Annotated in this window: 53 protein-coding genes (2 of these 53 running past the window's edge); 50 read left to right on the forward strand and 3 right to left on the reverse strand. The window is 33.9% G+C overall.

What is annotated here, in order from left to right; all coding sequences use genetic code 11:
• From mraY to BTJ66_RS02240, 26 genes are all read left to right on the forward strand, one after another.
• Positions 1 to 775, forward strand: the 3' portion of a protein-coding gene (gene mraY, locus BTJ66_RS02115) for a phospho-N-acetylmuramoyl-pentapeptide-transferase (RefSeq protein WP_099089341.1). The gene continues 191 nt to the left of window position 1, outside the view; 775 of the gene's 966 nt are visible here — the last part of the coding sequence; its start codon lies off the left edge, out of view; its stop codon occupies positions 773 to 775.
• Position 776: 1 nt separating this feature from the next.
• The gene (murD, locus tag BTJ66_RS02120) at positions 777 to 2,126 is read left to right on the forward strand and encodes a UDP-N-acetylmuramoyl-L-alanine--D-glutamate ligase (RefSeq protein ID WP_099089342.1); all 1,350 of its coding nucleotides are present in this window, start codon (positions 777 to 779) and stop codon (positions 2,124 to 2,126) included.
• Between the two features lie 15 nt (positions 2,127 to 2,141).
• A complete protein-coding gene (locus BTJ66_RS02125; protein WP_099089343.1) occupies positions 2,142 to 3,035 on the forward strand; it encodes a cell division protein FtsQ/DivIB in 894 nt (297 codons plus the stop codon).
• 105 nt (positions 3,036 to 3,140) lie between these two features.
• Positions 3,141 to 4,571, forward strand: coding sequence for a cell division protein FtsA (gene ftsA, locus BTJ66_RS02130; protein WP_099089344.1), 1,431 nt, complete (start codon positions 3,141 to 3,143; stop codon positions 4,569 to 4,571).
• A gap of 29 nt (positions 4,572 to 4,600) precedes the next feature.
• On the forward strand, positions 4,601 to 5,773 hold the full coding sequence (gene ftsZ / locus BTJ66_RS02135; protein ID WP_099089345.1) for a cell division protein FtsZ: 1,173 nt from the start codon (positions 4,601 to 4,603) through the stop codon (positions 5,771 to 5,773).
• Between the two features lie 300 nt (positions 5,774 to 6,073).
• On the forward strand, positions 6,074 to 6,862 hold the full coding sequence (gene pgeF / locus BTJ66_RS02140; protein WP_099089346.1) for a peptidoglycan editing factor PgeF: 789 nt from the start codon (positions 6,074 to 6,076) through the stop codon (positions 6,860 to 6,862).
• A 17-nt stretch (positions 6,863 to 6,879) separates the two neighbouring features.
• Complete coding sequence (locus BTJ66_RS02145; protein ID WP_099089347.1) at positions 6,880 to 7,554, forward strand: YggS family pyridoxal phosphate-dependent enzyme; 675 nt, start codon at positions 6,880 to 6,882, stop codon at positions 7,552 to 7,554.
• 5 nt (positions 7,555 to 7,559) lie between these two features.
• The gene (locus BTJ66_RS02150) at positions 7,560 to 8,165 is read left to right on the forward strand and encodes a cell division protein SepF (protein ID WP_099089348.1); all 606 of its coding nucleotides are present in this window, start codon (positions 7,560 to 7,562) and stop codon (positions 8,163 to 8,165) included.
• A gap of 13 nt (positions 8,166 to 8,178) precedes the next feature.
• Positions 8,179 to 8,469: a YggT family protein gene (locus BTJ66_RS02155; RefSeq protein WP_099089349.1), complete on the forward strand. Its 291-nt coding sequence runs from the start codon at positions 8,179 to 8,181 to the stop codon at positions 8,467 to 8,469.
• A gap of 93 nt (positions 8,470 to 8,562) precedes the next feature.
• Entirely contained in the window at positions 8,563 to 9,342 is a 780-nt protein-coding gene (locus BTJ66_RS02160; RefSeq protein ID WP_099089350.1) for a YlmH family RNA-binding protein, read from the forward strand.
• A 139-nt stretch (positions 9,343 to 9,481) separates the two neighbouring features.
• Positions 9,482 to 10,081 carry a DivIVA domain-containing protein gene (locus BTJ66_RS02165; RefSeq protein ID WP_099089351.1) on the forward strand — a complete coding sequence of 200 codons (600 nt, stop codon included), beginning with the start codon at positions 9,482 to 9,484 and terminating at the stop codon, positions 10,079 to 10,081.
• A gap of 247 nt (positions 10,082 to 10,328) precedes the next feature.
• On the forward strand, positions 10,329 to 13,079 hold the full coding sequence (gene ileS, locus BTJ66_RS02170) for an isoleucine--tRNA ligase (RefSeq protein ID WP_099089352.1): 2,751 nt from the start codon (positions 10,329 to 10,331) through the stop codon (positions 13,077 to 13,079).
• Between the two features lie 260 nt (positions 13,080 to 13,339).
• Entirely contained in the window at positions 13,340 to 14,134 is a 795-nt protein-coding gene (locus tag BTJ66_RS02175) for a VOC family protein (protein ID WP_099089353.1), read from the forward strand.
• A gap of 195 nt (positions 14,135 to 14,329) precedes the next feature.
• Complete coding sequence (gene lspA / locus BTJ66_RS02180) at positions 14,330 to 14,806, forward strand: signal peptidase II (RefSeq protein ID WP_099089354.1); 477 nt, start codon at positions 14,330 to 14,332, stop codon at positions 14,804 to 14,806.
• Positions 14,807 to 14,818: 12 nt separating this feature from the next.
• The gene (locus BTJ66_RS02185) at positions 14,819 to 15,736 is read left to right on the forward strand and encodes an RluA family pseudouridine synthase (protein ID WP_099089355.1); all 918 of its coding nucleotides are present in this window, start codon (positions 14,819 to 14,821) and stop codon (positions 15,734 to 15,736) included.
• Positions 15,737 to 16,193: 457 nt separating this feature from the next.
• Entirely contained in the window at positions 16,194 to 16,721 is a 528-nt protein-coding gene (pyrR, locus tag BTJ66_RS02190) for a bifunctional pyr operon transcriptional regulator/uracil phosphoribosyltransferase PyrR (protein WP_099089356.1), read from the forward strand.
• Between the two features lie 280 nt (positions 16,722 to 17,001).
• Positions 17,002 to 18,315: a uracil-xanthine permease family protein gene (locus BTJ66_RS02195; protein ID WP_099089357.1), complete on the forward strand. Its 1,314-nt coding sequence runs from the start codon at positions 17,002 to 17,004 to the stop codon at positions 18,313 to 18,315.
• A 26-nt stretch (positions 18,316 to 18,341) separates the two neighbouring features.
• Positions 18,342 to 19,244, forward strand: a complete 903-nt coding sequence (locus BTJ66_RS02200; RefSeq protein WP_099089358.1) for an aspartate carbamoyltransferase catalytic subunit — start codon at positions 18,342 to 18,344, stop codon at positions 19,242 to 19,244.
• Entirely contained in the window at positions 19,241 to 20,515 is a 1,275-nt protein-coding gene (locus BTJ66_RS02205; protein ID WP_099089359.1) for a dihydroorotase, read from the forward strand. Before BTJ66_RS02200 ends, BTJ66_RS02205 begins: the two co-directional genes overlap by 4 nt.
• The gene (locus tag BTJ66_RS02210; RefSeq protein WP_099089360.1) at positions 20,515 to 21,615 is read left to right on the forward strand and encodes a carbamoyl phosphate synthase small subunit; all 1,101 of its coding nucleotides are present in this window, start codon (positions 20,515 to 20,517) and stop codon (positions 21,613 to 21,615) included. Before BTJ66_RS02205 ends, BTJ66_RS02210 begins: the two co-directional genes overlap by 1 nt.
• A complete protein-coding gene (carB, locus tag BTJ66_RS02215) occupies positions 21,608 to 24,781 on the forward strand; it encodes a carbamoyl-phosphate synthase large subunit (RefSeq protein WP_099089361.1) in 3,174 nt (1,057 codons plus the stop codon). The genes BTJ66_RS02210 and carB overlap by 8 nt, the downstream gene beginning before the upstream one ends.
• Before the next feature lie 56 nt (positions 24,782 to 24,837).
• Positions 24,838 to 25,530, forward strand: coding sequence for an orotidine-5'-phosphate decarboxylase (gene pyrF, locus BTJ66_RS02220; protein WP_099089362.1), 693 nt, complete (start codon positions 24,838 to 24,840; stop codon positions 25,528 to 25,530).
• A gap of 1 nt (position 25,531) precedes the next feature.
• On the forward strand, positions 25,532 to 26,143 hold the full coding sequence (gene pyrE, locus BTJ66_RS02225) for an orotate phosphoribosyltransferase (RefSeq protein ID WP_099089363.1): 612 nt from the start codon (positions 25,532 to 25,534) through the stop codon (positions 26,141 to 26,143).
• A 22-nt stretch (positions 26,144 to 26,165) separates the two neighbouring features.
• On the forward strand, positions 26,166 to 26,351 hold the full coding sequence (locus BTJ66_RS02230; protein WP_099089364.1) for a hypothetical protein: 186 nt from the start codon (positions 26,166 to 26,168) through the stop codon (positions 26,349 to 26,351).
• Between the two features lie 440 nt (positions 26,352 to 26,791).
• Positions 26,792 to 27,646: a YitT family protein gene (locus BTJ66_RS02235; protein ID WP_099089365.1), complete on the forward strand. Its 855-nt coding sequence runs from the start codon at positions 26,792 to 26,794 to the stop codon at positions 27,644 to 27,646.
• A gap of 82 nt (positions 27,647 to 27,728) precedes the next feature.
• On the forward strand, positions 27,729 to 28,142 hold the full coding sequence (locus BTJ66_RS02240; RefSeq protein ID WP_099089366.1) for a VOC family protein: 414 nt from the start codon (positions 27,729 to 27,731) through the stop codon (positions 28,140 to 28,142).
• A 265-nt stretch (positions 28,143 to 28,407) separates the two neighbouring features.
• Here the strand turns inward: BTJ66_RS02240 and BTJ66_RS02245 are convergent, their stop codons facing one another.
• Entirely contained in the window at positions 28,408 to 30,105 is a 1,698-nt protein-coding gene (locus BTJ66_RS02245) for an Rqc2 family fibronectin-binding protein (protein ID WP_099089367.1), read from the reverse strand.
• Positions 30,106 to 30,264: 159 nt separating this feature from the next.
• Between BTJ66_RS02245 and gmk the strand changes: the two genes are divergently transcribed.
• From gmk to priA, 4 genes are all read left to right on the forward strand, one after another.
• Entirely contained in the window at positions 30,265 to 30,888 is a 624-nt protein-coding gene (gene gmk / locus BTJ66_RS02250) for a guanylate kinase (protein ID WP_099089368.1), read from the forward strand.
• Positions 30,888 to 31,100: a DNA-directed RNA polymerase subunit omega gene (gene rpoZ, locus BTJ66_RS02255; RefSeq protein ID WP_099089369.1), complete on the forward strand. Its 213-nt coding sequence runs from the start codon at positions 30,888 to 30,890 to the stop codon at positions 31,098 to 31,100. Before gmk ends, rpoZ begins: the two co-directional genes overlap by 1 nt.
• A 234-nt stretch (positions 31,101 to 31,334) precedes the next feature.
• Positions 31,335 to 32,543 (forward strand): bifunctional phosphopantothenoylcysteine decarboxylase/phosphopantothenate--cysteine ligase CoaBC, encoded by a 1,209-nt coding sequence (gene coaBC, locus BTJ66_RS02260; protein ID WP_099089370.1) that lies wholly within the window; start codon positions 31,335 to 31,337, stop codon positions 32,541 to 32,543.
• 1 nt (position 32,544) lies between these two features.
• Positions 32,545 to 34,953 (forward strand): primosomal protein N', encoded by a 2,409-nt coding sequence (priA, locus tag BTJ66_RS02265; RefSeq protein WP_099089371.1) that lies wholly within the window; start codon positions 32,545 to 32,547, stop codon positions 34,951 to 34,953.
• A gap of 411 nt (positions 34,954 to 35,364) precedes the next feature.
• Here the strand turns inward: priA and BTJ66_RS02270 are convergent, their stop codons facing one another.
• Positions 35,365 to 35,685 carry a hypothetical protein gene (locus tag BTJ66_RS02270; RefSeq protein WP_099089372.1) on the reverse strand — a complete coding sequence of 107 codons (321 nt, stop codon included), beginning with the start codon at positions 35,683 to 35,685 and terminating at the stop codon, positions 35,365 to 35,367.
• A gap of 1,072 nt (positions 35,686 to 36,757) precedes the next feature.
• Here BTJ66_RS02270 and BTJ66_RS02275 point away from each other — a divergent pair.
• The 11 genes from BTJ66_RS02275 (at position 36,758) to BTJ66_RS02325 (ending at position 47,875) form a co-directional block, all read left to right on the forward strand.
• Entirely contained in the window at positions 36,758 to 37,060 is a 303-nt protein-coding gene (locus BTJ66_RS02275; RefSeq protein WP_153043312.1) for a hypothetical protein, read from the forward strand.
• A 586-nt stretch (positions 37,061 to 37,646) separates the two neighbouring features.
• A complete protein-coding gene (locus tag BTJ66_RS02280) occupies positions 37,647 to 38,336 on the forward strand; it encodes a GNAT family N-acetyltransferase (RefSeq protein ID WP_099089428.1) in 690 nt (229 codons plus the stop codon).
• 290 nt (positions 38,337 to 38,626) lie between these two features.
• A complete protein-coding gene (locus BTJ66_RS02285) occupies positions 38,627 to 39,115 on the forward strand; it encodes a peptide deformylase (protein ID WP_099089374.1) in 489 nt (162 codons plus the stop codon).
• Positions 39,108 to 40,040 (forward strand): methionyl-tRNA formyltransferase, encoded by a 933-nt coding sequence (fmt, locus tag BTJ66_RS02290; RefSeq protein ID WP_099089429.1) that lies wholly within the window; start codon positions 39,108 to 39,110, stop codon positions 40,038 to 40,040. The genes BTJ66_RS02285 and fmt overlap by 8 nt, the downstream gene beginning before the upstream one ends.
• Positions 40,041 to 40,042: 2 nt before the next feature.
• Positions 40,043 to 41,350: a 16S rRNA (cytosine(967)-C(5))-methyltransferase RsmB gene (gene rsmB, locus BTJ66_RS02295; protein WP_238597576.1), complete on the forward strand. Its 1,308-nt coding sequence runs from the start codon at positions 40,043 to 40,045 to the stop codon at positions 41,348 to 41,350.
• A 3-nt stretch (positions 41,351 to 41,353) separates the two neighbouring features.
• A complete protein-coding gene (gene rlmN / locus BTJ66_RS02300; protein WP_099089376.1) occupies positions 41,354 to 42,448 on the forward strand; it encodes a dual-specificity RNA methyltransferase RlmN in 1,095 nt (364 codons plus the stop codon).
• Between the two features lie 4 nt (positions 42,449 to 42,452).
• The gene (locus tag BTJ66_RS02305) at positions 42,453 to 43,196 is read left to right on the forward strand and encodes a Stp1/IreP family PP2C-type Ser/Thr phosphatase (RefSeq protein ID WP_099089377.1); all 744 of its coding nucleotides are present in this window, start codon (positions 42,453 to 42,455) and stop codon (positions 43,194 to 43,196) included.
• On the forward strand, positions 43,193 to 45,253 hold the full coding sequence (gene pknB, locus BTJ66_RS02310) for a Stk1 family PASTA domain-containing Ser/Thr kinase (RefSeq protein WP_099089378.1): 2,061 nt from the start codon (positions 43,193 to 43,195) through the stop codon (positions 45,251 to 45,253). The genes BTJ66_RS02305 and pknB overlap by 4 nt, the downstream gene beginning before the upstream one ends.
• Before the next feature lie 460 nt (positions 45,254 to 45,713).
• Positions 45,714 to 46,589: a ribosome small subunit-dependent GTPase A gene (gene rsgA, locus BTJ66_RS02315; protein ID WP_099089379.1), complete on the forward strand. Its 876-nt coding sequence runs from the start codon at positions 45,714 to 45,716 to the stop codon at positions 46,587 to 46,589.
• Complete coding sequence (gene rpe, locus BTJ66_RS02320; RefSeq protein ID WP_099089380.1) at positions 46,590 to 47,234, forward strand: ribulose-phosphate 3-epimerase; 645 nt, start codon at positions 46,590 to 46,592, stop codon at positions 47,232 to 47,234.
• A gap of 5 nt (positions 47,235 to 47,239) precedes the next feature.
• Entirely contained in the window at positions 47,240 to 47,875 is a 636-nt protein-coding gene (locus tag BTJ66_RS02325; RefSeq protein ID WP_099089381.1) for a thiamine diphosphokinase, read from the forward strand.
• 103 nt (positions 47,876 to 47,978) lie between these two features.
• Here the strand turns inward: BTJ66_RS02325 and rpmB are convergent, their stop codons facing one another.
• Positions 47,979 to 48,167: a 50S ribosomal protein L28 gene (rpmB, locus tag BTJ66_RS02330; RefSeq protein WP_002483503.1), complete on the reverse strand. Its 189-nt coding sequence runs from the start codon at positions 48,165 to 48,167 to the stop codon at positions 47,979 to 47,981.
• 252 nt (positions 48,168 to 48,419) lie between these two features.
• Between rpmB and BTJ66_RS02335 the strand changes: the two genes are divergently transcribed.
• The 9 genes from BTJ66_RS02335 to fabG form a co-directional block, all read left to right on the forward strand.
• Positions 48,420 to 48,791 carry an Asp23/Gls24 family envelope stress response protein gene (locus BTJ66_RS02335; RefSeq protein ID WP_099089382.1) on the forward strand — a complete coding sequence of 124 codons (372 nt, stop codon included), beginning with the start codon at positions 48,420 to 48,422 and terminating at the stop codon, positions 48,789 to 48,791.
• A 14-nt stretch (positions 48,792 to 48,805) separates the two neighbouring features.
• A complete protein-coding gene (gene fakA / locus BTJ66_RS02340; protein ID WP_099089383.1) occupies positions 48,806 to 50,464 on the forward strand; it encodes a fatty acid kinase catalytic subunit FakA in 1,659 nt (552 codons plus the stop codon).
• Positions 50,465 to 50,810: 346 nt separating this feature from the next.
• Positions 50,811 to 51,476, forward strand: coding sequence for an L-serine ammonia-lyase, iron-sulfur-dependent subunit beta (gene sdaAB / locus BTJ66_RS02345; RefSeq protein ID WP_099089384.1), 666 nt, complete (start codon positions 50,811 to 50,813; stop codon positions 51,474 to 51,476).
• A gap of 12 nt (positions 51,477 to 51,488) precedes the next feature.
• The gene (sdaAA, locus tag BTJ66_RS02350) at positions 51,489 to 52,358 is read left to right on the forward strand and encodes an L-serine ammonia-lyase, iron-sulfur-dependent, subunit alpha (RefSeq protein ID WP_099089385.1); all 870 of its coding nucleotides are present in this window, start codon (positions 51,489 to 51,491) and stop codon (positions 52,356 to 52,358) included.
• A gap of 2 nt (positions 52,359 to 52,360) precedes the next feature.
• Positions 52,361 to 54,406 (forward strand): ATP-dependent DNA helicase RecG, encoded by a 2,046-nt coding sequence (gene recG / locus BTJ66_RS02355; protein ID WP_099089386.1) that lies wholly within the window; start codon positions 52,361 to 52,363, stop codon positions 54,404 to 54,406.
• Between the two features lie 701 nt (positions 54,407 to 55,107).
• Entirely contained in the window at positions 55,108 to 55,677 is a 570-nt protein-coding gene (gene fapR, locus BTJ66_RS02360) for a transcription factor FapR (RefSeq protein WP_099089387.1), read from the forward strand.
• On the forward strand, positions 55,670 to 56,656 hold the full coding sequence (plsX, locus tag BTJ66_RS02365; protein WP_099089388.1) for a phosphate acyltransferase PlsX: 987 nt from the start codon (positions 55,670 to 55,672) through the stop codon (positions 56,654 to 56,656). Before fapR ends, plsX begins: the two co-directional genes overlap by 8 nt.
• Complete coding sequence (gene fabD / locus BTJ66_RS02370; RefSeq protein WP_099089389.1) at positions 56,649 to 57,575, forward strand: ACP S-malonyltransferase; 927 nt, start codon at positions 56,649 to 56,651, stop codon at positions 57,573 to 57,575. The genes plsX and fabD overlap by 8 nt, the downstream gene beginning before the upstream one ends.
• Positions 57,568 to 57,671, forward strand: the beginning of a protein-coding gene (gene fabG, locus BTJ66_RS02375; RefSeq protein ID WP_099089390.1) for a 3-oxoacyl-[acyl-carrier-protein] reductase. It continues 631 nt past the right edge of the window; 104 of the gene's 735 nt are visible here — the first part of the coding sequence; the start codon lies at positions 57,568 to 57,570; its stop codon lies beyond the right edge, outside the window. The genes fabD and fabG overlap by 8 nt, the downstream gene beginning before the upstream one ends.

Here is a 57,671-nt window from a genome sequence, read left to right on the forward strand (position 1 = left end):
CTTAGCGATTATCTTTATAGATAATTCTAACCCAATAATTTTGTTGTTATTTGTAACAATTGGCTTTGGCTTAATTGGATTTATCGATGATTATATTATTGTTGTAAAGAAAAATAATCAAGGTCTTACAAGCAAACAAAAATTCTTAGCTCAAATTGGTATCGCAGTTATATTCTTTATATTGAGCCAATTATTTAATTTAACAGATTTTTCGACAGGTATTCATATACCATTTATAAATATTGAAATACCATTGTCAATTGCGTATGTAATTTTCATAGTTTTTTGGCAAGTTGGTTTTTCAAACGCAGTAAATTTAACAGATGGATTAGACGGTTTAGCTACTGGTTTATCAATTATTGGGTTTGTCATGTATGCTATTATGGCTTATTTCCAAGGTGCCACTTCAATAGGCTTATTTTGTATTATTATGATATTTGCATTATTAGGGTTCCTACCATTTAATTTAAATCCAGCAAAAGTATTTATGGGTGATACGGGAAGTTTAGCTTTAGGTGGCATATTTGCGACGATTTCTATCATGTTAAATCAAGAACTATCGCTAATATTTATCGGATTTGTATTTGTAGCGGAAACATTATCAGTCATGATACAAGTTACGTCATTTAAATTAACTGGTAAACGTATATTCAAAATGTCTCCTTTACATCATCATTTTGAACTTGTAGGTTGGAATGAAACAAAAGTGGTAACTGTATTTTGGACAGTTGGCCTAATCACTGGGCTCATTGGCTTATGGATTGGAGTGAGTTAGATTGCTTAAATATAGAGGATTAGAAAATAAAAACGTCTTAGTCATTGGCTTGGCAAAAAGTGGCTATGAAGCAGCTAAATTATTAAATAAACTTGGTGCAAATGTGATTGTAAATGATGGCAAAGATTTAAGTCATGATGCACATGCAATTGATTTAGAAAATGAAGGCATTAAAGTGATTGGTGGAGAACACCCTTTATCTTTACTCGATAGCAATCCAATTATCGTGAAAAATCCAGGCATTCCATATACTGTTCCTTTAATAGAAGCAGCTGTTGAAAAAGGTTTAACTATTTTAACGGAAGTAGAATTAAGCTATTTGATATCAGAAGCACCTATCATAGGTGTTACTGGTACAAATGGTAAAACGACGGTAACTTCATTAATTGGAGATATGTTCCAAAAAAGTAGGGTGACTGGAAAATTATCAGGTAATATCGGCTATGTTGCATCTAAAGTAGCACAAGAAGTAACTGCTGACGATTACTTGATCACTGAATTATCTTCATTCCAACTATTGGGCATCGATCAATATAAGCCACACATTGCTATTATTACGAATATCTATTCAGCGCATTTAGACTATCATGAGTCTCTAGAAAATTATCAAAATGCAAAAAAACATATTTATAAAAATCAAACCGAAAACGACTATTTGATTTGTAATTATCATCAACGTCATTTGATTGAATCAGAAACACTTAAAGCGAAAACATATTATTTTTCAACGCATCAAGAAGTTGATGGAATATATGTCGAAGATGGCTACATCGTATTTAAAGGGTTTAGAATTATTCACAAAGATGATTTGGTATTGCCGGGTGAACACAACTTAGAAAATATTCTTGCTGCTGTGTTGGCTGCGCTGCTTTCAGGTGTATCCGTTAAAGCAATCATAGATAGTCTGACTACATTTTCAGGGATTGAGCATCGACTGCAATATATTGGCACAAATAAAACAAACAAATATTACAATGATTCTAAAGCAACGAATACGCTAGCGACACAGTTTGCATTAAATTCATTCAAACAACCTATTATTTGGCTTTGCGGCGGATTAGATAGAGGGAACGACTTTGATGAATTAATTCCGCATATGAAAAATGTTAGAATGATGGTCACTTTCGGTGAAACAAAAGAAAAATTTGTGAAATTAGGCGAAAGTCAGGGTAAATATGTGATTACGGCAAATGATGTTCAAGATGCTGTTGATAAAATTCAATCAGTAATCGAGCCTAACGATGTTGTATTACTTTCACCAGCTTGTGCAAGTTGGGATCAATACAATACTTTTGAAGAGCGAGGAAACAAATTCATTAAAAGTTTCCAAGCGAATTTACCTTCTTTTTAAAGGGTGTGAAAATAAATGGCTGATAATGTAAAGGAATTTGATTCTGATTATTTAAAAGAAAAAAGAGAGAAACGACGAAAAAAACAAAAGCAAATTCAATATTCAATTTTTGGTGTTTTGCTATTTATCATTATTTTAATTCTGATTTATATGTTTACGCCCCTAAGCAAGGTTAATAGTGTGAAAATAACAGGAAATGATAATGTTTCTAAAAATACAATTAATAAGGCCATAAATGTAAATAGCAACGCTCGGATGTATACGTATAGCACGACTAAAGCTAAAAATAAATTGGAAGACAATAAGTTAATTAAAAATGCAGATGTAAAAAAACAATTTCCAAATAAGTTATCAGTTAAAGTGACAGAGAAACAAATTGTTGGATTGGTTAAAAAGAAAGATAATTATGTGCCCATTTTAGAAGATGGTTCCGAATTAGACGATTATGATAATGACGGTAATGCGACTGATGATGGCCCGATACTTGAAGGATTTGAAAAAGATAAAAAGGAAAAGATAATCCAGCAACTTGCTAAAATGCCAGCAAATGTTAGAAGTATGATTGCAGAAATTAAATATGACCCACAGGAAAATTCACAAAGTCAAATCAAATTATTTACGACGGACGAAATACAAATTTTAGGTAATTTAAATACGATCGGTAATAAAATGAAGTATTATCCACAGATGTCACAATCGTTAGACCGTGACGAATCAGGTAACTTGAAGAAATCAGGCTATATTGATTTGTCAGTAGGCGCATCATTTATTCCGTATAGTGGGGGTAGTGATACACAATCCACAAGTGAACAAAATGTACAGAAAAAAACGAGTGAAGAAAGTGAAGCAAAAGATGAGCTGCAAAGTGCACTAAATAGAATTGCAGATAAATCAAAAGAAAATAATTAAAAAATTTAGACAAATACATGTGTTTATAGTTCACAAGCGGTAAAACCTATTGTAAACTGTTAATAGTGTGAACTTGAATAAGTTATTGTCAGGAGGTGCCTATCTATGGAAGAGCATTATTATGTAAGTATAGATATTGGTTCATCAAGTATTAAAACAATAGTGGGCGAAAAATTTCACAATGGTATTAATGTGATAGGTACAGGACAGACCTACACAAGTGGGATAAAAAATGGTCTTATTGATGACTTTGATATTGCTAAACAAGCAATCAAAGATACTATCAAAAAAGCCTCTATTGCTTCAGGAGTAGATATAAAAGAAGTGTTCTTAAAACTTCCAATTATTGGAACAGAAGTATTTGATGAATCTAATGAAATAGAATTTTATGAAGATACTGAATTAGATGGTACACATATTGAAAGTGTGCTTGAAAGTATTAGAGACAAAAATGATGTACCTGAAACAGAAATTATTAACGCTTTTCCTATTAAATTTATCGTTGATGGTGAAAATGAAGTATCTGATCCAAAAGAACTTATTGCAAGACATAGTTTGAAAGTTGAAGCGGGTGTCATTGCAATTCAAAAATCAATTTTAATTAATATGATTAAATGCGTTGAATCATGTGGCGTAGATGTATTGGATGTGTATTCTGATGCATATAATTACGGCTCAGTGCTTTCGGCAACAGAAAAAGAATTAGGTGCCTGCGTCATTGATATTGGTGAAGACATTACACAACTTGCATTTTATGAACGTGGTGAATTAGTAGATGCTGACGCATTAGAAATGGCAGGCCGAGATATTACTGAAGATATAGCCAAAGGCTTAAATACTTCATTTGAAACGGCTGAAAAGATTAAACATCAATATGGACATGCTTTCTTCGAATCTGCATCTGAGCAAGATATATTTAGCGTAGAACAAGTAGATAGTGAAGAGGATGCTCAATTTACACAAAAAGATTTAGCAGACATTATAGAAGCTCGAGTTGAAGACATTTTCTTCAATGTATTTGAAGTATTACAAGACTTAGGCCTTACAAAAGTTAACGGTGGTTTCGTTGTTACTGGTGGTTCAGCTAATTTATTAGGCGTTAAAGAATTACTTCAAGATATGGTGAGTGAGAAAGTCAGAATTCACACGCCATCACAAATGGGAATTAGAAAACCTGAGTTCTCTTCAGCAATTTCAACAATTTCTAGTAGCATTACTTTCGACGAATTGCTAGATTATGTTACAATTAGTAATCATGACAGTGAAGAATTCGAAGAGGAAGTCATCGAATCTGATGAAAGAGAAAACGGTACAAAATCAAGCGGATTTGATTGGTTCAAGAAAAAATCGAACAAGCAAGATGAAGCACTTCAAGCTAATTCTTCAGAACAGACGCATTCAAAAGAGTACGTTGGTTCTGAAGAAGAGCCAGAGGTATACGACAATGAAGTAAGCGTCGACCAAGATGAAGAACGTAAACCTCAGGAAAAAGAAGAAAGTAAATTTAAAAAACTTATGAAATCTCTATTCGATTGATTGGCCATTAAAACTAGGAGGAAATATAAATGTTAGAATTTGAACAAGGATTTAATCATTTAGCGACGTTAAAAGTCATCGGTGTAGGGGGCGGCGGTAATAACGCTGTAAACCGTATGATTGATCATGGTATGAATAATGTTGAGTTTATTTCTATTAATACGGATGGACAAGCTTTAAACTTATCTAAAGCTGAGTCAAAAATCCAAATTGGTGAAAAGTTAACACGTGGTTTAGGCGCTGGTGCTAACCCTGAAATTGGTAAAAAAGCCGCTGAAGAATCACGCGAACAAATTGAAGATGCAATCCAAGGTGCAGACATGGTTTTCGTAACTGCTGGTATGGGTGGCGGTACAGGTACTGGTGCAGCACCTGTTGTAGCTAAAATTGCAAAAGAAATGGGTGCATTAACAGTTGGTGTTGTAACTCGCCCATTCGGTTTTGAAGGCCGTAAACGTCAAACTCAAGCTGCAGCAGGCGTTGAAGCTATGAAAGCAGCTGTTGATACACTTATCGTTATACCTAATGATCGTTTATTAGATATCGTTGATAAATCAACACCAATGATGGAAGCCTTTAAAGAAGCAGATAACGTATTACGCCAAGGTGTACAAGGTATATCTGATTTAATCGCTGTATCAGGTGAAGTCAACCTTGACTTTGCGGACGTTAAGACAATCATGTCTAACCAAGGTTCTGCATTAATGGGTATCGGTGTTTCGTCAGGAGAAAATCGTGCTGTTGAAGCTGCTAAAAAAGCAATTTCATCACCATTATTAGAAACATCAATTGTTGGTGCACAAGGCGTACTTATGAATATTACTGGCGGAGAATCATTATCTTTATTCGAAGCACAAGAAGCAGCTGACATTGTTCAAGATGCAGCAGATGAAGATGTAAACATGATTTTTGGTACAGTAATCAATCCTGAGTTACAAGATGAAATTGTTGTAACTGTTATCGCAACTGGTTTTGAAGATAAACCATCATCACAAGGACGTAAAGCTTCAAACACTGGCTTTGGTAATAGTGCTGCTAGCAGTAATACAACTAAAGAAGATACATTTTCTTCAAGTTCAGTGAATGCATCTCAATCATCAGATAGTACTAGTGAAGGTAGAACGCATACAACTAAAGAAGATGATATTCCAAGCTTTATCAGAAACAGAGAAGAAAGACGTTCAAGAAGAACTAGACGTTAAATTAGACCTTTTTGACGCATATTTTATAAATAAGATGTCATCAGATCCAACGATCTGGTGACTTTTTTAAATTTATTAGTATAGTGCATGAAATCTAAAGTAATAGATTTTAATTGAAGTATGATAAATAGGCTAGTATAAAAAAATGTATTTTATTATAATTAATAATGTATTTGTGACGTTAGCGACGTGCATTTATAACAATTAAGATAAGCCGCTATAACATCCAATATATTTATGTGACAATGAAACGATTTAGATATTGATATTAATATTATAAATTACTGGAGGTTAGTAGTGATGCAAGATAAATTTATTAAAAAACGTCATATTTTGTCATATGAAGATAAGTTATTAAAAAACGTTAAATTGGGTATTACAACTAGAGAAGACGGTTTAAGTCCATATCCGAAAAACGCCTTTAACATGGCAAGATATATCGATGATCATCAGCAAAATATCACGAAACATCAAGAAGATCTTGCAACTACAATTGGTTTTCCAAGAGAGCAGTGGGTTTTCCCTATCCAAACTCATGAAAATAAAGTTGTTAAAATAGCGGGAAGTGATCGAGGGACGAACATTGATGCGCTAACGGGTGATTTACATGGTGTTGATGGATTATATACCTATGAACCTAATATATTACTGACTATGTGTTATGCAGATTGTGTACCTATTTATTTCTATAGTGAACAACACCACTTTATCGGATTAGCACACGCTGGTTGGAGAGGTACCGTCGGACAAATTGTTAATGAGTTAATCTCAAATGTTGACTTTGACTTAAAAGATTTAAGTGTTGTCATTGGTCCATCCACTTCGACATCTTATGAAATCAATGATGATATTAAGGCTAAGTTTGAAGCATTACCTATCGACATAAACCGTTATGTGTTCACTCGAGGTACAAATAGACATGGTATAGATTTGAAACTTGCTAACGCATTATTACTTGAAAATGCAGGCGTTCCCAAAGATAATATATATATAACTAACTATGCGACATCTGAAGATTTATCATTGTTCTTTTCATATAGAGTTGAAAAAGGGAATACTGGTCGAATGTTAGCATTTATTGGTCAATAGTGAAGAGGTGTTTAAAGTTGAATGTACAATACAATTTAGAAAAAATAAATGAGCAAATCCAAACACATTGCAAAAAAGGTGGCATTTCAACACAGCCAAACGTGATTGCAGTGACAAAGTATGTTACAATAGACCGAGCTAATGATGCATATAATGTAGGTGTTAGACACTTCGGAGAAAACCGTTTGGAAGGTTTCCAACAAAAAAAAGCATCTTTACCTAATGATGTAGTAATGCACTTTATCGGTTCACTACAAACACGAAAAGTTAAAGATGTTATCAATGACATAGATTATTTTCATGCGTTGGACCGTTTAAAATTAGCAAAAGAAATCAATAAAAGAGCTGAACATAAAATTAAATGTTTCGTTCAAGTAAATGTTTCAGGTGAATCATCTAAACATGGTGTTTCATTAGCAGAAGTGAATACATTTATAGAGGCATTGAAGCAATACAAAAACATAGAAATTATAGGTCTTATGACAATGGCTCCATTGACTGATGATGAGGCCTATATTAAAAGCTTATTTCGATTATTAAAATCAAAAAGAGATGAAATTAAAGCGCTCAATTTAAATTATGCACCATGTACTGAGTTATCAATGGGAATGAGTAATGATTTCCATTTAGCTGTTGAAGAAGGTGCATCATTTGTAAGAATTGGGACTAAACTTGTAGGAAAAGAGGAGTGAGCCGCGTGGCTTTAAAAGATTTATTTAACGGATTTTTCGTGGTTGAAGAGGAAGATGACGAATTAGAAGCGCCACCTGAAGAAAACGCACAACAAGAAAGACAAAGACCTAATCAACAAGCGCAGTCTCAAAGTCAATTTACTGGACAATCTACTAATCAGAATACAGAAAGAACAAGCTCTATCCAATCCGTGCCCAAAAAACAGTCAACTAGATTACAACAATCATCGGGTGAAAGGAAGTATCAAATGAACAACACTTCATCAAAAAATAATGCTAGGAACGTTGTGAATATGAATAATCAAGAACAAGATCATTTCGACTATACACAAGAAAGTTCTAAAATGTGTTTATTTGAGCCGCGTGTTTTTTCAGATACACAAGATATTGCTGACGAATTAAAAAATCGTCGCGCGACACTAGTCAATTTACAACGCATTGACAAAGTATCAGCTAAACGCATCATAGACTTTTTAAGTGGAACTGTATATGCGATTGGTGGAGACATTCAACGTGTAGGATCAGATATATTCTTATGTACACCAGACAATGTTGAAGTTGCTGGTAGTATCACTGATCAAATAGAGAATATGGAATACCAAGGTGAATAGAGGTTATAAATAAATGGATATAGGTTTATTAGCAAATATATTTAATTTTATTTTATTCTTGGTTCAAATTTATTATTTTGGAATGATTGTTTATTTCTTTATGTCGTGGATTCCGAATGCACGTGAGAACAAATTTGGTCAATTCTTAGCTAAAATTTATGAGCCATTTTTGGAACAATTTCGTAAAATTATTCCACCTATCGGGATGATTGATATTTCATCAATTGTAGCTATCATTGTACTTGTGTTATTTCAAAGAGGTTTAGCAAATATTTTTGATTTAATTATCAGTAATTTAGTTTAAACGCTTAAAATAGTATGATTAATGAATTTAAGAAAAAATAAAGGATAAGCACCTAACGTTTAATGACGCGAGGTGCTTTGTCTTGTATTTGGAGTGAGACACATCGATATTTATCAGCATTTTAGAAAAGAAGAACATGAACTAATAGATCAACTCATAGATAAGTGTAATCGAGCTAATGATCAATATGCACCTGTTTTAACACCATTTTTAGATCCTCGTGGTCAGTTTATCATGGGTGTTGTGGCCGGTAGTTTTGAAGATTTAGAAGTTACCTTTTATGGTGGACCCTATGCAGAGCGAAAAAGAGCAATTATTGCACCCAACTATCTTCAACCTGATAAGGATTCATTTGAAATTGTATTAATTGAAATCGCATATCCACAAAAATTTGTAACGCTACAGCACCAACATGTATTAGGGACCATCATGTCATTAGGCATTGAAAGAGACCAATTAGGAGATATTGTTGTAGACAATAAAATTCAATTTACTTTGACAAAACAAGTAGAATCTTATATTATATTGGAATTAACTAAAATCAAAGGTGCTACAGTTAAACTTAATTCTATTCAGCTAAAAGATATGATACAATCAAAAGAGCACTGGCTATCATACGAAACGACTGTAAGTGGTTTGAGATTAGATGTCGTATTAAAAGAGATGATTCATAAATCACGATCGATAGCTAAGCAACTTATTGATAAAAAGCGTGTTAAAGTGAATCATACTATCATTGATGCTGCGGATTTCCAGGTGGACAGGGGAGATTTATTGTCTATTCAAGGATTTGGAAGAGCGATGATTACTGATATAGGCGGTAAGACTAAAAAAGATAAAGTACGTATTGCATATAAAACACTGTTTAAATAATGTAAAACATTTGATTAAAGATATAAACGCTTTGCACAATTAACTAAATGATATATTATAAAAGAACATTGTAGGAAAAATACTATTTCCTTTATTTAATAGAATAGGAAAATAGTGTATTATAGAAGGAGGATAATGTATGCCTTTTACACCAAGTGAAATTAAAAACAAAACATTTACTCAAGTGAAAAGTGGGTTTGAACCAAAAGAGGTTGAAGATTATTTAGAACAATTAAGTAATGAAATTGAACGTTTAAAAGAAGATAAAGCTCAGTTAGAGAAAGTGATAGAAGATAAAGAAACGAATATTCAGTCTTATAAAGACGTACATCAATCTGTTAGTGATGCTTTAATTCAAGCAAAACAGGCAGGTGAAGAAACAAAAGCTGCTGCAACAAAAGAAGCTGAAGCAACAGTTGCCAAAGCTAAAGCAGAAGCTGATAAAATAGTTAATGATGGTGTTGAAAAAGCACGTCGCTTATCTTTCCAAACAGAAGATATGAAACGCCAATCAAAGATATTCAGATCACGTTTCCGCATGCTAGTAGAAGCACAATTGGATTTACTTAAAAATGAAGACTGGGATTATTTATTAAATTATGATCTTGATTCTGAACAAGTTACACAAGAAAATATTAATCATTTGAATGAAAGTGAACTAACCGAAGAAGAAAAAGCTATGAAAGCCAAAGCAGAAGCAGATAATACTGCTGATTCAAATGATTCAGACAAAGCATAACGAACGATAACAGACACGTTTGAAACACAAACACATAACAAAGCGAGTTAGGGATAGTGAGAGCCTTACATATGTGTGTTTCATTTATCACTGTTGTCACAACGAGAATATAATTAATGAGAGAACTCTAAGTTGAGTTAATCAGGGTGGTAACGCGGTTAAAATCGTCCCTGTTAGTTGAACTTAGGGTTCTTTTTATTGCATAAAATGAACTAACACAGAAAATTGAAAGAAGGAGTGTTTTGAAATGGATTATAAAGATACGTTATTAATGCCAAAAACAGATTTCCCAATGCGTGGAGGCTTACCTAACAAAGAACCAAAAATTCAAGAAGAATGGGAAGCAAAAAATATTTATCAAAAAGTATTAGATAAAAATGAAGGTAATCCGTCTTTTATACTTCATGACGGACCTCCATATGCGAATGGTAGTTTGCATCTGGGACATGCTTTAAATAAAATTCTTAAAGATATCATTACAAGATATAAATCAATGCGTGGATTTTACGCACCATATGTTCCAGGCTGGGATACGCATGGTTTACCAATTGAACAAGCTTTGACTAAAAAAGGTGTTAAACGTAAAGAATTATCAATTGCTGAATTTAGAAAAAAATGTGAAGCATTTGCGTTACAACAAATCGACAATCAGAAAAAAGACTTTAAACGCTTAGGTGTCAAAGGTGATTTTAATAATCCATATATTACACTTCAACCTGAATATGAGGCAGCTCAAATCCGTTTATTTGGTGAAATGGCAGATAAAGGTTTAATTTATAAAGGGAAAAAACCTGTTTATTGGTCACCATCAAGCGAATCGTCACTAGCAGAAGCCGAAATTGAATATCAAGATAAGCGTTCACCTTCAATTTATGTCGCGTTTGATGTTAAAGATGGTAAGGGTATTGTTGATGACGATGCAAAATTCATCATATGGACAACAACACCATGGACTTTACCTTCAAATGTAGCAATTACAGTACATCCAGATTTAACTTATGGCCAATATAATGTAAACGGAACAAAATATATTATTGGTAAAGATTTAGCGAGTGATGTCGTTGAAGCATTAAATTGGGACGAAGATACTTTAGAATTAGAAAAGGAATTCAAGGGTAGTGAGTTAGAGTATGTTGAAGCACAGCACCCATTCTTTGATCGTGAATCCTTGGTGATTAATGGACTTCATGTAACGACTGATGCAGGTACAGGTTGTGTACACACTGCTCCAGGACATGGTGAAGATGACTATATCGTTGGTCAAAAATATAAATTACCTGTAATCAGTCCTGTTGATGATAAAGGTGTATTCACTGATGAAGCAGGACAATTTGAAGGTATGTTCTACGATAAGGCCAACAAAGAAATAACAGATTTATTAAAAGAAAATGGCTCATTATTGAACTTAGAATTTATTACACACAGTTATCCTCATGATTGGCGTACGAAAAAGCCGGTTATTTTTAGAGCAACACCACAATGGTTTGCTTCGATTGATAAGGTACGTGAAGATATCTTAAGCGCAATAGATGATACTAAGTTCAAAGTAGACTGGGGTAAAACACGTATCTATAATATGATTCGTGACCGTGGAGAATGGGTAATTTCTCGCCAACGTGTTTGGGGTGTACCATTACCAGTATTTTATGCGGAAAATGGTGACATCATCATGACAAGTGAAACTGTCAATCATGTAGCTGATTTATTTGAAGCTAACGGTTCTAACATTTGGTTTGAACGTGAAGCAAAAGATTTACTTCCAGATGGTTTTACACATCCAGGTAGCCCTAATGGTGAATTTACAAAAGAAACAGATATCATGGATGTATGGTTTGATTCAGGTTCCTCACATCGAGGTGTATTAGAAGCACGTCCCGAACTATCATATCCTGCAGATTTGTATCTCGAAGGTAGTGACCAATACCGTGGTTGGTTCAACTCTTCAATTACGACTTCAGTAGCTACAAGAGGACTATCACCATACAAAATGTTGCTTTCACACGGTTTTGTAATGGATGGCGAAGGCAAGAAAATGAGTAAATCATTAGGTAACGTTATTGTTCCTGATCAAATCGTTAAACAAAAAGGTGCAGATATTGCACGTTTATGGGTGAGTAGTGTTGATTATTTAGCAGATGTTCGTATTTCTGATGAAATCTTAAAACAATCTTCCGATGTGTATCGTAAGATTAGAAACACATTAAGATTTATGTTAGGAAATGTTAGTGATTATAATCCAGCAACAGATGCTATTGCAGAAGAAGAGCTATTAGAAGTAGATAAATATTTATTGAATAGATTACGTGAATTTACTGCCAACACGTTAGATCATTATGATAACTATGATTATTTAGACATTTATCAAGAAGTTCAAAACTTCATTAACGTTGAATTAAGTAATTTCTATTTGGATTACGGTAAAGATATTCTGTATATTGAAAAACGCGATTCTCATAAACGTCGCAGTATGCAAACCGTTTTATACCAAATCGTAGTAGATATGACAAAATTATTAGCACCAATCTTAGTTCATACTTCTGAAGAAGTTTGGTCCCATATCCCACACGTGGCAGAAGAAAGTGTTCATTTAACAAATATGCCTGAACGTGTTGAAATTGATCAGGCATTTGTTGATAGATGGAATACATTTATGAAGTTACGTGATGATGTTAACCGTGCGTTAGAAGTGGCACGTAGCGAAAAAGTAATTGGTAAATCACTTGAAGCTAAAGTTGTGATTGGTAACAACGAAAACTTTGATACAGCCGCATTTTTACAACAATTTGCTGACTTACACCAATTATTTATCACATCTCAAGCAGAAGTTGTTGATAAAGTTGATGGTGGTGTTGCTTATCAATATGGTGATATCCGTATCGAACACGCTCATGGAGAAAAATGTGAACGTTGTTGGAATTATAGTGAAGAATTAGGTTCTGTGGGTGAATTAGAAAACTTATGCCCTCGTTGTCAAGAAGTTGTAAAAACGCTTGTCTAAGTACGCATGTAAATGAATAAAAGATGATTGAAAGATAACAAAGGTTACTTATATTTGCATTTAGCAAATTGAGTAACCTTTTCTTATTACAACTATTGTTGTTATAATTTAGTAATTGTATATTATAGAAAATTGAAATGCTGAATTATCAACAATTAATGCATTGCTAATGTGTATGTAAATCAACATTTTTAATAGATATAAATAAATGTAAAGTGTCATTTTAATTGAAATAAATAGACATTGGAAAGGTATGTATCATGTTTCATAATCAAAGCGCTCATTTCGTAAATGGCATCACATTAAATGTAAGAGATAAAGAAACGATGAAACATTTTTATCATGATATATTAGGTTTAGCAGTGGTGAATGAGTCTTTGTCCATCATTCATTATGAAATAGGGGAAATGAATCACTTTATAACTTTAAACCAAATCAATTTAGGAAGAGAACCCTTAACTTCAGAAGCAGGATTATTTCACTTAGCTATAAAATTGCCTTCTAAAACAGATTTAGCTGATTTACTTGTACAATTGAGTGAGTTTACTATACCTGTTAATGGTGGAGAGCATGATGTTACTACTTCACTCTTTGTGGAAGATCCAGAAGGAAATGGACTCGAATTCTATGTAGATAATCCAATTGAAGATTGGTCTTTTGAAGATGGGAAGGTGGTATTAGAAACCCACCCCATTAATGTTCCACACTTATTAACCTATGTTTCTAATGAAAAATGGCAAGGAATGCCAGAAGAAAGTATGATTGGTTATATTAATTTAAAAACAATTGAGTTAAATCGTATTAAACAATATTACAAGAATTTTTTTGGGTTAGAAACATCATCTTTAGAAACGAATCATGCGATATATTTATCATCAAATGGCTATCATCAACATATTGTCGTTAATAATTGGTACTCGAGTATTAAACGCATTGAAAATGAACGGACATATGGTTTAGCATGTGTAGATTATCATTATCCAGAAACAACCCATAAACGGTTAACTGGACCAGACGGGATTCAATTTAGATTTAATTTTTATAAAGTTTTTTAATCTAGCCATATTCATTCTGATATAAAGTAAAATAGCATATTTTGAGACTTTCAAGTTAACTAAAACTTATAGGATGTTATATAAGAAAAACGATTTTTTCACATATAATTAAACTGTAACTTTTTTTATAAGTTTGAGTAGGATATAATGTAAGTTGTTGTAAAAGCGACCGAACGTAGAATAGGAGGTACAGACATGAAACGTCAGTACTATATTGGTATTTCTTTATTCATTACAATCATTATATTAATACTAGATCAGATCACAAAATTTATTGTTGCTAGTTCAATGAAAGTTGGAGATTCATACGAAGTTATTCCCAACTTTTTAAATATAACTTCGCATCGCAATGATGGTGCAGCTTGGGGCATTTTAAGTGGGAAAATGAGTTTTTTCTTCATCATTACAGTTATTATACTTGTCATATTAATTGTCTTCTTTATCAAAGAAGCAAAAAACAATTTATTAATGCAAATAGCAATTAGCTTATTATTTGCCGGCGCATTAGGTAACTTTATTGATCGTGTGTTGCACGGAGAAGTAGTAGACTTTGTAGATACATATATCTTTGGATATAATTTTCCGATATTTAATGTAGCTGACTCCAGTTTAACGATAGGCGTTTTATTGATTATTATAGCTTTGCTAACAGATATGAAGAAAGAAGAATAGGAGAGATATTGGATGGATATACATGAGTTTAAGATTGAAGATCCACAAGACACAGGTCAACGTATAGATAAATTATTACCTGAATATAATTCAGATTGGTCACGTACTCAAATTCAAGATTGGATTAAAGCATCCCTTGTAAAAGTAAATGATAAAGATATTAAATCTAATTATAAAACAAAACTGAATGACCACATTGTCGTAACTGAAAAGGAAATAGTTGAGGCAGATATTCAACCAGAGAATTTAAATTTAGATATTTATTATGAAGATGAAGATGTAGCAGTTGTTTATAAACCTAAAGGTATGGTTGTACATCCGTCAGCAGGGCATTATACAGGTACACTAGTGAATGGATTAATGTATCAAATGAAAGATTTATCAGGGATTAATGGTGAAATACGACCAGGTATCGTTCACCGTATAGATAAAGATACATCAGGTTTACTAATGGTTGCTAAAAATGACATAGCACATCGTAGCTTAGTAGATCAATTAGTTAATAAAACAGTAACACGTAAATATATTGCATTAGTACATGGTAATATCCCTCATGATTATGGCACTGTTGATGCACCCATTGGTAGAAATAAAAATGACCGCCAGTCTATGGATGTTGTTGATGATGGTAAAGATGCAGTGACACACTTTAATGTTTTAGAGCATTTTAATAAGTATACGTTAATAGAATGCCAATTAGAAACTGGGCGTACACACCAAATTCGTGTACATATGAAGTATATTGGCTATCCTTTAGTTGGTGATCCCAAATATGGTCCGAAAAAAACTTTAGATATAGGCGGACAAGCATTACATGCAGGTGTCATTGGCTTCGAACATCCAGTGACGCATGCGTATATTGAAAAAACAACAACATTACCTGAAGATTTTGAACAACTTCTATCGGAATTACGTAGAAGTGAAAAATAAAAAAACAGACAGTATGCTAGAAGCCAATATAAAGTCAATTAAATTATATCTGATAATGGTCATAGGTTTGTGAAATCGAATGACATACTTTAGTTATATCCTATAACCACTTTTATTTTTAGGAGAACTTGCAAGCGACTGAGTTTCATGGTAATATGGTGACAGTTTAATAAAGAGCGAACGTCTTTAATTGTGAGTCCAGAGAGACTTCGAAGACATGTTTTTATTAAAGGTAGACAAACAAAATTTTTCGTTTTGGCGGAAATACTGTTGTAGTTTAAGTTTTTATAATACAACAGGAACACGGTAGTTTTAGGACGCTGTAAAGAGAAATCAGCTTGTATTAAAGAAGCATATGTCTCTCAAATGTTTGTCATACACTTTAACAAACCTCATGTCTTGATAAAGGCATGAGGTTTTCTTTATATCATCATCATTTTAAAGGTAGGTGCCTAAGATGTCAGAACGCGTTATTATGGATGAATCGGCGATACAACGAACAGTCACACGTATTGCGCATGAAATATTAGAATATAATAAAGGAACTGATAATTTAATCTTATTAGGTATTAAAACACGTGGTGCATTCTTAGCAAAAAGAATTCAACAAAAAATCGAACAAATTGATGAAATTGCAGTGCCTACTGGTACGATTGATATTACGCAATTTAGAGATGATTTAGAACAAACAATTAATCAAGTAGATGAAAGATCTTATGAAATAGATGTAAATATTACAAATCAAGTAGTAATTATTATTGATGATGTCTTATACACTGGCCGAACAGTGAGAGCTTCACTTGATGCAGTGTTACAGTATGCAAGGCCCAAGAAGATTGGGTTAGCTACACTTGTAGATAGAGGACATAGAGAATTACCAATAAGAGCTGATTTTGTTGGAAAAAATATTCCGACTTCTAGGGAAGAAGATGTTTCGGTATACCTTCAAGAAATAGATGATAGAAATGCAGTAGTAATTGAATAACACCTTTTAATTCGGTACGAGAGACTGAAAAAGGAAAGAGGTATCAACTGATGTAATCATAATAAGAAATGATTAAACATACAACAGACGTTGATAGAATTAAGTCAAACACTTAATGAAACTACCTCTTTAATTATCGCATTTTATTTATGTAGCGCATCAAACGTTATAAAAGATGAATAACGATTGTATACGCAATAAGTAAAATAGATAATACACTTTTTAGTCTCTTTACATGAATTTTATGTAAAGAGATTTTTTTATGAGAGGAAGCATAAATATGGAAAACGAAACAATGTTTGAACGCACAGTTAAACCCGTGTTAGATGTACAAGATAAACCTAAAATTGGACAATGGGCATTTTTAAGTACGCAGCATTTGTTTGCAATGTTTGGCTCCACCGTGCTTGTGCCATTTTTAACTGGTTTACCGATATCCTCAGCACTTTTAGCATCAGGCATTGGTACATTACTTTACATACTAATCACTAAAGCAAAAATACCTGCATATTTGGGCTCTAGCTTTGCATTTATTACACCAATAATCACTGGTTTAAATTCGCATAGCCTTGGAGATATGTTGATGGCACTCTTTATGAGTGGCGTGATGTACGTATTAATCGGCTTAGCGATTAGGTTGAGTGGCACAGGCTGGCTGATGCATCTTTTACCACCTGTTGTTGTGGGACCAGTTATTATGGTTATTGGGTTGAGTTTAGCACCGACAGCGGTCAATATGGCTATGTTTGAGAACACTGCAGACATGAAAGGATATAACCTAAGTTATTTGATTGTAGCAATGATTACATTATTAGTAACAATCATTGTGCAGGGTTATTTTAAAGGGTTTTTATCACTTATTCCAGTTTTAATAGGAATTATCACAGGTTACATTGTTTCGGCATGTATGGGACTCGTTAACTTTGCACCGATTGCACAAGCAAAATGGTTACAATTTCCGGAAGTGTATATACCATTTAAAGACTATACGCCATCGTTTCATTTAGGACTTATATTAGTCTTAATACCGATCGTATTTGTGACAGTGAGTGAACATATTGGTCATCAAATGGTAATCAATAAGATTGTAGGTCGTAACTTCTTTAAAGATCCGGGTTTAGATAAGTCAATCATCGGTGATGGTGTATCAACCATGTTTGCGAGTATCATCGGCGGCCCACCTAGTACAACGTACGGTGAAAATATCGGTGTACTAGCCATTACAAAAATTTATAGTGTTTATGTCATTGGTGGCGCGGCAGTCATTGCAATTGTTTTAGGATTTGTAGGAAAGTTTACAGCACTTGTTTCATCAATACCTACACCAGTAATGGGAGGCGTATCAATTCTACTATTTGGAATTATTGCTGCAAGTGGTTTAAGAATGTTAGTAGAAAGTGAAGTAGACTTTGCAAGTAATAGAAATTTGGTCATTGCATCTGTCATATTGGTTATCGGTATTGGCAACCTCGTGTTTAACTTAAACGGATTAGGTATTAATTTAGAAATAGAAGGCATGGCATTAGCAGCCCTAGCAGGCATTATACTTAACTTGATTTTACCTAAAGAAACACCAGCAAAAAATGAAAATTAAAAGTCATAATGAGGGAGCTGAATGAAATGGATAATTTATTATCAATGGAATATTTAAATACGACTGAAATTTACAAATTAATACAACGTGCGAGTGCTTTTAAAAATGGTGATGTGACGCCTTGTAGTTTCGATGATAAATTCGTTGCTAATTTATTCTTTGAGAATTCCACACGTACAAAAAGTAGTTTTTTAGTTGCTGAACAGAAACTAGGGCTCAAGTTGATTGATTTTGAAACGAGCACATCGTCAGTTCAAAAAGGCGAATCGTTATATGACACTTGTAAAACGCTTGAACAGATTGGGGCTGATGTGTTGGTCATCCGACATTCACAAACAACTTATTATGATGATTTAGAAAATTTAAACATACCAATAATTAATGCTGGTGATGGTAGTGGGCAACATCCGACACAAAGTCTATTAGATATCATGACAATCTATGAAGAATATAAGTCTTTTGATGGATTGAACATACTTATTTGTGGAGATGTTAAAAACTCACGTGTAGCGAAAAGTAATTACCAAAGTTTAACAGCTTTGGGTGCTAATGTAATGTTCTCTAGTCCAGACGAATGGAAAGATGAAACATTAGAAGCACCATATGTAGACATTGATAAAGTGATAGATCATATCGATATTGTCATGTTGTTAAGAGTTCAACATGAAAGACATGATGATAGTGAAGTTTCTGACTTTGAAGTTAGTCAATACCATGAGCACTTTGGTTTAACGCAATCACGCTATGATTTATTAAAAGATCATGCGATTATTATGCATCCCGCACCAGTTAATCGTGATGTGGAAATTAAAGGTTCATTAGTAGAAGCACCGAAGTCACGTATTTTTAAGCAAATGGAAAATGGTATGTATATGCGTATGGCAGTGATAGATCATATTTTACAAAGGGAAGGGGCAACAGCAAAATGAAATTATTAACAAATGCAAAAATCTTAAAAAATGGTGAATTAACGAGGGTATCAATTTTAATTGAGGGACAACATATTAAAAAAATTGCGCCACAAATCGATATTACAGCAGAGACTGAAGTCATTGATGTTAAAGGACAATTTGTTGCACCAGGTTTAGTGGATGTCCATGTGCATTTACGTGAACCAGGCGGCGAACACAAAGAAACAATTGAAACAGGTACACAAGCCGCAGCAAGAGGTGGATTTACTACTGTCTGTCCAATGCCAAATACGAAACCTGTGCCGGATTCAGAAGAAAATCTTAATCGCTTAAATCAATTGATTGAAGAGAACGCGCAAGTTAGAGTGCTACCTTATGCAGCTATAACAGTTAGACAGGCAGGTAAAGCACACGTAGATTTTGAAACTCTAGCTAATAATGGGGCATTTGCATTTACTGATGATGGCGTAGGTGTGCAAGAAGCTAGCATGATGTATGAAGCTATGCAAGCAGCTGCAAAAGTAAATAAAGCGGTAGTCGCACATTGTGAAGATAATAGTTTGATATATGGCGGTGCTATGCATGAAGGTAAACGTAGTGAAGCATTAGGTATACCAGGTATTCCAAATATATGTGAAGCGGTACAAATTGCGAGAGATGTATTATTAGCAGAAGCAGCAGGTGCACATTACCATGTGTGCCATGTTTCTACAAAGGAAAGTGTAAGGACAATTAGAGATGCTAAAAAAGCAGGCATCCATGTAACTGCAGAAGTGACACCCCATCATCTATTACTTACAGAAGATGATGTGCCGGGTGATGATGCTATTTATAAGATGAATCCACCATTAAGAAGTAAAGAAGACAGAGATGCATTATTGGAAGGACTATTAGATGGAACAATTGATTGTATCGCAACTGACCACGCCCCTCATGCGGCTGAAGAGAAAGATCAACCAATGACGAAAGCACCCTTTGGTATTGTTGGCAGTGAAACAGCATTTCCATTGCTTTATACTCATTTTGTAAAAAATGGAGAATGGACATTACAACAATTAGTAGATTACTTAACTATTAAACCTGCTCAAACATTTGATTTACCTTATGGAAGACTAGAAGAGGGTAGTTTAGCAGATTTAACAGTCATTAATTTAGAAAATGAAAGCGAAATTAAAGCAGAAGATTTTGCATCTAAAGGTACGAATACGCCATTTATAGGATATAAAGTATACGGTACGCCAGTATTAACCTTGGTTGAAGGCGAAGTTAAATTTGAGGAGGAAAAATAATGTTGAAAAAACGTTATCTTGTATTAGAAGATGGTTCGTATTATGAAGGTTATCCTATTGGGTCAGATAATTTAACAATCGGTGAAATTGTATTTAATACAGCAATGACTGGTTACCAAGAAACAATCTCAGATCCATCTTATACGGGTCAAATTATTACATTTACTTATCCTTTAATTGGTAATTATGGTATAAACAGAGATGATTTCGAAGCACTTGTTCCAACGTTGAATGGTGTTGTTGTGAAAGAAGCTAGTCATCAACCAAGTAATTTTAGAAAGCAAAAAACATTTCATGAAGTATTAGTAGAATATGATATACCAGGTATTTCAGGTGTAGATACACGCAGTATCACGCGTAAAATTAGGAATCATGGGGTGTTGAAAGCTGCTTTTACAGATGAGAAAAGCAATATTGATACGGTGATTGCCAACTTGAAAGCAGTTGACTTACCACGTAACGAAGTTACAACTGTATCAACAAAAACACCTTATGTGTCTACGGGTTATGGACTTAGCGTGGTATTAGTAGATTTTGGGAAAAAGCAAAATATAGTTAGAGAATTAAATGCGCGTGGTTGTAATGTGACAGTAGTACCTTACGATACTTCAGCAGAAGCGATTATTAGGATGTCACCAGATGGTGTCATGTTATCAAATGGTCCAGGTGACCCAGATGAAGTACAGGTTGCTGTTGAAATGATCAAAGGTATTTTAGGTCATATTCCATTCTTTGGCATATGTTTAGGTCATCAACTATTTGCTTTATCACAGGGTGCGAGTTCATTTAAAATGAAGTTTGGTCATAGAGGTGCCAATCACCCAGTTAAAGACTTAAATACTGGGAAGATAGCACTAACCAGCCAAAATCATGGTTATGCTATCGATAAAGACTCATTAAAAAATACTGACTTAGAAATTACTCATATTGCAATCAATGATGACACGGTAGAAGGATTAAGACATAAGACGCTACCAGCATTTTCAGTACAATATCACCCAGAAGCATGTCCAGGACCATCAGATTCCAATTACTTATTCGATGAGTTTATAGATATGATTAATGATTATAAAACAAAGGAGCTTACAAATAATGCCTAAACGTCAAGATATAGAAACCATTTTAGTCATAGGATCAGGACCAATTATTATCGGTCAAGCTGCAGAGTTTGATTATGCCGGAACTCAAGCTTGTCTTGCGTTAAAAGAAGAAGGTTATCGTGTTATCTTAGTAAATTCCAATCCAGCAACAATTATGACGGATACTGAAATTGCAGATAAAGTTTATATCGAACCTTTAACACATGATTTTATAGCACGTATTATACGTAAAGAACAACCAGATGCGTTATTACCTACGCTCGGTGGACAAACTGGCTTAAATATGGCGATACAGTTGCATGATAGTGGCGAACTAGAAGCAAATAATGTACAACTCCTAGGAACTAAATTGGAATCGATTCAACAAGCAGAAGATAGAGAATTATTTAGAACGCTTATGAATGACTTAGGTGTACCAGTTCCAGAAAGTGATATCGTTAATACTGTTGAACAAGCCTTTGATTTTAAAAATGAAGTAGGTTATCCACTTATTGTTAGACCTGCATTTACGATGGGGGGAACAGGTGGAGGCATTTGTTACAATGATGAAGAATTCAAAGAAATTGTTACTAATGGTTTACACTATAGTCCTGCTACACAGTGTCTAATTGAAAAGTCAATTGCAGGTTTCAAAGAAATAGAATATGAAGTGATGCGCGATAAAAATGATAATGCTATTGTCGTTTGTAATATGGAAAATATTGACCCTGTGGGTATACATACAGGTGATTCAATCGTTGTTGCACCGAGCCAAACCTTATCTGATGTAGAATATCAAATGTTGCGTGACGTATCATTGAAGGTTATTCGAGCGCTAGGTATTGAAGGCGGATGTAATGTGCAATTGGCACTAGACCCTCATTCAATGGATTATTATATTATTGAAGTTAACCCGCGTGTTTCAAGATCATCTGCGTTAGCGTCTAAAGCAACAGGATATCCGATTGCTAAATTAGCAGCTAAAATAGCTATCGGTTTAACATTAGATGAAATGTTAAATCCAATAACAGAAACCTCATATGCTGCATTTGAACCAACGTTAGATTATGTCATATCTAAAATACCTAGATTTCCATTTGATAAATTTGAAAAAGGCGAACGTGTCTTAGGTACTCAAATGAAAGCGACTGGTGAAGTGATGGCGATTGGTCGAACGTATGAAGAGTCATTACTAAAAGCAATCCGTTCACTTGAATATGGCGTACATCACCTAGGTTTGCCAAATGGCGAAACATTTGATTTAGATTATATTAAAGAACGTATAAACGACCAAGATGATGAACGTTTATTCTTTATAGGGGAAGCAATACGTAGAGGCACGACACTAGAAGAGATTCATGAAATGACAAAAATCGATTACTTCTTCTTAAATAAATTTCAACACATTATTAATATAGAGCATGATTTAAAAGCCAATAAGGGTGATATTGATTATCTTAAGTTTGCAAAAAATTATGGCTTTAGCGATAGAGTAATTGCACATCGTTTTGATATGACTGAAAAAGAAGTTTATGCATTAAGGCAGCAGAATGGCATTACACCTGTATATAAAATGGTTGATACATGTGCTGCTGAATTCGAATCAGCTACACCTTATTATTACGGAACATATGAATTTGAAAATGAATCTATTGTAACTGACAAAGAGAAAATTTTAGTATTAGGTTCTGGACCTATTAGAATAGGCCAAGGTGTTGAATTTGACTATGCTACTGTACATGCAGTTTGGGCAATTCAACAGGCTGGTTATGAAGCTATCATTGTTAACAATAATCCCGAGACAGTTTCAACTGACTTTTCTATTTCAGATAAGTTATACTTTGAGCCACTTACTGAAGAAGATGTTATGAACATCATTGATTTGGAACAACCTAAAGGCGTGGTTGTACAATTCGGAGGTCAAACGGCAATTAACTTAGCCGATAAACTAGCCAAGCATGATGTGAAAATATTAGGTACATCATTAGAAGATTTAAATAGAGCAGAAGATCGTAAAGAATTTGAAGCATTATTACACACGATTGATGTACCACAACCAAAAGGTAAAACAGCAACGTCACCACAAGAAGCATTAGAAAATGCAAGAAATATAGGTTATCCAGTTGTCGTCAGACCATCTTATGTATTGGGCGGTCGTGCTATGGAGATAGTTAATAGTGATGCTGAATTAGAAGATTATATGAATCAGGCAGTTAAAGCGAGCCCAGATCACCCGGTGCTAGTTGATAGATATTTAACTGGTAAAGAGATTGAAGTTGACGCAATTTCAGATGGTGAAACAGTGATTATACCTGGAATTATGGAACATATTGAAAGAGCTGGTGTTCACTCGGGTGATTCAATTGCAGTTTATCCACCACAAACCTTAACACAAGAAGAAATGACTACTTTAGAAGACTTTACAATTCGTTTAGCAAAAGGGTTAGATATTGTTGGATTAATCAATATCCAATTTGTCATCGCACATGATGGTGTTTATGTATTAGAAGTGAATCCGCGTTCAAGTCGTACGGTACCATTTTTAAGTAAGATTACAAATATACAAATGGCACAGCTAGCCATGCGCGCAATAATTGGAGAAAGATTACTCGATTTAGGTTATCAACCTGGTATTCAAGCATATAGCGAAGGGGTATTTGTTAAAGCACCCGTATTTAGCTTTAATAAATTGAAAAATGTTGACATCACGTTAGGACCTGAAATGAAGTCAACAGGTGAAGTTATGGGTAAAGATGCGACAATGGAAAAGGCACTTTATAAAGGATTAACAGCAAGTGGTATGGAAGTTAAAGATCATGGAACTGTCTTGATGACAGTAAGTGATAAAGATAAAGAAGAAATTGTCTCTATTGCGCATCGTTTAAATGAAGTTGGATATAAAATCCTAGCTACACAGGGGACGGCTCAAAAATTAGCTGAGAACAATATTCCTTCAGAAGTCGTTGGAAAAATCGGTGGTGAAAATGATTTACTAACGCGTATTCAAAATGGAGAAGTACAAATTGTTGTGAATACAATGACGAAAGGTAAAGAATTTGAACGAGACGGCTTCCAAATTAGACGTGCATCTGTAGAAAATGGTGTGCCATGTTTAACATCATTAGATACGGTAGTCGCATTAACTCGTGTAATTGAAAGCATGACATTCACTATGAAAAACATGTAGTACCAACTTGGCTCGAGTCAAAAAATGAAATCTAAAATGTTAGGATGTAGCACAAGATGAAAAATTTGCCGATTATTGCTTTGGATTTTGATTCTACAGAAGCTGTAGAGACCTTTTTAGATCAATTTAATGAACCATTATTTGTGAAAATAGGAATGGAGCTTTTTTATCAAACGGGCCCTCAACTGATTGCTTCGATAAAGGATAGAGGCCATGATATTTTTCTTGATTTGAAGTTGCATGACATTCCTAATACAGTCGGAAAAGCAATGGAAGGATTAAGTAAATTAAATGTCGACTTAGTCAATGTACATGCGGCTGGTGGTACAGAAATGATGAAACAGGCATTAAACGGATTGAGAAAACATAATCCAAATATTAAATTGATTGCCGTTACGCAATTGACATCAACTACAGAAATGATGTTGAATGAGGAGCAGAATATTCAAACATCTATTGAGGAAGCAGTTTTAAACTATGCAACTTTAGCTCAGTCATCGGGCTTAGATGGAATAGTTTGTTCGCCATTAGAAGCAGAATTAGTGAAAAATGAATTAGGCAATGCTTTTTTAAAAGTAACACCAGGCATCAGGCCGAGAGATTCTAGTACAGATGATCAAAAACGCGTAACGACACCAGAAGATGCTAAAAAGTTAGGTTCGACACATATAGTTGTCGGTAGACCAATCACTAAAAGTGAAGACCCAGTAGCAAGTTATCATAAAATCAAAGAAAGTTGGTTAAGTTAATATGACGAAAGCTATCGCAAAATCATTATTAGAAATTGAAGCAGTATCACTTTCACCGAATGATCCATTTACATGGAGTTCTGGGATTAAATCACCTATTTATTGTGATAATCGTGTAACACTTGGATATCCGAACATACGTCAACATATTAGAGATGGACTTTGTAAATTAATTGAAACGCATTTCTCAGAGGTAGAAATCGTATCAGGCACCGCTACGGCTGGTATACCACACGCCGCATATGTATCAGAAAAACTGGCGTTACCAATGAACTATGTTCGTTCGAAAAGTAAAAGCCATGGTAAACAAAATCAAATTGAAGGCGCTATAAGCAAAGGGAAGAAAGTAGTCGTAATTGAAGATTTGATTTCAACAGGTGGATCCTCGATTACTGCAGTTGAAGCTTTAAGAGAAGCTGGGGCAGATGTAATTGGTGTCGTAGCTATCTTTACTTATGGTCTTAAAAAAGCAGACGAACAGTTTCAACAAGCACAAATACCATTTTATACGCTGAGTAATTATAATGAATTAATTGAAGTTGCAAAAGAGAATGGTGAAATTTCAGATGTAGATATTAGGTCTTTAGTTGATTGGAGAGACAACTTGTCATAATATACTAAGTGGAGGGGATATTATGGCAAAAGACCCGAAAGATGCTTATAAGCATTTTGCACATTTGAACAAATTTTTAAATAAAGACGAAAATTATAGAAATCAAAACACTTCAGATATTGATAACGACATGTTAAAGCATAAATCAGACGAAAATATTTATAAAAAATCCAAATCGGCAATTAAACAAAAAGGCCATATTAAATAATATGGCACAAAAGTGAACGATTTATATTAGAATACAGGTTAAGTCGTAAGAGGCCGGGGCATTTTATAATGTCCCGGCCTCTATAAGTTAATACACATGCATTATTAACGAATCATTATTTTAATAATGATATACCCAACGAGTAATACGAGGGCTGCGATAAGTAAAGGAATAATATAATAGAACATGATATGACCTCCAATAGATTTAGTTACATTTTAACTGTCTAAGTAAAAAACGCAAAGGAAAACCCCATTAAATATAGTATAACAGTAAATAGTTAAATAAATGTGATATGCTTATTTTATTAAAATAAAAAAATAATAAAAGTATCGAGTAATTTTATACTAAGACATAAATATCTATATGCTTATCTTTTTAAAATTAAAGTGGAATGTTAAGATTTAAAAGTTTTGATACTTTTGACGAGGAGGACTTGTATGAAAACGATACAACAATTATTTAAAAATCATACAAAAAATATTATCATTTGTCTGGTTGGTTCTTTTATAAGTGCTATTGCAGTCAATTGTTTTATATTAGGTTCAAATTTAGGTGATGGTGGTACAGTAGGTATGTCATTAGCCCTTAAATATGCTTTTGGCTGGTCGCCAGCACTTACATCTTTAATTATTAATACGCTTGTTATTGTAATTGGATGGAAATTTTTAAGCACGAGAACAGCTATTTATACGCTGATTGCTAATACTTCAATTTCAATCTTCTTAGATTTGACCGAGCATTGGCAAACGGGTGTGCACAATTTTGTTATTAATGCGACGTTTGGTGGTGTCCTTGTTGGTGTTGGTATTGGTTTAGTCATTGCTTCAGGTGGAGTCATAGGGGGTACGTCAGTTATTGCTAAAATGCTTAATAAGTATTTTGATATTAAAACAGCACAAGGCATATTTGTATTAGATGGTTTAGTCGTACTTTCATTTTTATTCGTATTACCACTAACTAATGTTCTATTTACAATTATAATGATTTTTATCACTGAGCGTGCAACATCATTTATTATTGAAGGTTTCAATCCGAAAAAAGCAGTTACAGTGATATCGAGTAAGAATGAAACGATTAGTGATAAAATCAATAGTTTTACAGGTAGAGGTTCCACTATTTTAAACGGTAAAGGCGGTTATGGTAAGCATGAGACGAGCATGTTATATGTTGTTGTGCCACAAGCACAAGTAACGAGAGTTAAAAAGTTAGTGAATGAAGAAGACGAAAATGCCTTTTTAGTAATTCATGATGTCCGTGACGTACTCGGTAGTGGTTTTATTAATTTATCGTAGCGCATAATATAAAGTGAATAAATTCGATTTTTGATGGTATATCCTTTATTCTAAAATGTATAAAGATTTAGGAGGTAGAACAATGGCAATACCCAAAATAACAACTTTTCTAATGTTTAATGGCAATGCTGAAGAAGCAATTAATTTATATGTAGATACCTTTGAAGATGCTGAAATACTAGCATTGGTAAGGTATAGTGAAAGCGATGAAGAACCAACTGGTGCCGTTCAACATGCTATCTTTAGATTAAAAGATCAAGTGTTTATGGCAATTGATAATATGAATGGTGTAGATATTGAAATGAACCCCGCTATGTCGTTATATGTGACTGTGGATACGTCAATTGAAATGGAGCGTCTATTTAGTAAACTTAAAAGTGGTGGAGCTATTCTTATGCCGAAAACAGAAATGCCACCTTTTAGGGAATTTGCATGGATTCAGGATAAGTTTGGCGTTAATTTTCAATTAGCACTTCCAGAGCAGCGTAATAATTAAATACAAGCGGGAAAATTGAATTTTTCAAATTAGATTAAAGCATTTCTCTCATACATACCAACTAAGGTGTGAGACAGAAACCGAAAGTATATAAAATAGTTTTTGTCGGTCTGTGCTTATAAGGTAGACTAGAGTTGAAATAAGCTTGATTTAAAGTTACTGATAAATCAGTTAGCTATTGGTAAGATAATAAAACCAGAGGCTAAGACAATTTAAATTGTCTCAGCCTCTGGTTTTATTATGGGGTTTAATGATTATACAGTAATTACTTTACTTTCATTTTTTGAATATGATCGTAATCTGGGGTTGCGTATAGTGTTTTTTGGTTATCATAGGTTACAAAACCTGGCTTGGCACCGGAAGGTTTATGCACGTGTTTAATTTCAGTGAAATCTACTGGAATTTGAGCAGAATTACCTGCTTTTGAGAAATAACCAGATAACATAGCTGCTTCTCTAATGGTTTCTTCACTTGGCTCATCACTCAGTATGACGACATGAGAACCAGGGATATCTTGTGTATGGAACCAAAGTTGATGCTTCTTAGCTAATTTATTAGTTAGATAATCATTTTGTTTATTATTTTTACCAACCATTATTGTGTCCCCATCTGAGGATCGATATTCTTGTAACTGTAATGTCTGCTTTTTCTTCTTCTTACTTTGCTTACGTTGCTTCATATAACCTTGTTCAGCTAATTCATCTCGAATATCATTAATGTCATCGACTGATATATGTGCCAGTTGTTGTTCAATGCTTTCAAAGTAATTAATATTCTCTTTGGTTAAACTGATTTGATGATGTAATTCATGTTCTCTTGTTTTTAATTTATTATATTTTTTATAATAATTTTGAGCATTTACTGCAGGTGCTTTTGTTGGATTGAGTGGAATTGTTACGTCTTCACCAGTGTAATAGTTTAATGCAGTAAGTGTTTTGTCGCCTTGTTTAATACGATAAATATTAGCAGTGATGAGTTCACCATATAGTTGTTGAAGTTCTTTTTCTTTTGTGCCTTCTTGTTCATCTAATAATTTATTTAATTTATTTTGATATTTATGCAATTGTTGTTGCACAAATTTAACTAAATCATTAGCACGTTGTTTTACACGCTCTCTTTCTCCACGTGCATCATAATAACGGTCTAATAAATCATGTAAAGAATCATATTCTATCATATCATCATAAAATTGATTTAATTTCATAAAGTAGAAATCTTCTTTACCGGTCTCATGATTTTTGTGAAAAACAGGTGTAGGTTCAGCGTTAATTTCATTGATAACTTCATCAAAAGCTTCGGGTAAGGTATCGGTCGTCATGAATTGTTTGCGGTTGACAATTTCAGTTGTAATTAATGGACTGAAGCCTTCGAAATGGTCGAGTAGTTGACGTGCAATCTTACCACTATTGAAGTCAATATATTGTAATACATTGTTACCTATGATTTCAAAGGGATTTATTTTATTTTGTGTCGGTGGTGTTTCATATTGAAATCCAGGCATTACTGTACGATATTGGTTTGTATTTGGTGTTAAATGTTTAAACCCTTCAAGGATTTTGCGTTGTTCATCGACTAATATCAAGTTACTGTGTTTACCCATAATTTCTAAAATAATTGTTCGATAAATTGTATCTCCAATTTCGTCCTTACTTTGCACATCAATTTCTACACGTCTATCATTCCCGATTTGTCTTAGTGCTTTAACGATACCACCTTCTATATGCTTACGAAAAACGCGTGCAAACATGGGCGGATCAAATGGATTATCATATTTTTTATTTGTTAAATGCATTCTTGCAAAGCTAGGATGGATAGAAAGTAGAAGCTGATGATTTTTTCGGTTTTGTCGTATAACGACAAGAAGTGTGTCATTTTCTGGTTGATTTATTTTGTGGATTCTTCCTCCTACAAGAAACTGTAGTGATTCCACCATTTTTCTAGTAAATAAACCGTCATAAGCCATTACTATCAGCCACCTTATTTTTAGTCATTCATTATATTGTAACATGCCATTAAGAAATGGTCATGACCAAAGTTTGTACTGTAGGACGCTATACAACTAAATGAAAATTGTGGTATCATAGTTTAATAATAGAAGAATAGTTTAGAGAGGTAGTAAGTCATGGATAATGAAAAAGGTTTATTGATTGTACTATCTGGGCCTTCTGGTGTTGGGAAAGGTACAGTTAGAAAAAAAATATTTGATGACCCGTCCACATCTTATAAATATTCTATTTCGATGACGACACGCGATAAGCGTCAAGGCGAAGTCGATGGTGTTGATTATTTCTTCAAAGCAAAATCAGAGTTTGAAGAATTAATAAAACAAGATCAATTTATAGAGTATGCTGAGTACGTTGGAAATTATTATGGGACACCTGTGCAATACGTTAAAGACACAATGGATCAAGGACACGATGTATTTTTAGAAATTGAAGTAGAAGGTGCAAAACAGGTGCGTAAAAAGTTCCCAGATGCACTATTTATTTTTCTTGCGCCACCAAGTTTAGATCACTTACGTGAACGCTTGGTAGGTCGTGGTACAGAATCCAGTGAAAAAATTCAAAGTCGAGTGTATGAAGCACGCAAAGAAGTGGAAATGATGAATTTATATGATTATGTTGTGGTAAATGATGAAGTTGAGCTAGCTAAACAACGTATTCAATCCATTGTAGAAGCGGAACATTTGAAGAGAGAACGTATAGAAGCAAAATATAGAAAAATGATACTGGAGGCAAAAAAATAATGTTACAACCACCATTAAACCAATTAACAGCAAAAATTAATTCAAAATATTTGATTGCAACTACTGCTGCAAAGCGTGCGCGTGAAATAGATGAGAAACCTGAAAGTGCATTATTAACTAAATATATTTCAGAAAAACCTGTAGGTAAAGCTTTAGAAGAAATTGCAGACGGTGAAGTTTTCCCAGACGAACTATTCTTAAAATCGTATTAATTAAGTAACATCAATCTTGAAGTTCCCATAGCCATCATTGCGTTATGAAACGAATATCTTTCAAGTGCACACCATGCAGCGGCAAGGTGTGCTTTTTTTATTTAGTGCTGTATTTGTGTATAATGATGAGTAAATCACAGGATTAATTAAATCATGTTTAAGCATTTTGATTTTCATTTAAAAGGGACATAAGCAGAGTTATATCTAATTTAATCGAAGGAGAATCACTATAAAATGAAACGAATATTACTTGCTGTTACTGGTGGCATAGCTGCATATAAAGCAATTGATTTAACAAGTAAATTGACTCAAGCTGGTTATGATGTCAGAGTCATGCTAACGGACCATGCACAAGAATTTGTAACACCACTTGCATTCCAAGCAATAGGAAGAAATCCGGTTTATACAAATACATTTATAGAACAAAATCCTCAAGAAATTCAGCATGTTGCACTTGGTGACTGGGCAGATGCCATTATCGTAGCGCCGGCAACTGCAAACACAATTGCTAAATTAGCAAACGGTATTGCAGATGATATGGTGACTTCTACATTATTGGCTACAGAAACGCCAAAATTTATTGCGCCAGCAATGAACGTGCATATGTATGAAAATAAGAGAACACAATCTAATTTAGCAACTTTAAGTGGTGATGGTTACTACTTCTTAGAGCCTGGGGAGGGATTTTTAGCATGTGGCTATGTAGCAAAAGGCCGTATGGAAGAACCTATACAAATCGTAGAACGATTGAAGCAATATTTTAATGATTTAGAACAAAATCCAGTACCGGCATCGAGTCGTTTTAATGGTAAACATGCGTTAGTCACTGCAGGTCCAACAGTAGAAGAGTTAGATCCTGTACGCTATTTGTCTAATCGGTCTTCTGGGAAGATTGGTTATGCACTAGCTGAATCTTTAGCCAAACGAGGCGCTGAAGTAACCTTAGTTTCAGGTCCTACACATTTAGATTCGCCGAAACATGTTGATGTGGTACAAGTTCAAAGTGCAGATGAAATGTTTGAAGCAGTAAAACATCGCTTTTCTGAACAAGATATTGTGTTTAAAGCAGCAGCTGTTTCTGATTACGCTCCAGTAGAAATGTTAGAACACAAATTGAAAAAGCAAGAAGGCACTTTATCTGTTACATTTAAACGTACACCTGATATTTTGAAATATCTAGGCGAACATAAAACATCACAATATTTAGTTGGGTTTGCAGCAGAAACACAAAATGTTGAAGCTTATGCACAAAAGAAATTGAATAATAAAAATGCAGATGTAATTATTGCAAACAATGTTGGCGATCGTACAATTGGTTTTAGTTCAGACGACAATGATTATACGATGTATTATAAAAATGGAGATGCTATGCCATTAGGTAAACATAAAAAAGTTGAGTTAGCGGAGCATATACTGAATAGTTTAGAAACAAGGTGGCAATAAAATGATAGCAAAAGTGATTGTTGATATACCTTCTAAGAGTGTTGATTTTACATTTGATTATATAATTCCTAAAAGGTTACAATCAATGATTCAAATAGGTATGCGTGTCATTGTACCCTTTGGCCCAAGGACGATTCAAGGTTATGTTATGAAGATCACCCATCAACCTGAGGCTAATATTGATATAAAAAAACTAAAAGAGATTAAGGAAATTCAAGATATAAAACCAGAATTGACTGAAGAATTAATTCAATTAACAGAATGGTATAATAATTACTTTGTTACAAAGCGTATTTCGATGTTAGAAGTGATGCTACCAAGTGCAATTAAAGCAAAGTATACAAAGGTGTTTTCAATTGAAGATAAGGATGCAATACCTGAAAACTTAATCCATAAATTTGATAAAGAAGGTCACTATGCATATAAAGAAGCACAGCATAATGATGATTTATCACAAATTGTTCCATTATTAAAACAAGGCACCGTATCTGAAGTGACATTACTCTCACAAAATGTGAAGAAAAAAAAGCAGCGAGCCATACGTATTGTCGAAAATTTCAACTATGACAGTGTGTTAGGTTCAATAGAAAAATCTCAAAAGCAATACGAATTATATGCCTATTTACTGGATGAACAACATCATACAGTGTTACTCAAAGATCTAGAAGCAATGGGCTATTCAAAATCTAGCGTAGATACATTGGTACGCAAAGGATTTATTGAAAAATATGATGCTGTGGTTGAGCGTGATCCGTTTGAGACCAGAGTCTTTGAACAAGATACCAAACAGCAACTGACTGTTGACCAAAAACGTGCATTTGAGGCTATATCAGAAAAGGTTAACGCACATGAACAACGTACCTATTTATTACATGGCGTGACAGGATCAGGAAAAACGGAAGTATATCTACAAACCATTGAAGAAGTACTCAACTTAGATAGACAAGCAATGATGCTAGTTCCTGAGATTGCGTTAACGCCACAAATGGTATTAAGATTTAAACGCAGATTTGGAGACGAAGTTGCTGTGTTGCATTCGGGATTATCAAAAGGTGAGCGCTACGATGAATGGCAAAAAATTCGAGACGGTAAAGCACGCGTAAGTGTAGGTGCAAGATCAAGTGTTTTTGCACCTTTTAAAAATTTAGGGATGATTATAATTGATGAAGAACATGAATCTTCTTATAAGCAAGAGGACTATCCTAGATATCATGCAAGAGATATCGCACAGTGGCGCAGTCAATACCATAATTGTCCACTGATCCTAGGCAGTGCAACACCTAGTTTAGAGTCGTTTGCACGAGCTGAAAAGGGTGTATACGAGTTATTGTCATTGCCTAATAGAGTCAATCAACAAGCTATGCCTGAAGTAGAAATTGTTGATATGAGGGAAGAATTGACTTCGGGAAATCGTTCAATGTTCTCCAATCAACTGCGAGATGCAATACAGCAACGTCTAGACCATCGCGAACAAATCGTACTCTTTTTAAATCGACGTGGTTATGCATCGTTTATGTTGTGTAGAGATTGCGGTCATGTTCCACAATGCCCCAACTGTGATATATCATTGACTTATCACAAATCGACAGATCAATTGAAATGTCATTATTGTGGGCATCAAGAAACACCACCTAATCAGTGTCCAAATTGCGAAAGTGAACATATTAGACAAATGGGCACTGGCACACAGCGAGTAGAAGAGTTGTTACAAGAAGCATTTCAAGAAGCAAAGATTATTCGCATGGATGTAGACACCACATCTAGAAAAGGTGCACATGAAAAATTATTAGATGATTTTAGTGAAGGCAAAGGGGATATCTTATTAGGTACACAAATGATTGCTAAAGGATTGGACTTTCCGAATATTACACTGGTTGGTGTTTTGAATGCAGATACTATGTTGAACTTACCAGATTTTAGGGCAAGTGAGCGGACGTATCAACTTTTGACACAAGTTTCAGGCAGGGCTGGCCGCCATGAAAAAGAAGGGCAGGTAATCATACAAACATATAATCCGGATCATTACGCGATTAAAGATGTACAAGACAATGATTATACTGCCTTTTTCCAAAAAGAAATGAACTATAGGAAAATTGGAAAGTACCCACCTTATTTCTTTTTAATAAATTTCACAATATCACACAAAGAAATGAAAAAAGTAATGGAAGCATCTAAACATATTCATAAGATATTACTTCAACATCTAACTGACAAGGCGCTCGTACTAGGACCATCTCCTGCCGCTTTATCAAGGATAAATAATGAATATCGCTTTCAAATTCTAGTGAAATATAAACGAGAGCCTGCATTACACGAAGCGTTAAAATATTTAGATGATTTTTATCATGATCAATATTTAAAAGAAAAATTATCCTTGAAAATTGATGTCAACCCTCAAATAATGATGTAAAACGTTTTACTAATAGGGTTTGGTCTAATTTAATAACCTAACATAAAGTAGGATGGATACAAGTTTAATAAATCTGTTATACGATGTTGCACAAGCGCAGTATCTTCTATATTTATCAGTTTGCCACATACAAATATAGAGTTACTTGCGCTATTTTTGTAAAAAATAAATCTGGTTGAACCTCTATTTAGAGATATTCAACCAGATTTATTTTAACAATGATGTTAGGTAGCTGTTTGTTCAATTTATTTAAACCAGCAATATAGAATTATGTCGTTTTTTTCTGAATAGAAGATGGCTTAATATTGTCTTTTATAGCATTATTTATCAGTCTTTCAAGATAAACCGCCATGAAGCATACAGCCAATAGGAATCAATGATTCATTTAGTGTTGTACTGAAAATAGAGTGGTTACACATTAAAAAGGTAAATGATTAACAAGATAGCGTTTATAAATCCTGTGAAAAAAGGACCGTAAGTCTTGAATTTATTTTTATCGATTAAACCTACAATGCCATCTAAAATTTGAACAAATACCATTATTATAGCCATAACAATTAAGAGTGTTTGATTATGTAACATTAAAATAGAAATTGAAAGCAGACTTATAGCTATACTTCTTGATAATGCATAATAGGATATAATTGATTTAGTCAGCCACGCATATTGTGTCGTATAGAAAAGGCTTACTAAAGCACTAATGATGGTGAAAAAAGATAATATTAAATACATGTTTATTCCTCCATAAATGAACAATAGCATTGTTTAGCCGTTGTATTATTCGATAAATTAAGTCTTCGGCCGCGCTAGTTATTGTCTGATTGAAGTTTACTAGTTGCCAACATGTTGTGGTTCTTTATGGCAACTTACTTTTATTTACTTGTTAATAATTCACTTTATGAGGTATCCAAAAATGAACAATTATTTAACTTTAAAATTAGTAGCGTATGAGGTACTTATTTGCTCTACTACATATTCTATCATTAATGAGTATACACTTTAATGATAGTTTCTAATAGCATAGACTGTGGAATACTTTCATGTAACTTTTGAAAAAGGTAAGGCGCTTTAGTTGTGTAACCGAATCAAAACTTTACCAGTGTGCTCGTTTAGATTAAGCGTTTAACCCAATGGTGTTTAAGACTTTGAATCAGAACAGGACAATCGGTAGTGTAATAGATAAACATATTGTGTGAATTGAGTTACTCACTAGCAAATGTATATGTTCGATAAATTATAACAAGCTATGGATTTACCATTATGTTACAAGATGTAAGAGATAATGAGAATGAAATGAAAAAGATTAGTAACTATTACTGCTATTATATTTCACATATAATGTAAAGTTTTTGTAAATAATATTGCACAATTAAATGATGGAATGTATTATAAATTTATGAAGTTCCTCCAGAGCTTCATCCTTTATGAGCCATCCACTAGGGTGGCTTTTTTTAATATGCAAATGAAACAGGGCAATATAAGGACAATTGGATTGAGCAATAAATGTTTTTATATTTAGAAAGTCGCGTTAAAAAATTGGCTACTATTCTCAAAGCAAGTTCTATTTTGGAGAATAAAAGACAAGTAGCGTTTTGGTTTGTACGTATATCATTTACTAGACTGCACAATTTAAAAGCATTAGGTACCTCATTTTTTTATTTCAATATAGGTAACGGCATGCTTATTTTTTAATCATTGTTTAGCAATGAAAATAGTTCAAATAAATGGGGCATATTTTAGGTAGAATATTATAATGATTGATTTTCAAAATTTACTTAGGGCGCGTTTAATATAAACAAAGAAAGTGTCAAAGATTGTGTTAACTTGCGGACTCGTATTCAGTACAGCAATTGATTCACATCAACCACAAACCCAAGCAGCAGAAAACCCTTATTATAATTATAGTGGACGCATTTCAGCAGATAGTGAATTCATTTTGGATTATAAATCTGTTTCAAAAGATGATTTGTTGAAAGTATATGGTCCGCCTGCAGTGACACATAAACCTGCAAGAAATTTGTATGAACGCCATTATAATGGTAGTTTAGTTCAGTTTTATGTGAATGATGGTTTTGTATCCAACGTACAGATTATCAGTTATAAATAAAAGTTAAACGAATTGGAAATTAATGAGTAAGTATCAAAATAGCTTAAAACCGTATCTGAATTGATGCGGTTTTTTAATTTATATATTACGAGCGAAGTTTCTGTTAGAAGCACAAATAGTTATCTTTGAGTAACAAATTCAGTGAAACTAAAATATTTAACCTACATTAGTTAGGGATATACTTGAAACTTATCAAAATAAGTATAATGTAATTTTGCATTTGATATTAATTGCAGTTATATTTAAGAGTAACAAGTACGACTTAAATGATTCGTGATACATTTTGATCTTTTATAAGTATGGAAAAGCAACTGACCAAATATGAAACGAGATTGTTATTTTTTATTTAAAGTGCATGTTTGCTTGCGAGTTAAATTGAAAATTGTGAAACAATTGACTCAAGTATTTATGATTTATCAATTAGTATCACATCACGCTTTGACATAACATTAAATATAGCAATGGTTAAGCGGATAGAACAGCAATTATTAACGAGAAACAATGCAAAGTCTCAAATTAGCTGAATTTTTAATATGTCTACAGTAGATTTACTTTAAATATTGAACTTAACAAGGGGGCAATCATGTTGGAATATAACGAATTTAATCAACCCATTGGCGAATCGGTTATTGCATTTAAACAGCGTAGTTTACCTAAAGTGAGAGCATTAGAAGGACAATATTGTAGATTAGAAAAATTAGACTACTGTCACCAGAAAGATTTATTTAATTATTTTTGCGATAAAGCAGATGCACCTAACTGGACATACTTGCCAGATGAGCAGCCTCAAAATTTTCAATCATTTATGTCATATATTGAGGAGAAAATAAATTCAACAGACCCATATTTCTTTGCCATTATAGATAAAGAAACATCTGAAGCAGTGGGTATATTAGCGTTACTGAGAATAGATTCTGACAATGCTTCAATTGAAGTTGGACATGTACATTACGCCAATGTTTTAAAACATACACGTATTGCTACGGAAGTTCAATTTGTACTAGCAAAATATGTCTTTGAAACATTAGGTTATAGAAGATATGAATGGAAATGTGATGCGCTTAATGAACCATCAATCAAAGCGGCCAAAAGGTTAGGATTTAAGTTTGAGGGCATTTTCAGAAATCATAAAGTTTATAAAAATCGCAACCGTGATACCTATTGGTTAGCCATGATTGACAAAGACTGGTATATAAATAAACTTGAATTTGAAAATTGGCTGGAAGCACGTAATTTTGATGAAGCTGGTAATCAAGTTCGCCCTTTAAAGATTTGAGTTAATTTGCAATAAGCAACTTTATAACCATAAAGAATACAAGAGTTTGAATTATATCAATATAATACAGAAGACAATAAATGAAAGTGCAGTGATTGATATCAAGCTGATTTAAACATTAGCATGTATTTATTGCTGCATTTTTAATACTTCAATAAGATATGTCACATGATGAATCATCATAACGTTACATTTAACGTGGTTTCAATAAAGTATTCCTTAATGAATGATGCAATTTATATTAAAATAAGTTATAATTATATGATGAATTTTTGTGAGGAGAAATCGATATGACAATCAAGCAACTTGTAACAAGCAAACATCCCATTCTTCATAAATCAACACCGGATGTTACTATATTTGATGAAAATCTAGAACAATTATTGTTAGATTTAGAAGATACAATGTATGATGTTGAAGCATCTGCGATATGTGCACCTCAGATAGGTATTGCGCAAAAAGTAGCGATTATCGATATGGAAATAGATGGTTTATTACAATTAATTAATCCTCAAATAATAAGTGAATCTGATACAAAAGTCACGGATTTAGAAGGCTCTATCAGTTTGCCTAACGTGTATGGTGAAGTGACAAGAAGTAAAATGATTATTGTTAAGAGTAATGATAGAAAAGGCAATGAAGTTGAAATGACGGCGTATGATGATATCGCAAGAATGATATTACATATGATTGATCATTTTGAAGGGAAATTATTTACCGAGCGTGTAGAAAGAATTTTAGATGAAACAGAAATGGAGGCGTATTTTGACAATGAGTAAAATCATCTTTATGGGGACACCAGATTTTTCAACGAAAGTGCTAGAAATGTTGATTGCTGAACATGATGTTATTGCAGTTGTTACCCAGCCAGATAGACCAGTGGGTAGAAAACGTAAATTAACACCACCACCGGTTAAAGAAGTTGCGGTTAAACATGGTCTGCCAGTTTATCAACCGGAAAAATTATCACAATCAGAAGAATTAGAACAACTTATTGACTTAGATGCAGATTTGATTGTAACTGCAGCTTTTGGACAATTATTGCCTGAATCCTTATTGAATGCACCTAAATTAGGCGCAATTAATGTCCATGCTTCATTACTACCCAAGTATAGAGGCGGTGCACCAATTCACCAAGCTATTATAGACGGCCAAACAGAAACTGGCATTTCTATTATGTATATGGTTAAACAACTTGACGCAGGCGATATCATTGCGCAAAGTTCAATTGAAATAACATCTCAAGACGATGTTGGCACCATGCACGATAAATTAAGCTTTTTAGGAGCAGATTTACTAAAAGCAACATTACCGTCAATCATTAATGGTACGAATCAACGAATCGCACAAAATGATAGTGAAGCGACATTTGCCTCTAATATAAGTAGAGCCCAGGAAAGAATCGATTGGTCACAATCAGCCGAGACCATTTACAATCATATAAGAGGTCTATCACCTTGGCCGGTAGCATACACAGTAATGGATGAGGAGAATATGAAACTGTATGCATCCAACATCGAAAAAGATAAGTCAGGTGACCCAGGTACAATTATTGAAACAACAAAAAAAGCAATCATTGTAGCAACGGGTTCCAATGATGCAATTGCATTGACAGATATTCAAGTTGCAGGAAAAAAACGTATGTTGACTGCAAACTACTTAAGTGGCGTTCAAACATCACTTGTTGGGAAGGTATTAACATGACAATAGAAACAAATGTGAGAGCATTAGCATTTGAAACCATTCAAGATATTATAAATGATAAAGCATATAGCAATATCATTATAAATGAAGTGTTATCAAATTCCGAATTAAATCGGGCAGACAAAGGGTTATTTACAGAATTGGTATATGGCACTTTGAAAAGAAAATATACGTTGGATTACTTACTTAAACCTTTCGTTCAAACAAAATTAAAGGGCTGGGTAAGACAGTTACTTTGGATGAGTATCTATCAATATGTTTATTTAGATAAAATACCTGAACACGCCATTATAAATGAAGCGGTTGAAATAGCTAAATATAAAGGTGGTCCCCATAATGGTAATGTTGTGAACGGCATTCTAAGAAATGTTATGCGCAGCGATATGCCAGATTTTACTGAAATAACAGACGATAAAAAACGTATTGCCATTGAATACAGCCTGCCAAAATGGTTGGTTGATCATTGGACAACACATTTTGGAATTGAAAAAACAGAGATGATTGCACAATCATTTTTAGATAAAGTATCTACAACGGTTCGTGTTAATTTAACTAGAATTTCTATAGATGATGCTATCAGAAGACTTACAGATGATGATTATATTGTTGAACAAGATAGAGACATTGAAAGCTGTTTGCATATTAGTGGTAAACCAATCATTGAATCACGTATGTTTAAAGATGGATTGGTGTCAATTCAAGATAAGAGTTCGATGTTTGTTGGTGAACTTATGGCATTAGATCAGGATGATCAAGTATTAGATGCTTGTAGCGCACCTGGAGGTAAAGCGTGTCATATTGCTGAAATATTGAATGGTACAGGACATGTGGATGCGACTGATATCCATGAACATAAAATAGATTTAATAGACTTTAACATTAGAAAATTACGTTTATCTAACATTTCGGCATATGAACACGATGCAACCGAAAAATATGATAAGGTGTATGATAAGATTCTAGTAGATGCACCATGTAGTGGGTTAGGTGTGTTGAGACACAAACCTGAAATTAAGTACGAACAATCACAACATGCTATCGAATCATTAGTTGAAATTCAATTAGAAATTTTAAATAATGTGAAACATAGTGTGAAGCCTGGTGGAACGATTGTTTATTCAACGTGTACAATTGAACAAATGGAAAATGAAAATGTTGTGTACACATTTTTAAAAGAAAATAAAGATTTTGAATTTGATACATTTGAACACCCAATAACTGGAGAAAAAGTAAAAACGATGCAAGTATTACCTCAAGATTTCAACTCTGATGGCTTTTTCATAACTAGGATAAGAAGAAAGGAAAATTAAAATATGATAACTGCAGAAAAGAAGAAAAAAAATAAGTTTCTTCCCAATTTTGAAAAGCAATCTATTTATTCACTAAGATATGATGAGATGCAGGACTGGTTGGTAGAACATGGTCAGCAAAAATTCAGAGCAAAACAAATTTTTGAGTGGCTTTATGAAAAACGCATCGATGACATTGAAGATATGACAAATTTATCTAAAGAATTAAGGGAAGTATTAAAAGCTCATTTCACAATGACAACAATGACTACAGTAGTTAAACAAGAAAGTAAAGATGGAACGATTAAGTTTTTATTTGAATTGCAAGATGGTTATACAATTGAAACTGTACTTATGAGACATGAATATGGTAATTCTGTATGTGTAACGACGCAAGTAGGTTGTCGTATCGGGTGTACGTTTTGCGCTTCTACATTGGGTGGTCTAAAACGTAACTTAGAAGCTGGTGAAATTGTTTCACAAGTATTAACTGTTCAAAAAGCATTAGATGAAACCGAGGAACGTGTATCACAAATTGTTATCATGGGCATTGGTGAACCATTTGAAAATTATGATGAAATGATGGATTTCTTGAAAATTGTTAATGATGATAATGGATTAAATATTGGTGCACGCCATATCACTGTATCAACTTCAGGTATTATTCCAAGAATTTATGACTTTGCCGATGAAGATATTCAAATTAATTTTGCAGTGAGCTTACATGGTGCGAATGATGAAATTCGTTCACGTCTTATGCCCATCAACAGAGCGTACAACGTTGAAAAATTAATGGAAGCTATTCACTATTATCAAGAAAAAACCAATAGACGTATTACTTTCGAGTATGGCTTGTTCGGTGGGGTCAATGACCAAATTGAGCATGCTAGAGAATTGGCACATTTAATACAAAAATTGAATTGCCATGTTAACTTAATACCTGTAAATCACGTACCAGAAAGAAATTATGTAAAAACACCTAAAGAAGACATCTTTAAATTTGAAAAGGAATTAAAACGTTTAGGGATAAATGCAACTATAAGACGTGAACAAGGTGCAGATATTGATGCAGCTTGTGGTCAATTAAGAGCTAAGGAACGAAAAGTAGAAACGAGGTAGGGACATGCTAAAAGCACAATTTTTTACTGACACGGGACAATATCGTGATAAAAATGAAGATGCAGGTGGCGTATTTTATAATCGTACAGAGCAACAATTATTAGTACTCTGTGATGGTATGGGTGGACACCTAGCAGGCGAAGTAGCAAGCCAATTTGTAACGGATGAGCTTCAACGTCTTTTTGAAGATGAAAATCTTATAGAAGCAGAACAGGCTGAAGATTGGTTGAGCACAACTTTGAAAGCTATTAATCGGAAATTATATGAAATGTCAGTAGAAAACCCAGAATATCAAGGCATGGGTACCACTTGTGTCTGTGCTTTAGTATTTGATAACTATATTGTTGTTGCAAATATCGGAGATTCACGAGCTTATTTAGTGAATAGTCGAGATATTGAACAAATTACAAATGATCATTCGTTTGTTAATCACCTTGTGATGATCGGACAAATTACAACTGAACAAGCATTTACCCATCCACAACGAAATATTATCACGAAAGTAATGGGGACGGATAAATTAGTGACACCAGATATATTTGTGAAAAAAACAAATTTCTACGACTATTTAATGCTAAATTCTGATGGTTTAACAGATTTTGTACGAAATCATCAGATTCAAGAGACACTGATGCAAGATAAGGAACTAGAAATACAGGGTCAAGCCTTGATTGAACTTGCATTGTCTGAAGATACAAATGACAATGTGAGTATCGTATTGGCTGAGATTGAAGGTGATAAAGTATGATAGACAAAATAATAAGTGAACGCTACAAGGTAATTAAAAAACTTGGCGGTGGCGGAATGAGTACTGTCTATCTTGCTGAAGACACAATTCTCAATCGCAATGTAGCTATCAAAGCAATAAGGATTCCTGCAAGTGAAAAGGACGAAACGATTAAAAGGTTTGAAAGAGAAGTACATAATTTAACACAACTATCGCATAGTAATATTGTGAATGTGTTTGATGTTACGGAAGATGATGAGTATTTCTATTTAGTGATGGAATATATAGAAGGCCCCACTTTATCGGAATACATCCAAGAACATCATCCCATTGATACAACCACAGCTCTGAATTTTACTAATCAAATCATTGAGGGTATTAAACATGCACATGATACTAAAATAGTACATCGTGATATTAAACCGCAAAATATTTTAGTAGATAAGCATCAAACATTAAAAATCTTAGATTTTGGCATTGCGAAAGCTTTGAGTGAAACAACGATGACTCAAACGAATCATGTATTAGGTACTGTACAATACTTATCTCCTGAGCAAGCGCGTGGTGAGTCAACAGATAATGGTACCGATATCTATTCAATTGGTGTTGTTTTGTATGAAATGCTTATTGGTAAACCACCGTTTTCTGGAGAAACAGCTGTAAGTATTGCGATTAAGCATATTCAAGATCCTATGCCTAACATTACTGATGAGCGATCAGAAGTACCTCAAGCCTTAAGTAATGTTGTACTTAAGGCAACTGAAAAAGATAAGACGGTGCGTTACCAATCAGTTAGAGATATGCAAAGTGATTTAGACGGTGTGTTGTCAGAGAATCGTGCAAATGAGTCTAGATATCAATCTATAGAGGCGAATACAAAGACGATACCTATAAATAAATCAGATATTGCCAACCAGACAAAGGATGAAGATAGAGGGAAAAGCATAAAGGAAACAATGCAAATTCCAATTGTCAACCAACAACAATTTCAATCTAGTGAAGAACATATTTATGCCGTACCACAAAAAAAACGTACGAAAAAAAAGAAGTTTTTCTATGCTGTGATTATCGCTTTATTACTTTTTGGGTTATTTGGTTTTATGGCAATGGGTATGTTTGGAAATAAATATTTAGAAACGCCAGACTTAACAGGTAAAACTGAAAAAGAAGCCGAACATATTTTAAAAGATCATAAATTACAAATGGGCGATATTTCTCGAGAATATAGTGATAAATATCCAGAAAATAAAATTATAAAAACGGCTCCTGAGAAAGGAGATCGTTTAGAACAACAAAGTAAAGTAGATATTGTATTATCTAAAGGACCTAAATTAGCAGAAATGCCTAATTTATATGGTTTACCTAAATCTGAAGCTTTAAATAAATTGAAAGATTTAGGAATTGAAGATTCAAAAGTAAAACAAGCATATACAAAACAAAATATCGCTAAAGGTTTAATTGAATCACAAAACATATCACCTGGGGACAAAGTGAAAGTGAATAATAGTAATATTGAACTTACTGAATCTCTAGGAACGAAACAAGTTTATGTAAACAACTATGAAAACAAAGCATTTAAAACAGCAAAATCAGAGTTAGAAGCAAAAGGCTTTAAGGTGGTTGTCACTGAAGAAACTGAGGACAAGAAAGTCAAAAAAGATAATGTTATCAGTCAATCACCTAAGGGTGAAGAAGTAGACGAAGGTTCAACAATTGAGTTTACAGTTTCAAAAGGTGCTCCAAAATCTGAAGATGAGAAAGATTCTGAGGATAAAGATGATGATAAATCCAAAGAAGATGAGGCAGCAACTAAAAATTATACAGAAACTTATGACGTTCAATATACCGGTAAAGATGATGATAGCCAAGAAGTGAAAGTATTTGTGAGAGATAAAGATGATGATGGTACATCACCTTCACAAACTTTTAAAATCAAAGATAACAAAACAGTTAAGATACCTATGACCATCGAAAAAGGGAAAACAGCAGGATATACGATTCGTGTTGATGATAAAGTTGTTGCTGACAAAGACATACCTTATGATTTATGCGACACTCAGCGAACAAAGAGAGCATAGTGTCGCTTATGCAAGAGCGAAAGCTCTGGCGAACCTTAAGACACTCAGCGAACAAAGAGAGCATAGTGTCGCTTATGCAAGAGCGAAAGCTCTGGCGAACCTTAAGACACTCAGCGAACAAAGAAGGCATAGTGTCGCTTATGCAAGAGCAAAAGCTCTGGCGAACCTTAAGACACTCAGCGAACAAAGAGAGCATTGTTTTAAATACAAAATAAACACCGATTCAGTCGAATATCGATTGGGTCGGTGTTTTTAATATTTTGTAATGATGATTAAAGTTACTGAGATGTATTTGTCTATTGGAAAATAGGTGTGGTTAATAGATCTATTATAAAGGTATAAATTTCATTTCAGGCAGTAATTATTGAAAATTTAGTTGAAATCGTTTCAAATCATATTTAAATTAAAAAGGCTTTGCTATAATATAAAGGGTAAAAGTAATTAAAAGAGAGGTGCCTAAGTGAAAACAGGACGCATCATAAAATCAATCAGTGGCGTTTATCGTGTAGATGTAGATGGTGAAATGTATGATACAAAACCACGAGGTCTTTTTAGAAAAAATAAATTTTCACCTATTGTTGGTGATGTAGTTGATTTTGAAGTTGAAAATGTTACAGAAGGCTATATACAACATGTTCATGAACGAAAAAATGAAATAAAGCGGCCACCTGTTAGTAATGTTGACCATCTTGTTCTAGTGATGAGTGCAGTCGAACCAGATTTTTCTACTCAGTTATTAGATAGATTTTTAGTGATTGCACATTCTTATCATATGCGTCCGCGCATTCTTGTGACAAAAAGAGATTTGGCTTCACCAGAAATCCAACAAAATATTGTCGAGTTACTTGAAGTTTATGACAACATGGGATATAAAACGCAATTTATTAGTATAAATGAAGATATTGAACATGTATTTTCTAGTTGGGGAGATGGACTCGCTGTGTTAAGTGGCCAATCAGGTGTAGGTAAATCTACGTTGTTAAATAAATATTTCCCAAACTTAGATATTGAAACGCAGCATATTTCAAAAGCATTAAATCGTGGTCGGCATACGACGCGTCATGTTGAGCTTTTTGAAAGATCCACGGGATTTATTGCGGATACACCTGGATTTAGTGCATTGGATTTTGATCACATTCAAAAAGATGAAATTAAAAATTACTTTATGGAAATTAATGAATATGGAGAAAGTTGTAAATTTAGAGATTGCAACCATATAAATGAACCTCAATGTAATGTGAAAGCTGAATTAGAAAAAGGGAATATAGCATCGTTTAGATATCATCATTATTTACAATTAGTTAAAGAGATTTCAAAGCGAAAGGAAAGATATTAAGTGACTAAATTATATCCATCATTATTATCAGCAGATTTTTTGAATTTACAACAAGAGTTAAATGCTTTGGAAGAAGCAGGTGTCGATGGTGTTCATTTTGATGTCATGGATGGTCAATTTGTACCTAATATTTCTATTGGATTACCAATATTGGATTCAGTGCGCAAAGGTACAGACTTACCTATTGATGTACATCTTATGATAGAAGAACCAGAAAAATATGTTGAATTATTCGCAGAACATGGCGCTGATATGATTTCAGTACATGTTGAAGCAACACCTCATATTCATAGAGTGGTAGAACAAATTAAGAATAAAAATGTGAAGGCCGGTGTTGTTATTAACCCTGGTACGCCAGTACATGCAATTTGCCCAATTTTAAATATGGTGGATTATGTACTGGTAATGACTGTAAATCCTGGTTTTGGTGGCCAAACTTTCATCGATGGTTGTGTAGAGAAATTAGATCAATTGTCTGAAATCAAAAAAGTTCACGGATTGAATTTCGATATCGAGGTAGACGGAGGCATAAATGATACTACAGTTGAATCTGTTGTCAGTCATGGGGCTACAATGCTTGTTGCAGGGTCATACTTTTTTAAACATGAGGATTATAAAACGGTTACTAACATATTGAAAGGTTGACGTAAATGAAAGCCAATTTATTATGTGGGGATAGGAATTTGCCTAAAAACATATTAGTGAAACATGAACATGAACACTGGATTGGAATTGATAGAGGGACACTGATTTTATTAGAATGTGGAATTACACCTCAATTTGCAGTAGGGGACTTTGATTCTATCTCTGATGCTGAAAAAAATTTTATCCAACAGCAAATAGAAATCAATCCTTACGAATCTGAAAAAGATGATACAGATTTAGCATTGGGTATTGAACAAGCTGTAAAAAGTGGTTATCAAAATATTGATATTTATGGTGCAACAGGTGGTAGATTAGATCATTTTATGGGTGCATTACAAATTTTGGAAAAACCAGAATACACTCAGATGAATATTAAGATAAAGATTATTGATGCTACCAATGAAATTCAGTTTTTACAAAAAGGTGAGTTTAATGTGGACTTTGATGATCATTTTCCATACATTTCATTTATTCCAGTCGTTTATCCAACTGTCATTTCGTTATACGATTTTAAATATAATCTGAAAGATGAGACGCTTAAACTAGGATCGACACTCACAATTTCTAATGAATTGTGTCAAAGTTCTGGCATTGTAGATATAAAAGCAGGCAGTGTGTTGATGATTCGAAGTAAGGATTGAATTGGAAATCCTAATATAGCTTGTACACCATGGTAGAAAATGATATAAATAAAAAAGCCTAATCCTCCACATAAGGATTAGGCTTTTTCGTGCATTATATTTATTAAACTCTAGTTACTTTACCAGATTTTAAAGCACGTGCAGAAACCCAAACTTTTTTAGGTTTTCCGTCTACAAGAATTCTAACTTTTTGAAGGTTAGCATTCCATCTTCTTTTAGAAGAATTTAAAGCGTGAGAACGATTGTTTCCAGTTGAAGCTTTTCGACCTGTTACGAAACATTGTTTGCCCATGAAAGTACCTCCTTTAATAAATATAAATACACGTATCTACTACATACTTGAATAATTTACCACAAATTAGAATAGATAGCAATATAACTAGAAAAAATTCTCATTTAGTAAGAGTAATCCTTTCGTTAAAATTAAATTATGGTATAATTGTAAACTGTGGATAAATATAGTATTTTTTTAATAAGTCAATGAAAGATAAATTGTTTTATTATTGATGGTTAGATATAACTATAAACTTAGGAGGCCCATTTTATGACATTAGAAATCACAAATGATTATGGTAGTATAGACATTTCAAACGAAGTAATATCTTCAGTTGTGGGTAGCAAAGCAGTAGAATGTTATGGAATTGTAGGTATGGCTTCTAGACAGCAAGTTAGAGATGGTATTGCAGAAATATTAGGACATGAAAATTACTCCAAAGGAATTATTGTACGAGAAGATAATGGAGTCATTGATGTAGATATGTACATTATTGTAAGCTTTGGAACAAAGATATCTGAAGTAGCAAGCAATGTACAATCAACAGTAAAATATACATTAGAACAAACATTAAAAGTAAAAGTAAATTCAATAAATATATTTGTACAAGGTGTGCGCGTTAATAATAGCACGAAGAACTAGGAGGACATTACGCAATGGTAAGCAAAATAGATGGTAAATTATTCGCCGAGATGATTATACAAGGGGCTCAAAATTTATCAAATCATGCAGACTTAGTTGATTCATTGAATGTTTACCCAGTACCAGATGGTGATACTGGGACAAATATGAATTTGACAATGACATCAGGTAGAGAAGCCGTAGAAGACAATTTATCTCAACATATTGGTGAATTAGGCAAGACATTTTCTAAAGGGTTATTGATGGGGGCTAGAGGTAATTCTGGTGTCATTTTATCGCAATTATTTAGAGGTTTCAGCAAAAACTTAGAAGAATTTGAAACAATCAACGCGAATCAATTTGCTGAAAGTTTTAAAGCAGGTGTAGATACTGCATATAAAGCAATCATGAAACCTGTTGAAGGTACAATTTTAACAGTAGCGAGAGATGCAGCTGATGCAGCTATGCATAAAGCAGAAGAAACTGAGGACTGTATCGCATTAATGACGTATATTCTAGAGAAAGCAGAGGTTTCACTTGAGAATACACCTAATTTATTGCCAGTATTAAAAGAAGTAGGTGTTGTTGATAGTGGTGGGAAAGGTTTAGCAGTTGTTTATGATGGATTTTTAAAAGCCTTAAAAGGTGAAACTGTATCTGCTGAGGCTCCAAAACTCAATAAAGATTCTTTAGTTAATGAAGCACATGATTTTCATGGCGTCATCAATACTGAAGATATCGTTTACGGCTATTGTACTGAAATGATGGTTCGTTTTGGCAAAAATAAAAAAGCCTTCGATGAACAAAATTTTAGAGAAGATATGAGTCAGTTTGGTGATTCATTACTAGTCATAAATGATGAGGAAATTGTTAAAGTACACGTGCATACAGAACAACCAGGAGATGTATTTAATTACGGACAACAATATGGTGAGTTAATTAAGTTGAAAGTCGAGAATATGCGTGAGCAACATCGTGAAGTCGTTAAAAAGGAACACAACGGTGGACAAGCAGCGCACGTTGAAAAAACACAAACGGTCGATACTGCAGTGATTGCAATTTCCATGGGTGATGGCATCTCAGAGTTATTTAAATCAATGGGGGCAACACATATGATTAGTGGTGGACAAACAATGAATCCATCAACTGAAGATATTGTTAAAATTATTGAGCAATCACAATGTAAACGAGCAATTATCTTACCTAATAACAAAAATATTTTAATGGCTAGTGAGCAGGCAGCTGAAATTGTAGATGCTGATGCTATAGTCATTCCAACCAAGTCCATACCTCAAGGCATTGCTGCGTTATTTAATTATGATGAATCAGACTCACTTGAATCGAATAAAGCACGCATGGTTGAATCTTTAGAAGCAGTTCGTTCAGGTGCTGTAACATATGCGGTTAGAGATACTAAAATTGATGGTGTTGAAATCAAAAAAGATGCCTTTATGGCATTAGTTGAAGATAAAATAGTTAAAAGTAATGACAATCAATTTGAAACAGTTAAAGGTTTAATTGAAGAAATGATTGATGAAGATAGTGAGATTATTACCATGATTGTTGGTGCTGATGCTGATGAAACGATTACTTCTGACATTGAAGACTGGATGGAGGCACATTATCCTGATGTCGAATTAGATCAACATGATGGCCAGCAACCAGTATATCAATATTTATTCTCCGTGGAATAGTATGATCGGTGTGGTTTAAGCTATCATGTATAGTGAATTGAGCATTTCTGACATTACTTTAAATAGAGTCATTGTTAACTTATACATTGTTAATGTTATTGATGGGAGTGAGAGCAAATCAAATTTTAAAAATTTGATTTGTTACTTGCTCCTATATTTTTTGTTTTAGAATGATTTAGTTAATAGCATACACTTCAAATTGTGAACAATTTGATTTTGCATTTAATAAGGACAATGCAACCAGTTTTGGTTTATTATGTTTGTTGAACTTGTTATAATAAGTAAGATGTTTAAGAATGTAAGCGCAACACTTTAGAAACATTAAAAATAAGAGTGGGGTATAATTATGAAATATAAAACAGTCTTTGATATAATTGGTCCTACAATGGTAGGTCCGTCATCTTCTCATACTGCAGGCGCAGTGAGAATTGGTTTAGTAGCAAGAGACTTATTTAATCAATTGCCAAAACAAGTAGATATTTATCTGTATGGTTCATTTATGGAGACGTATAAAGGACATGGTACAGATGTTGCATTAGTGGGTGGTTTATTAGGTTATGATACTGATGATGATCGCATACAAACAAGTTTAGAAGCAGCGGAAGAAGCAGACATGAAAGTCAATTTTATTGAAATGGCAGAAGAAAGATCTCATCCTAATACAGCAATTATCAATATGCGGGATGGCGATAAAGAAATATCAGTTGAAGGCGTCTCAATTGGTGGCGGTAAAATTGAAGTTGTAGCAATCAATGGATTTAATATTGCTATAAGTGGTAATTACCCGGCGCTACTTGTATTCCACAAAGATACCTTTGGTACCATCGGTCGTGTTGCCAATATCTTAGGAGATTCAAGTATTAATGTGGGGAGTATGCAAGTATCTAGAAAAGAAAAAGGCGACCAAGCATTAATGACTTGTGAATTAGACGATGCTGTAAATGATGAAATTATAGAGGAAATAAAAAATGTCGATGGTGTAGTGACGGTTTCACTCATGGGAGACGCCTAATGGAGGTATTGCATGTTTAAAAGTGTGAAAGAATTAATAGAAATGTGTGAAGCACAAGATAAAAAAATCCATGAAATTATGCTTGAACAAGAAATGGAAGTGACGGGATTATCTGAAGCAGACGTTTACGCACATATGGATAAAAATTTACAAACAATGGAAAATGCTTTAGACGAAGGTTTAGCAGGTGTCACATCTACAACTGGATTGACTGGTGGAGACGCTGTGTTAATCAAAGAATATTTGAAAACGGGTAAATCATTAGCAGGACCTACATTGTTGGATGCGGTTAGCAAGGCTGTCGCAACAAACGAAGTAAACGCTGCCATGGGTAAAATTTGTGCGACACCTACTGCAGGTTCTGCAGGCGTTGTACCTGGTGTATTATTTGGTCTTAAACCGCGTTTAGAACCTTCGCGTAAAGATATGCTTAATTTCTTATTAACTTCAGGTGCATTTGGGTTTGTAGTTGCGAATAATGCATCTATTTCTGGTGCAGCAGGTGGTTGTCAAGCGGAAGTAGGTTCAGCAGCAGCAATGGCTGCAGGTGCAACAGTAGAACTTGCAGGCGGTACACCACAACAATCAGCTGAAGCTTTTGCAATTTGTTTGAAAAATATGCTAGGTTTAGTATGTGATCCAGTAGCTGGTTTAGTAGAGGTACCATGTGTTAAAAGAAATGCTGCAGGTGCATCTAATGCAATAGTATCTGCGGATATGGCTTTAGCAGGTGTCACTTCAAGAATTCCAACTGATGAAGTAATTGAAGCAATGTATAAAATTGGACAAACAATGCCATCCGCTTTACGTGAAACAGGTCGTGGAGGTTTAGCAGGTACACCTACGGGTCAGCGCTTAAAACAAGAAATATTTGGTGATTAATCATGTCAAAAGTCAATTTAATTGAAAGTCCGTTTCCGTTATCTCAAATCAAGGGTTTGGGTCCGAAACGGCTAGCAGTTTTAAATGAATTAAATATTCATACGGTTGAAGATTTAATTTTATATTTGCCAACACGTTACGAAGATAATACTGTAATTGACTTAAATGAAGCTGAAGATCAAGCGATAGTGACAGTGGTGGGTGAAGTATATTCAACGCCTACTGTCGCTTTTTTTGGTCGTAATAAATCGAAATTAACCGTGCATATCATGGTTAATCATATTGCAGTGAAATGTACTTTTTTTAATCAGCCTTACTTAAAGAAGAAGATAGAATTACATGGCAGCGTAACTGTTAAAGGGAAATGGAATAAAGCTAAGCAAGAAATAAATGGTAATAGAATGTTTTTCAACCAACAAACAGAGGAAGGTTCACAATTTGAGCCTGTATATCGTATTAAAGAAGGCATTAAGCAGAAGCCTTTGAGAGATATGATAAGACAAGTGTTTGATCAGGTAACAATACATGAATGGCTCTCTGCAGAATTAAGAAAGAAATATAAACTTGAAACATTAGAAGATACACTTAAAGCATTGCATTTTGCTACAGATAAGTCTTCCTTACTTAAAGCTCGTAGAACATACGCTTTTACTGAATTATTTATGTTTGAAATAAGGATGCAATGGCTGAATCGACTTGAAAAAACGTCGGATGAAGCAATCGAAGTAGACTATGACATTCATTTAGTTAAGCATTTTATAGATAGTTTACCTTTTGAATTGACTGATGCACAGAAACATAGTGTAAACGAGATATTCAGGGATTTGAAAGCGCCTGTTCGCATGCATCGCTTATTACAGGGGGATGTTGGTTCAGGTAAGACGGTTGTTGCAGCGATTTGTATGTATGCCTTAAAAACGGCTGGCTATCAGTCAGCATTAATGGTTCCAACAGAAATATTAGCTGAACAACATGCTGAAAGTTTGGTTGATTTATTTGGAGACAGAATGAATGTTGCTTTATTGACAGGTTCAGTTAAAGGTAAAAAACGAAAGCTATTATTAGAACAGCTTAATAACAATGAAATTGATTGCATTATCGGAACACATGCTTTAATTCAAGATGATGTTAGATTTAATAATGTGGGACTTGTGATTACTGATGAGCAACATCGTTTTGGAGTTAATCAGAGACAATTATTAAGAGAAAAAGGTGCCATGACCAATGTTTTATTTATGACAGCTACTCCAATACCTAGAACATTAGCAATTTCCGTATTCGGAGAAATGGACGTTTCTTCTATTAAACAACTACCCAAAGGTAGAAAACCCATCATCACATCGTGGTCTAAGCATGAAGCTTATGAAAGTGTATTAAACCAAATGACTTCAGAACTTAAAAAGGGTAGACAAGCTTATGTCATTTGTCCTTTGATTGAAAGTTCAGAACATCTTGAAGATGTACAAAATGTAGTTGAATTGTATGAATCATTGCAGTTATATTACGGTACAGAAAAAGTTGGGCTACTTCATGGTAAGTTACATTCGGACGAAAAAGATGAAGTTATGCAGCGTTTCAGTAACCATGAAATTGACATTTTAGTTTCAACAACAGTAGTTGAAGTTGGAGTGAACGTACCTAATGCAACGTTTATGATGATTTATGATGCAGATCGCTTTGGTTTATCTACGCTACATCAATTACGTGGACGTGTTGGCAGAAGTGAACAACAAAGCTATTGTGTATTAATTGCTTCACCAAAAACTGAAACAGGCATTGAGCGTATGAATATTATGACGCAAACTACGGATGGATTTGAACTAAGTGAACGTGATTTAGAAATGAGGGGACCAGGTGATTTCTTTGGCGTGAAACAGAGCGGGTTACCTGATTTCTTAGTTGCAAATGTAGTAGAAGATTATAAAATGTTAGAAGTCGCTAGAGATGAAGCAGCTGAGTTAATACAATCTGGTGTGTTCTTTGAATCACAATATCATACGTTGAGAACTTTTATTGAAGAAAATTTATTATATATGAGTTTTGATTAAAAATAACCGGTTTATTTGTCACTTTAGACAATGAACTCAATAAATTGAGAAGTGGTTTTAGAGGATTACCAGAGCTGAGACAAGACATTTGTCTCAGTTTTTTAATGTACGTCAGATTCAGTCCAACCTTGCTAAATGCATTTGTTTTTCGTTTGTATCATCGTTAAAAGCGTGGCTATTTTTGTTATAGACATAATAGCATATGGAAAATGATTGCTTGTGTATTTGAACTTTGCACTCATTCTATAATAAGTAGCATCTAAATTATCTTGTTGTTATCATTCATTCCATACTGATTAATGACGAAATCTGAGTGATTTTAGTCTTTTGAATATTTAAGTAATAATATGCTACTATTTTCGTCTTAATTCTTGTTGTATTAGTCAAAGAATTGGTTATGCAATGCAGTAAGAGAAAAAATGAGTTACATGACGTGTCGTAATGAGTTGTCACATATAAGTCAAAAAAGGGTTGAGCTGTTCGTTATAGCACAAATCGTTATAGGTTGGTTGATACGTTATAAAACACTGCATTTGAAAACTTTAAATATTATGTAAAAATTATCATTAAATTGGGTAAAGTTAAAAAAGCTTTAATTTACCTACAGTACATGTTTTTTGTTGAGCAAATGAAATAGAAAGTGTTATGATATGTTAGGAATGTTTAAGACTTGGTACTAAAAATGTGGGAGTTTGAATGCGATGAAATTAAAAAAACAAGAACGACGCGACGAAATAAAAAGAGAAATAGAGAAAAATCCTTTTATTACTGACTTAGATTTAAGTGTAATGTTCTCGGTGAGTATTCAAACAATTAGGCTTGACCGTACACATTTAAATATTCCGGAACTAAGAACACGTATCAAAACTGTAGCGAAGAAAAATTATGAAAGCATTCGTTCTATAGAAGGCAGTGAAATAATAGGGGATGTGATTAATGTCCATCCTGATCAAACTGCCACTTCAATTATAAAAATTGAAGAAGATTCGGTGTTTACAAGAAATAAAATTGCTAGGGGCCATGTATTATTTGCCCAAGCAAATTCCCTATGTGTGGCACTTATACATAAACCAGTTGTTTTAACGAAAGAAAGTAATGTAACATTTATGAAAACAGTTAAATTAAATGAAACGGTACGTGCTAATGCGCAAACCATTGAAATTACAGATAAATTTTATACGATAAAAGTACATTCATACGTTAAAGATATGCTCGTTTTTATGGGAACTTTTAAAATGTATTATACAAGTGAGGATGAACAAAATGGTTAAATTAGCGATTGATATGATGGGTGGAGACGATGCACCTGGAATCGTTTTGGAAGCTGTTGAAAAAGCGGTTAATGATTATAATGATCTTGAAATAATTTTATTTGGAGATTCATCTCAATGTACACTAGAACATGAACGTGTAGAAATACGTCATTGTACTGAATCAATTGCGATGGATGATGAACCAGTGAGAGCAATTAGACGAAAAAAAGATAGCTCTATGGCTCGTATGGCTGAAGCGGTTAAGCGCGGTGAGGCGGATGGATGTGTTTCCGCAGGTAATACTGGCGCACTGATGTCAGCTGGACTATTTATTGTTGGTCGAATTAAAGGTGTGGAACGACCAGCGTTGGTTGTCACATTACCAACTGTTTCTGGCAAAGGTTTTGTATTTATGGATGTTGGAGCCAATGCGGATGCCAAAGCAGAGCATTTGTTACAATACGCTCAATTAGGAAATATTTATGCTCAAAAAATTAGAGGTATCGCTGAGCCATCTGTAAGTTTATTAAATATTGGCACAGAAGCAGCAAAGGGTAATAATCTAACTAAGAAAGCTTATAGTTTAATGGATGAGCAACATGATTTTAAATTTACAGGTAATGTTGAAGCAAAAGGATTAATGAATGATGTTGCCGACGTCGTAGTCACTGATGGCTATACAGGTAATATGATTCTTAAAAATCTAGAAGGTGTTGCAAAAGCGATGGGTAAAATGTTTAAATCTACGCTCTTAAGCAGCTTAAAAAATAAAATGGCGGCATTAATTTTACGCAAAGATTTGAACGGTTTAATGACAAAAATGGATTACGCAGAATACGGCGGTTCTGTATTGTTGGGATTAAACGGTACTGTAGTTAAGGCACATGGCAGTTCTAGTGCAAAAGCATTTTATTCAGCAATTCGTCAGGCAAAAATTGCTGGTGAACAAGAAATTGTGAAAACAATGAAAGAAACGGTGGGAACAGAAAATGAGTAAAACAGCGATTATCTTTCCAGGTCAAGGTTCTCAAAAAGTTGGCATGGCGAGTGATTTATATAAACATGAAAAAGAAGCAACAGCGATTTTAAATCAAGCTCAAAATGCTGTAGACTTTGATATTTTAGAAACAATGTTTACTGATAAAGAAGAAAAGTTAGGTCAGACAGAAAATACACAACCAGCATTGTTGACACATAGTTCCGCATTATTAAATGCACTTAATGAATTAAATGCCGATTACACTATGGGACATAGCTTAGGCGAATATGTGAGTTTAGTAGCGAGTGGTGTGTTGAAATTTGAAGATGCAGTAAAAATTGTGAGAAAACGTGGTCAGCTGATGGCTGAAGCCTTCCCAGATGGTGTAGGTAGTATGGCTGCTGTGCTTGGATTAGACTATGATGCAGTTGATACAATTTGTAAACAACTTTCAACAGAAGATGCAATGATTGAACCGGCAAATATAAATGCGCCTGGTCAAATTGTAGTATCAGGTCATAAGACGGTGATTGATCGATTAGTTGAAGAAGGAAAATCATTAGGGGCAAAACGTGTTATGCCACTAGCTGTTTCGGGTCCTTTCCATTCATCTATGATGCAAGTTATCAAAGATGATTTTGCTAACTATATAGAGCAGTTTGAGTGGTCTGATGCTAAATTCCCTGTTGTTCAGAATGTTCATGCACAAGGTGAAACAGATGCAGGTGTAATAAAAAATCATATGATAGAGCAATTATACTCGCCAGTACAATTTATTAGTTCGACAGAGTGGCTAATAGAACAAGGTGTAGATCATTTTATCGAAATTGGTCCAGGTAAAGTCCTTTCTGGATTAATTAGAAAAATTAATAAAGATGTAAAAGTTACCTCAATTCAAACATTAGAAGATGTGAAAGGTTGGAATGAAAATGACTAAAAGTGCGTTAGTGACTGGGGCTTCAAGAGGTATTGGACGCAGTATTGCGCTTCAATTAGCTGAAGAGGGTTACCAAGTTGCAGTGAACTATGCAGG

The sequence above is a fragment of the Staphylococcus edaphicus genome (assembly GCF_002614725.1).
Classification (GTDB): domain Bacteria; phylum Bacillota; class Bacilli; order Staphylococcales; family Staphylococcaceae; genus Staphylococcus; species Staphylococcus edaphicus.

What these genes read in the sequence shown, in the direction of transcription:
- BTJ66_RS02125 (WP_099089343.1), top strand. Translation starts at nt 2,142, where the DNA reads ATGGCTGATAATGTAAAGGAATTTGATTCTGATTATTTAAAAGAAAAA.
- ftsA (WP_099089344.1), top strand. Translation starts at nt 3,141, where the DNA reads ATGGAAGAGCATTATTATGTAAGTATAGATATTGGTTCATCAAGTATT.
- ftsZ (WP_099089345.1), top strand. Translation starts at nt 4,601, where the DNA reads ATGTTAGAATTTGAACAAGGATTTAATCATTTAGCGACGTTAAAAGTC.
- pgeF (WP_099089346.1), top strand. Translation starts at nt 6,074, where the DNA reads ATGCAAGATAAATTTATTAAAAAACGTCATATTTTGTCATATGAAGAT.
- BTJ66_RS02155 (WP_099089349.1), top strand. Translation starts at nt 8,179, where the DNA reads ATGGATATAGGTTTATTAGCAAATATATTTAATTTTATTTTATTCTTG.
- BTJ66_RS02165 (WP_099089351.1), top strand. Translation starts at nt 9,482, where the DNA reads ATGCCTTTTACACCAAGTGAAATTAAAAACAAAACATTTACTCAAGTG.
- ileS (WP_099089352.1), top strand. Translation starts at nt 10,329, where the DNA reads ATGGATTATAAAGATACGTTATTAATGCCAAAAACAGATTTCCCAATG.
- BTJ66_RS02175 (WP_099089353.1), top strand. Translation starts at nt 13,340, where the DNA reads ATGTTTCATAATCAAAGCGCTCATTTCGTAAATGGCATCACATTAAAT.
- lspA (WP_099089354.1), top strand. Translation starts at nt 14,330, where the DNA reads ATGAAACGTCAGTACTATATTGGTATTTCTTTATTCATTACAATCATT.
- BTJ66_RS02185 (WP_099089355.1), top strand. Translation starts at nt 14,819, where the DNA reads ATGGATATACATGAGTTTAAGATTGAAGATCCACAAGACACAGGTCAA.
- pyrR (WP_099089356.1), top strand. Translation starts at nt 16,194, where the DNA reads ATGTCAGAACGCGTTATTATGGATGAATCGGCGATACAACGAACAGTC.
- BTJ66_RS02195 (WP_099089357.1), top strand. Translation starts at nt 17,002, where the DNA reads ATGGAAAACGAAACAATGTTTGAACGCACAGTTAAACCCGTGTTAGAT.
- BTJ66_RS02200 (WP_099089358.1), top strand. Translation starts at nt 18,342, where the DNA reads ATGGATAATTTATTATCAATGGAATATTTAAATACGACTGAAATTTAC.
- BTJ66_RS02205 (WP_099089359.1), top strand. Translation starts at nt 19,241, where the DNA reads ATGAAATTATTAACAAATGCAAAAATCTTAAAAAATGGTGAATTAACG.
- BTJ66_RS02210 (WP_099089360.1), top strand. Translation starts at nt 20,515, where the DNA reads ATGTTGAAAAAACGTTATCTTGTATTAGAAGATGGTTCGTATTATGAA.
- carB (WP_099089361.1), top strand. Translation starts at nt 21,608, where the DNA reads ATGCCTAAACGTCAAGATATAGAAACCATTTTAGTCATAGGATCAGGA.
- pyrF (WP_099089362.1), top strand. Translation starts at nt 24,838, where the DNA reads ATGAAAAATTTGCCGATTATTGCTTTGGATTTTGATTCTACAGAAGCT.
- pyrE (WP_099089363.1), top strand. Translation starts at nt 25,532, where the DNA reads ATGACGAAAGCTATCGCAAAATCATTATTAGAAATTGAAGCAGTATCA.
- BTJ66_RS02230 (WP_099089364.1), top strand. Translation starts at nt 26,166, where the DNA reads ATGGCAAAAGACCCGAAAGATGCTTATAAGCATTTTGCACATTTGAAC.
- BTJ66_RS02235 (WP_099089365.1), top strand. Translation starts at nt 26,792, where the DNA reads ATGAAAACGATACAACAATTATTTAAAAATCATACAAAAAATATTATC.
- BTJ66_RS02240 (WP_099089366.1), top strand. Translation starts at nt 27,729, where the DNA reads ATGGCAATACCCAAAATAACAACTTTTCTAATGTTTAATGGCAATGCT.
- BTJ66_RS02245 (WP_099089367.1), bottom strand. Translation starts at nt 30,105, where the DNA reads ATGGCTTATGACGGTTTATTTACTAGAAAAATGGTGGAATCACTACAG.
- gmk (WP_099089368.1), top strand. Translation starts at nt 30,265, where the DNA reads ATGGATAATGAAAAAGGTTTATTGATTGTACTATCTGGGCCTTCTGGT.
- rpoZ (WP_099089369.1), top strand. Translation starts at nt 30,888, where the DNA reads ATGTTACAACCACCATTAAACCAATTAACAGCAAAAATTAATTCAAAA.
- coaBC (WP_099089370.1), top strand. Translation starts at nt 31,335, where the DNA reads ATGAAACGAATATTACTTGCTGTTACTGGTGGCATAGCTGCATATAAA.
- priA (WP_099089371.1), top strand. Translation starts at nt 32,545, where the DNA reads ATGATAGCAAAAGTGATTGTTGATATACCTTCTAAGAGTGTTGATTTT.
- BTJ66_RS02270 (WP_099089372.1), bottom strand. Translation starts at nt 35,685, where the DNA reads ATGTATTTAATATTATCTTTTTTCACCATCATTAGTGCTTTAGTAAGC.
- BTJ66_RS02285 (WP_099089374.1), top strand. Translation starts at nt 38,627, where the DNA reads ATGACAATCAAGCAACTTGTAACAAGCAAACATCCCATTCTTCATAAA.
- fmt (WP_099089429.1), top strand. Translation starts at nt 39,108, where the DNA reads ATGAGTAAAATCATCTTTATGGGGACACCAGATTTTTCAACGAAAGTG.
- rlmN (WP_099089376.1), top strand. Translation starts at nt 41,354, where the DNA reads ATGATAACTGCAGAAAAGAAGAAAAAAAATAAGTTTCTTCCCAATTTT.
- BTJ66_RS02305 (WP_099089377.1), top strand. Translation starts at nt 42,453, where the DNA reads ATGCTAAAAGCACAATTTTTTACTGACACGGGACAATATCGTGATAAA.
- pknB (WP_099089378.1), top strand. Translation starts at nt 43,193, where the DNA reads ATGATAGACAAAATAATAAGTGAACGCTACAAGGTAATTAAAAAACTT.
- BTJ66_RS02325 (WP_099089381.1), top strand. Translation starts at nt 47,240, where the DNA reads ATGAAAGCCAATTTATTATGTGGGGATAGGAATTTGCCTAAAAACATA.
- rpmB (WP_002483503.1), bottom strand. Translation starts at nt 48,167, where the DNA reads ATGGGCAAACAATGTTTCGTAACAGGTCGAAAAGCTTCAACTGGAAAC.
- BTJ66_RS02335 (WP_099089382.1), top strand. Translation starts at nt 48,420, where the DNA reads ATGACATTAGAAATCACAAATGATTATGGTAGTATAGACATTTCAAAC.
- fakA (WP_099089383.1), top strand. Translation starts at nt 48,806, where the DNA reads ATGGTAAGCAAAATAGATGGTAAATTATTCGCCGAGATGATTATACAA.
- sdaAB (WP_099089384.1), top strand. Translation starts at nt 50,811, where the DNA reads ATGAAATATAAAACAGTCTTTGATATAATTGGTCCTACAATGGTAGGT.
- sdaAA (WP_099089385.1), top strand. Translation starts at nt 51,489, where the DNA reads ATGTTTAAAAGTGTGAAAGAATTAATAGAAATGTGTGAAGCACAAGAT.
- recG (WP_099089386.1), top strand. Translation starts at nt 52,361, where the DNA reads ATGTCAAAAGTCAATTTAATTGAAAGTCCGTTTCCGTTATCTCAAATC.
- fapR (WP_099089387.1), top strand. Translation starts at nt 55,108, where the DNA reads ATGAAATTAAAAAAACAAGAACGACGCGACGAAATAAAAAGAGAAATA.
- plsX (WP_099089388.1), top strand. Translation starts at nt 55,670, where the DNA reads ATGGTTAAATTAGCGATTGATATGATGGGTGGAGACGATGCACCTGGA.
- fabD (WP_099089389.1), top strand. Translation starts at nt 56,649, where the DNA reads ATGAGTAAAACAGCGATTATCTTTCCAGGTCAAGGTTCTCAAAAAGTT.